The 54,555-nt window shown below is 71.9% G+C and carries 60 protein-coding genes and 2 pseudogenes (2 of these 62 running past the window's edge); 32 read left to right on the forward strand and 30 right to left on the reverse strand.

The annotated features are described in order from the left end of the window. Both LTT61_RS00535 and LTT61_RS00540 read right to left on the reverse strand, forming a co-directional pair. Positions 1-195 carry the beginning of a hypothetical protein gene (locus LTT61_RS00535; RefSeq protein WP_233017931.1) on the reverse strand. 603 nt of this gene lie to the left of the window's left edge, so only the first 195 of its 798 coding nucleotides appear in the window; the start codon lies at positions 193-195; its stop codon lies beyond the left edge, outside the window. Then, positions 177-1,181 carry a hypothetical protein gene (locus LTT61_RS00540; RefSeq protein ID WP_233017932.1) on the reverse strand — a complete coding sequence of 335 codons (1,005 nt, stop codon included), beginning with the start codon at positions 1,179-1,181 and terminating at the stop codon, positions 177-179. The genes LTT61_RS00535 and LTT61_RS00540 overlap by 19 nt, the downstream gene beginning before the upstream one ends. A gap of 94 nt (positions 1,182-1,275) precedes the next feature. On the opposite strand from LTT61_RS00540, the gene LTT61_RS00545 reads away from it, so the two are divergent. Further along, a complete protein-coding gene (locus tag LTT61_RS00545) occupies positions 1,276-2,184 on the forward strand; it encodes a MerR family transcriptional regulator (RefSeq protein ID WP_233017933.1) in 909 nt (302 codons plus the stop codon). Between the two features lie 46 nt (positions 2,185-2,230). On the opposite strand, the gene LTT61_RS00550 is transcribed toward LTT61_RS00545, so the two are convergent. The 4 genes from LTT61_RS00550 to LTT61_RS00565 all read right to left on the reverse strand — a co-directional run bounded on the left by LTT61_RS00550 (position 2,231) and on the right by LTT61_RS00565 (position 6,991). Continuing rightward, entirely contained in the window at positions 2,231-2,578 is a 348-nt protein-coding gene (locus tag LTT61_RS00550; protein WP_233017934.1) for a hypothetical protein, read from the reverse strand. A gap of 14 nt (positions 2,579-2,592) precedes the next feature. Then, complete coding sequence (locus LTT61_RS00555) at positions 2,593-3,726, reverse strand: CHAT domain-containing protein (RefSeq protein WP_233017935.1); 1,134 nt, start codon at positions 3,724-3,726, stop codon at positions 2,593-2,595. A gap of 59 nt (positions 3,727-3,785) precedes the next feature. Continuing rightward, a complete protein-coding gene (locus LTT61_RS00560; protein ID WP_233017936.1) occupies positions 3,786-5,987 on the reverse strand; it encodes a hypothetical protein in 2,202 nt (733 codons plus the stop codon). A 266-nt stretch (positions 5,988-6,253) separates the two neighbouring features. Continuing rightward, complete coding sequence (locus LTT61_RS00565; protein ID WP_233017937.1) at positions 6,254-6,991, reverse strand: class I SAM-dependent methyltransferase; 738 nt, start codon at positions 6,989-6,991, stop codon at positions 6,254-6,256. A 79-nt stretch (positions 6,992-7,070) separates the two neighbouring features. Here LTT61_RS00565 and LTT61_RS00570 point away from each other — a divergent pair, with 79 nt between their 5' ends. Together LTT61_RS00570 and LTT61_RS00575 are read left to right on the forward strand one after the other, a co-directional pair. Next, positions 7,071-7,727 (forward strand): HEAT repeat domain-containing protein, encoded by a 657-nt coding sequence (locus LTT61_RS00570; protein ID WP_233017938.1) that lies wholly within the window; start codon positions 7,071-7,073, stop codon positions 7,725-7,727. Further along, the gene (locus LTT61_RS00575) at positions 7,721-8,737 is read left to right on the forward strand and encodes a MerR family transcriptional regulator (RefSeq protein WP_233017939.1); all 1,017 of its coding nucleotides are present in this window, start codon (positions 7,721-7,723) and stop codon (positions 8,735-8,737) included. Before LTT61_RS00570 ends, LTT61_RS00575 begins: the two co-directional genes overlap by 7 nt. Here the strand turns inward: LTT61_RS00575 and LTT61_RS00580 are convergent. Both LTT61_RS00580 and LTT61_RS32580 read right to left on the reverse strand, forming a co-directional pair. Then, entirely contained in the window at positions 8,734-9,138 is a 405-nt protein-coding gene (locus tag LTT61_RS00580) for a GNAT family N-acetyltransferase (protein ID WP_233017940.1), read from the reverse strand. The genes LTT61_RS00575 and LTT61_RS00580 overlap by 4 nt on opposite strands. Further along, a complete protein-coding gene (locus tag LTT61_RS32580) occupies positions 9,135-9,260 on the reverse strand; it encodes a hypothetical protein (protein WP_269821833.1) in 126 nt (41 codons plus the stop codon). Before LTT61_RS32580 ends, LTT61_RS00580 begins: the two co-directional genes overlap by 4 nt. Before the next feature lie 123 nt (positions 9,261-9,383). Here LTT61_RS32580 and LTT61_RS00585 point away from each other — a divergent pair, with 123 nt between their 5' ends. Next, positions 9,384-9,572 (forward strand): hypothetical protein, encoded by a 189-nt coding sequence (locus LTT61_RS00585; protein WP_233017941.1) that lies wholly within the window; start codon positions 9,384-9,386, stop codon positions 9,570-9,572. Between the two features lie 53 nt (positions 9,573-9,625). On the opposite strand, the gene LTT61_RS00590 is transcribed toward LTT61_RS00585, so the two are convergent. Beyond that, positions 9,626-11,875, reverse strand: coding sequence for an MMPL family transporter (locus LTT61_RS00590; protein ID WP_233017942.1), 2,250 nt, complete (start codon positions 11,873-11,875; stop codon positions 9,626-9,628). Between the two features lie 160 nt (positions 11,876-12,035). Between LTT61_RS00590 and LTT61_RS00595 the strand changes: the two genes are divergently transcribed. Continuing rightward, positions 12,036-12,599, forward strand: a complete 564-nt coding sequence (locus tag LTT61_RS00595) for a TetR/AcrR family transcriptional regulator (RefSeq protein ID WP_233017943.1) — start codon at positions 12,036-12,038, stop codon at positions 12,597-12,599. Here the strand turns inward: LTT61_RS00595 and LTT61_RS00600 are convergent. Further along, positions 12,560-13,222, reverse strand: coding sequence for a methyltransferase domain-containing protein (locus LTT61_RS00600; protein ID WP_233017944.1), 663 nt, complete (start codon positions 13,220-13,222; stop codon positions 12,560-12,562). The two genes, LTT61_RS00595 and LTT61_RS00600, sit on opposite strands and share 40 nt — an antisense overlap. Positions 13,223-13,257: 35 nt before the next feature. On the opposite strand from LTT61_RS00600, the gene LTT61_RS00605 reads away from it, so the two are divergent. Next, positions 13,258-14,328 (forward strand): alpha/beta fold hydrolase, encoded by a 1,071-nt coding sequence (locus LTT61_RS00605; RefSeq protein ID WP_233017945.1) that lies wholly within the window; start codon positions 13,258-13,260, stop codon positions 14,326-14,328. Here LTT61_RS00605 and LTT61_RS00610 read toward each other — a convergent pair. Both LTT61_RS00610 and LTT61_RS00615 read right to left on the reverse strand, forming a co-directional pair. Next, positions 14,301-14,582, reverse strand: coding sequence for a hypothetical protein (locus tag LTT61_RS00610; protein WP_233017946.1), 282 nt, complete (start codon positions 14,580-14,582; stop codon positions 14,301-14,303). The two genes, LTT61_RS00605 and LTT61_RS00610, sit on opposite strands and share 28 nt — an antisense overlap. Positions 14,583-14,665: 83 nt before the next feature. Beyond that, on the reverse strand, positions 14,666-15,448 hold the full coding sequence (locus tag LTT61_RS00615; protein WP_233017947.1) for a hypothetical protein: 783 nt from the start codon (positions 15,446-15,448) through the stop codon (positions 14,666-14,668). A gap of 157 nt (positions 15,449-15,605) precedes the next feature. Here LTT61_RS00615 and LTT61_RS00620 point away from each other — a divergent pair, with 157 nt between their 5' ends. After that, complete coding sequence (locus tag LTT61_RS00620) at positions 15,606-15,824, forward strand: hypothetical protein (RefSeq protein ID WP_233017948.1); 219 nt, start codon at positions 15,606-15,608, stop codon at positions 15,822-15,824. Here LTT61_RS00620 and LTT61_RS00625 read toward each other — a convergent pair. From LTT61_RS00625 to LTT61_RS00640, 4 genes are read right to left on the reverse strand one after another with little or no spacing between them, the layout of a single operon-like run. After that, on the reverse strand, positions 15,809-16,081 hold the full coding sequence (locus tag LTT61_RS00625) for a cytochrome C oxidase subunit IV family protein (RefSeq protein ID WP_233017949.1): 273 nt from the start codon (positions 16,079-16,081) through the stop codon (positions 15,809-15,811). The two genes, LTT61_RS00620 and LTT61_RS00625, sit on opposite strands and share 16 nt — an antisense overlap. A gap of 4 nt (positions 16,082-16,085) precedes the next feature. Beyond that, complete coding sequence (locus tag LTT61_RS00630; protein WP_233021285.1) at positions 16,086-16,586, reverse strand: cytochrome c oxidase subunit 3; 501 nt, start codon at positions 16,584-16,586, stop codon at positions 16,086-16,088. A 35-nt stretch (positions 16,587-16,621) separates the two neighbouring features. After that, positions 16,622-17,344, reverse strand: coding sequence for a hypothetical protein (locus tag LTT61_RS00635; RefSeq protein ID WP_420094722.1), 723 nt, complete (start codon positions 17,342-17,344; stop codon positions 16,622-16,624). Then, on the reverse strand, positions 17,341-18,036 hold the full coding sequence (locus LTT61_RS00640) for a hypothetical protein (RefSeq protein ID WP_233017950.1): 696 nt from the start codon (positions 18,034-18,036) through the stop codon (positions 17,341-17,343). The genes LTT61_RS00635 and LTT61_RS00640 overlap by 4 nt, the downstream gene beginning before the upstream one ends. A gap of 86 nt (positions 18,037-18,122) precedes the next feature. On the opposite strand from LTT61_RS00640, the gene LTT61_RS00645 reads away from it, so the two are divergent. Further along, on the forward strand, positions 18,123-18,755 hold the full coding sequence (locus tag LTT61_RS00645; RefSeq protein ID WP_233017951.1) for a TetR/AcrR family transcriptional regulator: 633 nt from the start codon (positions 18,123-18,125) through the stop codon (positions 18,753-18,755). On the opposite strand, the gene ilvD is transcribed toward LTT61_RS00645, so the two are convergent. Next, positions 18,739-20,433 carry a dihydroxy-acid dehydratase gene (gene ilvD, locus LTT61_RS00650; RefSeq protein ID WP_233017952.1) on the reverse strand — a complete coding sequence of 565 codons (1,695 nt, stop codon included), beginning with the start codon at positions 20,431-20,433 and terminating at the stop codon, positions 18,739-18,741. The two genes, LTT61_RS00645 and ilvD, sit on opposite strands and share 17 nt — an antisense overlap. 111 nt (positions 20,434-20,544) lie before the next feature. Further along, a complete protein-coding gene (locus LTT61_RS00655) occupies positions 20,545-21,294 on the reverse strand; it encodes an SDR family NAD(P)-dependent oxidoreductase (RefSeq protein ID WP_233017953.1) in 750 nt (249 codons plus the stop codon). Between the two features lie 151 nt (positions 21,295-21,445). On the opposite strand from LTT61_RS00655, the gene LTT61_RS00660 reads away from it, so the two are divergent. From LTT61_RS00660 to LTT61_RS00670, 3 genes are read left to right on the forward strand one after another with little or no spacing between them, the layout of a single operon-like run. Further along, on the forward strand, positions 21,446-22,207 hold the full coding sequence (locus LTT61_RS00660; protein ID WP_233017954.1) for an SDR family NAD(P)-dependent oxidoreductase: 762 nt from the start codon (positions 21,446-21,448) through the stop codon (positions 22,205-22,207). A 39-nt stretch (positions 22,208-22,246) separates the two neighbouring features. Next, the gene (locus LTT61_RS00665) at positions 22,247-23,539 is read left to right on the forward strand and encodes an acyl-CoA dehydrogenase family protein (protein ID WP_233017955.1); all 1,293 of its coding nucleotides are present in this window, start codon (positions 22,247-22,249) and stop codon (positions 23,537-23,539) included. Beyond that, positions 23,536-24,549 (forward strand): phosphotransferase family protein, encoded by a 1,014-nt coding sequence (locus tag LTT61_RS00670; protein WP_233017956.1) that lies wholly within the window; start codon positions 23,536-23,538, stop codon positions 24,547-24,549. Before LTT61_RS00665 ends, LTT61_RS00670 begins: the two co-directional genes overlap by 4 nt. On the opposite strand, the gene LTT61_RS00675 is transcribed toward LTT61_RS00670, so the two are convergent. Continuing rightward, a complete protein-coding gene (locus LTT61_RS00675) occupies positions 24,540-24,998 on the reverse strand; it encodes a tautomerase family protein (RefSeq protein WP_233017957.1) in 459 nt (152 codons plus the stop codon). The two genes, LTT61_RS00670 and LTT61_RS00675, sit on opposite strands and share 10 nt — an antisense overlap. Before the next feature lie 101 nt (positions 24,999-25,099). On the opposite strand from LTT61_RS00675, the gene LTT61_RS00680 reads away from it, so the two are divergent. Next, the gene (locus LTT61_RS00680; protein ID WP_233017958.1) at positions 25,100-26,074 is read left to right on the forward strand and encodes a GlxA family transcriptional regulator; all 975 of its coding nucleotides are present in this window, start codon (positions 25,100-25,102) and stop codon (positions 26,072-26,074) included. A gap of 61 nt (positions 26,075-26,135) precedes the next feature. Here LTT61_RS00680 and LTT61_RS00685 read toward each other — a convergent pair whose 3' ends face one another. From LTT61_RS00685 to LTT61_RS00695, 3 genes are read right to left on the reverse strand one after another with little or no spacing between them, the layout of a single operon-like run. Next, positions 26,136-26,816, reverse strand: coding sequence for a TetR/AcrR family transcriptional regulator C-terminal domain-containing protein (locus tag LTT61_RS00685; protein WP_233017959.1), 681 nt, complete (start codon positions 26,814-26,816; stop codon positions 26,136-26,138). 42 nt (positions 26,817-26,858) lie between these two features. Further along, complete coding sequence (locus LTT61_RS00690; RefSeq protein ID WP_233017960.1) at positions 26,859-28,229, reverse strand: ABC transporter substrate-binding protein; 1,371 nt, start codon at positions 28,227-28,229, stop codon at positions 26,859-26,861. Further along, complete coding sequence (locus LTT61_RS00695; protein ID WP_233017961.1) at positions 28,226-29,287, reverse strand: dihydrodipicolinate reductase; 1,062 nt, start codon at positions 29,285-29,287, stop codon at positions 28,226-28,228. Before LTT61_RS00695 ends, LTT61_RS00690 begins: the two co-directional genes overlap by 4 nt. A 202-nt stretch (positions 29,288-29,489) precedes the next feature. Here LTT61_RS00695 and LTT61_RS00700 point away from each other — a divergent pair, with 202 nt between their 5' ends. From LTT61_RS00700 to LTT61_RS00760, 13 genes and pseudogenes are all read left to right on the forward strand, one after another. Beyond that, positions 29,490-29,984, forward strand: coding sequence for a nuclear transport factor 2 family protein (locus tag LTT61_RS00700; RefSeq protein ID WP_233017962.1), 495 nt, complete (start codon positions 29,490-29,492; stop codon positions 29,982-29,984). Then, positions 29,981-31,060 carry an NAD-dependent epimerase/dehydratase family protein gene (locus tag LTT61_RS00705; protein ID WP_233017963.1) on the forward strand — a complete coding sequence of 360 codons (1,080 nt, stop codon included), beginning with the start codon at positions 29,981-29,983 and terminating at the stop codon, positions 31,058-31,060. Before LTT61_RS00700 ends, LTT61_RS00705 begins: the two co-directional genes overlap by 4 nt. A 14-nt stretch (positions 31,061-31,074) precedes the next feature. Then, complete coding sequence (locus LTT61_RS00710; protein WP_233017964.1) at positions 31,075-31,539, forward strand: group II truncated hemoglobin; 465 nt, start codon at positions 31,075-31,077, stop codon at positions 31,537-31,539. Between the two features lie 25 nt (positions 31,540-31,564). Beyond that, positions 31,565-31,986, forward strand: a pseudogene (locus LTT61_RS00715) (inositol monophosphatase family protein); the annotation flags it as partial. A 151-nt stretch (positions 31,987-32,137) separates the two neighbouring features. Further along, positions 32,138-33,529 (forward strand): DUF1214 domain-containing protein, encoded by a 1,392-nt coding sequence (locus tag LTT61_RS00720; RefSeq protein ID WP_233017965.1) that lies wholly within the window; start codon positions 32,138-32,140, stop codon positions 33,527-33,529. 114 nt (positions 33,530-33,643) lie between these two features. Beyond that, on the forward strand, positions 33,644-34,132 hold the full coding sequence (locus LTT61_RS00725) for a DUF1269 domain-containing protein (RefSeq protein ID WP_233017966.1): 489 nt from the start codon (positions 33,644-33,646) through the stop codon (positions 34,130-34,132). Between the two features lie 13 nt (positions 34,133-34,145). After that, positions 34,146-34,559: a DUF7144 family membrane protein gene (locus LTT61_RS00730; protein WP_233017967.1), complete on the forward strand. Its 414-nt coding sequence runs from the start codon at positions 34,146-34,148 to the stop codon at positions 34,557-34,559. 19 nt (positions 34,560-34,578) lie between these two features. Next, positions 34,579-35,238, forward strand: a complete 660-nt coding sequence (locus tag LTT61_RS00735) for a GAP family protein (protein WP_233017968.1) — start codon at positions 34,579-34,581, stop codon at positions 35,236-35,238. Continuing rightward, positions 35,235-36,923, forward strand: coding sequence for a SulP family inorganic anion transporter (locus LTT61_RS00740; protein ID WP_233017969.1), 1,689 nt, complete (start codon positions 35,235-35,237; stop codon positions 36,921-36,923). Before LTT61_RS00735 ends, LTT61_RS00740 begins: the two co-directional genes overlap by 4 nt. Before the next feature lie 66 nt (positions 36,924-36,989). Beyond that, positions 36,990-37,124 (forward strand): annotated as a pseudogene (locus tag LTT61_RS00745) (MBL fold metallo-hydrolase); the annotation flags it as partial. Beyond that, complete coding sequence (locus LTT61_RS00750) at positions 37,105-37,290, forward strand: alkyl sulfatase C-terminal domain-containing protein (RefSeq protein ID WP_420094845.1); 186 nt, start codon at positions 37,105-37,107, stop codon at positions 37,288-37,290. The pseudogene LTT61_RS00745 and the gene LTT61_RS00750, both read left to right, overlap by 20 nt. A 119-nt stretch (positions 37,291-37,409) precedes the next feature. Further along, a complete protein-coding gene (locus LTT61_RS00755) occupies positions 37,410-38,822 on the forward strand; it encodes a lipase family protein (RefSeq protein ID WP_233017970.1) in 1,413 nt (470 codons plus the stop codon). Positions 38,823-38,916: 94 nt separating this feature from the next. Continuing rightward, the gene (locus tag LTT61_RS00760) at positions 38,917-39,231 is read left to right on the forward strand and encodes a hypothetical protein (RefSeq protein ID WP_233017971.1); all 315 of its coding nucleotides are present in this window, start codon (positions 38,917-38,919) and stop codon (positions 39,229-39,231) included. Between the two features lie 108 nt (positions 39,232-39,339). On the opposite strand, the gene LTT61_RS00765 is transcribed toward LTT61_RS00760, so the two are convergent. After that, positions 39,340-39,543 carry a cold-shock protein gene (locus tag LTT61_RS00765; protein WP_067650927.1) on the reverse strand — a complete coding sequence of 68 codons (204 nt, stop codon included), beginning with the start codon at positions 39,541-39,543 and terminating at the stop codon, positions 39,340-39,342. Between the two features lie 308 nt (positions 39,544-39,851). On the opposite strand from LTT61_RS00765, the gene LTT61_RS00770 reads away from it, so the two are divergent. After that, positions 39,852-40,739 (forward strand): AurF N-oxygenase family protein, encoded by an 888-nt coding sequence (locus LTT61_RS00770; protein ID WP_233017972.1) that lies wholly within the window; start codon positions 39,852-39,854, stop codon positions 40,737-40,739. 10 nt (positions 40,740-40,749) lie between these two features. Continuing rightward, on the forward strand, positions 40,750-42,141 hold the full coding sequence (locus LTT61_RS00775) for an FAD-dependent oxidoreductase (protein WP_233017973.1): 1,392 nt from the start codon (positions 40,750-40,752) through the stop codon (positions 42,139-42,141). Here LTT61_RS00775 and LTT61_RS00780 read toward each other — a convergent pair whose 3' ends face one another. From LTT61_RS00780 to LTT61_RS00795, 4 genes are read right to left on the reverse strand one after another with little or no spacing between them, the layout of a single operon-like run. Beyond that, positions 42,142-42,978 (reverse strand): glycosyltransferase family 2 protein, encoded by an 837-nt coding sequence (locus tag LTT61_RS00780; protein ID WP_233017974.1) that lies wholly within the window; start codon positions 42,976-42,978, stop codon positions 42,142-42,144. Further along, positions 42,975-43,961 carry a hypothetical protein gene (locus tag LTT61_RS00785; RefSeq protein WP_233017975.1) on the reverse strand — a complete coding sequence of 329 codons (987 nt, stop codon included), beginning with the start codon at positions 43,959-43,961 and terminating at the stop codon, positions 42,975-42,977. Before LTT61_RS00785 ends, LTT61_RS00780 begins: the two co-directional genes overlap by 4 nt. Continuing rightward, positions 43,958-45,049: a glycosyltransferase gene (locus LTT61_RS00790; protein ID WP_233017976.1), complete on the reverse strand. Its 1,092-nt coding sequence runs from the start codon at positions 45,047-45,049 to the stop codon at positions 43,958-43,960. The genes LTT61_RS00785 and LTT61_RS00790 overlap by 4 nt, the downstream gene beginning before the upstream one ends. Continuing rightward, positions 45,046-46,080 (reverse strand): glycosyltransferase, encoded by a 1,035-nt coding sequence (locus LTT61_RS00795; protein WP_233021288.1) that lies wholly within the window; start codon positions 46,078-46,080, stop codon positions 45,046-45,048. Before LTT61_RS00795 ends, LTT61_RS00790 begins: the two co-directional genes overlap by 4 nt. Positions 46,081-46,409: 329 nt before the next feature. Here LTT61_RS00795 and LTT61_RS00800 point away from each other — a divergent pair, with 329 nt between their 5' ends. Continuing rightward, positions 46,410-46,883, forward strand: a complete 474-nt coding sequence (locus LTT61_RS00800; protein ID WP_233017977.1) for an Asp23/Gls24 family envelope stress response protein — start codon at positions 46,410-46,412, stop codon at positions 46,881-46,883. Positions 46,884-46,905: 22 nt separating this feature from the next. Here LTT61_RS00800 and LTT61_RS00805 read toward each other — a convergent pair whose 3' ends face one another. Together LTT61_RS00805 and LTT61_RS00810 are read right to left on the reverse strand one after the other, a co-directional pair. Beyond that, positions 46,906-47,523: a TetR/AcrR family transcriptional regulator gene (locus LTT61_RS00805; protein WP_233017978.1), complete on the reverse strand. Its 618-nt coding sequence runs from the start codon at positions 47,521-47,523 to the stop codon at positions 46,906-46,908. A gap of 147 nt (positions 47,524-47,670) precedes the next feature. Beyond that, entirely contained in the window at positions 47,671-48,411 is a 741-nt protein-coding gene (locus LTT61_RS00810) for a MerR family transcriptional regulator (RefSeq protein WP_233017979.1), read from the reverse strand. 158 nt (positions 48,412-48,569) lie between these two features. Between LTT61_RS00810 and LTT61_RS00815 the strand changes: the two genes are divergently transcribed. The 3 genes from LTT61_RS00815 (at position 48,570) to LTT61_RS00825 (ending at position 52,782) form a co-directional block, all read left to right on the forward strand. After that, complete coding sequence (locus LTT61_RS00815) at positions 48,570-50,597, forward strand: serine/threonine-protein kinase (protein ID WP_233017980.1); 2,028 nt, start codon at positions 48,570-48,572, stop codon at positions 50,595-50,597. A 107-nt stretch (positions 50,598-50,704) separates the two neighbouring features. Then, positions 50,705-51,637 (forward strand): metal-dependent hydrolase, encoded by a 933-nt coding sequence (locus LTT61_RS00820; protein ID WP_233017981.1) that lies wholly within the window; start codon positions 50,705-50,707, stop codon positions 51,635-51,637. Next, entirely contained in the window at positions 51,634-52,782 is a 1,149-nt protein-coding gene (locus LTT61_RS00825) for a hypothetical protein (protein WP_233017982.1), read from the forward strand. Before LTT61_RS00820 ends, LTT61_RS00825 begins: the two co-directional genes overlap by 4 nt. A gap of 42 nt (positions 52,783-52,824) precedes the next feature. Here LTT61_RS00825 and LTT61_RS00830 read toward each other — a convergent pair whose 3' ends face one another. After that, a complete protein-coding gene (locus tag LTT61_RS00830) occupies positions 52,825-53,085 on the reverse strand; it encodes a hypothetical protein (RefSeq protein ID WP_233017983.1) in 261 nt (86 codons plus the stop codon). Between the two features lie 332 nt (positions 53,086-53,417). Here LTT61_RS00830 and LTT61_RS00835 point away from each other — a divergent pair, with 332 nt between their 5' ends. Further along, positions 53,418-54,555, forward strand: partial view of a DUF1254 domain-containing protein gene (locus LTT61_RS00835; RefSeq protein ID WP_233017984.1) — the 5' portion only. Its footprint extends 203 nt past the window's final position; the window shows 1,138 of its 1,341 coding nt (coding positions 1-1,138); it begins with the start codon at positions 53,418-53,420; the stop codon falls past the right edge of the window.

Below are 54,555 nucleotides of genomic sequence, written 5' to 3' on the forward strand. Positions count from 1 at the left end.
CGCTTCCCGGAACGTGCGATAGCGCAGCGGAACCCGGACGGTGAAGCCGGGGCCGCCGCGCAGCCGATGCGCGGGGGCGAGCAGGCGGCACAGCTCGTAGTACAGCTGGCGCTCGGTGACCAGCAGCCCGCTCGGCGCGCTCGCGCGGGCGCGGGCGAGCGGCAGCAGCCGCTCGATCACGCGGGAGCCGGCCACGTCAGGAAACCCACCTGCCCCGCCCGGCGGCGATCGGGGTCGGCGGCCTCTTCCGCCCGGTCCACCCCGCGCTGCACCAGCCGCAGCAGCCGGGCGGGCGGCAGCGCGGCCACCGGCGACCACCAGCCGTCCAGCAGCCACTGCCGATCCTCCGCGCCGATGGCGGGCGGCAGCTCCGCGGACTCCATGGGGTGCTCCTTCACCCGCACCGCCCAGGGCGCTGTGCGCACCGACGCGGGGGAGAGGCCGAGGAGTGCGGCGCGCGGGCCGAGCGCCTCGCGCACCTGACGCGCCCAGCCGATCCCGGCGACGCTCGCGTCGTGCAGGACCAGCACCGGCCCGTTCGGCGGCACCTGTTCGAGACGCGCGCACAGCGCCATCCCCCAGGTGGTGGCGGCGCCGTTGGCGGCGAGGCAGGCCAGGGTGGAGCGGTCCGGGCAGAGCAGCGCGATCCGGGGCTGCGGCACGGCGGGCAGCGGCAGGTTGTCGGGGACCAGCCGGGGCGGCGGGGCGCCGTAGATCCGCCGCCAGGGGCGCAGCACCTGCGTGCCGAAGTCGGGGTAGGGGCGGTCCATCCGGATGGTGCTGCGGCGCAGCAGCTGCGGCCGGATCAGCAGCAGGAGCAGGTTCACCGCGACGATCACCGCGGCGACCCCGGCCAGCCCCGGCCCGACCGGCAGCACCCCGGAGGCCAGCAGCACCGTCCCGATGATCGCCAGCAGCACCGTGTAGCCGATCGCGGCCAGGGTGTAGGTGCGCCCGGTGCTCGGCAGCGTCTTACGGCCCGCCGCGAAGTACAGCTGCGGGCCGGTGTAGAGCAGGCCGCGACCGTCGGAGAGTTTGTCCGCCAGGCGCTGCACGCGCAGGTCGTGCAGCCGGAACGGGCTCTCCTTCGGCTCCAGCGCGAAGGGGCGCCCGCACGACGAGCAGATGCGCTTCGGGCGCTGCCGATAGAGCAGGCTTGTCTGACAGTGCGGGCAGATCACGCCCTATATTCACCCATCCGCGCCGGATCCGCGAGCGCTGCCGGAGAGAATCGATGTTGACTCTCCACCTACTGGAAACCCGAGGCTGATTCCCGTGAGTGACCGCGACGAACTGTTCACCATCGGCGAGCTGGCCCGCCGCACCGGACTCGCGGTGCGGACCATCCGCTTCTGGTCCGACGCCGGGGTCGTGCCGCCGACCGACAGGACGCCGACCGGCTACCGGCTCTACGACACCGAGGCGGTGGCCCGGCTCGACCTGGTGCGCACCCTGCGCGAACTGGGGCTCGACCTGCCCACCGTGCACAAGGTGCTGTTACGTCAGACGACGGTGGCCGACGTGGCCGCCGCGCACGTGCGGGCACTGGACGCCGAGATCCGCACGCTGCGGGTCCGGCGGGCGGTGCTGCGTTCGGTCGCTCACCGCGGAAGTTCGACCGAGGAGATGAGAATTATGCACAAGATGGCCAGACTGTCCGCCGCCGAGCGGCAGCGGGTGATCGACGACTTCGTGGACGCGACCTTCGCCGGCATCCCGGACGACGCGCCCGGGGCGCACATCGCCAAGGGGATGCGGTCGATGCCCGCCGAGCTGCCCGACGATCCCAGCCCGGAGCAGGTGGACGCCTGGGTCGAGCTCGCGGAGTTGGTCGGGGATCCCGCTTTCCGGGAGCGGGTGCGCGCGATGGCGGTCACCGGGGCGGCCGGGGCCGAGCCCGGGGCCGCCCCCGACCCGGCCCGGGTTTCCGCGGTCGCCGCCCAGGCGCTGAGCGAGGGGGTCGCGCCCGATTCGGCGCGCGGCCGGGAACTGCTCGACCAGATCGTCGATCCGGCGCTGTCCGCTGACGAGCGGGTCCGGCTGGCGGATTCGATGGCGACCTTCACCGATCGTCGGGTCGAGCGGTACTGGCAGCTGCTCGGCGTGCTGAACGGATGGCCCGCCCGGGAGCCGCAGGTCCCCGCCTGGGAGTGGTTCATCGAGGCGCTGCGCGCGGGCGCGTAGCGGAGTCCGGGCCGGGGTGGTGGCCCCGGCCCGGCCCGTTGTGGTGCTACTTCCTGAAGGTGAAGGTGAGACCGCCCTTGCCGGACAGCTCACCACCGGTCCCGAGAAGCGAGAGCTGACCCTTGGCGCTGACTTCGATATTCACCTGCACTTCCTGCAAGCTGTATTCCCCGGCGGTACCCGGGATTCCGGCGACGACATCGCGAATGGTCTCCATGAAGTCCAGCACACGTTCCCGGAAGAGCTCCACCGGGATCTCGCTCCGGCCGTATCGGAAGTCGTCGCCCCTCTTGAACAGCGACCGGTCCGCCCGCCCGTCCGTGTCTTCTCGTCCGAAGATGCTGATCACGCCCGGAGCGTCGCCGGAGGCCGGCCTGTCGTCGGCAGCGGTCATTCGTGTGTACCCCTTCATTCCGTGATGGCCAAATCGGTATCGCCGTACACGGTGTAGGCGAGGCCGATCGGATTGGTGAAATCGTGCAGGAGGTGATTGCGGGAGCGATGCGCCGCGACGCCTACGCTGCCGCCCTCGAGCAATTCGCGATAGAAGACCCGGGAGAATTCGGCTGCCTCCTCGTCCGGGATCGCGATCTCTGTGCCGATACAGCCGCGATTTCCGTTCTGCAGGAATACCTGCGGGAAGGAGATCGAGCTGGACGGGTCGACCCGGGACGAGCCGCAGGCATTGAGAACGACCAGTGGCATGTCCCGGATGCCCCGATCGACGGTGGCGCCGAACCGAACCAGATGCTCGCCGAGCTCGCCGAGGGTGAGGTCGAGGTCGCGGCCCGCGCCGCGCAGTTCGAGCCGATAGTCGAGGGGATCCGGCGCCGTGGTGTCGCAGTGGCACGAGAAGTGCTGTATCTGATCGGATTCGGGATCATAGATGCGCTCGGCGATGTCGAGGCCGCGCTGCTCGGAGTTCGGGTACGGGCCGCGCAGCGACAATTTGGCGCTTCCGTCGGTCGTGAACCACTTGTACTCGCGCGCGGCCCCGATCAACGTGTCGTGATGCAGGTAGCGCAGTACCACCTTGCCGTCGGTGTCCACCGCGAGGCCGTGCCCCGGCGCGGGGACCGGTATCGGGAGAACACGCCGCCGCACGATGCAGCTGAAGCCGACGAACGAACGGCAGCTCGCGACGAAATCGGCACGTCCGCCGATCTCGTCGGTGCAGCACCCCATATCGAAGAACGGGAGGTATTCGAGCGGCAGGAGCCGGTCGGTATCCCCGAGACACTCCACGACTGCGACGTGGCCCGGGTTGCGCCACGTGGGAACGGCTGATCTCCAGAACAGTTGGAGTTCTCGAATCAGATCGGATTGGTTGCCGATCAGCGTGAAGATCATGCGCCGCCCCATGCTTCCGAGGGCCTGGGCCAATATCGGGATATCGGAATCGGGCACGGTCAGCGCGGAGATCGATCGCTTCACCTCCAGCAGGCCGTTGTGGAGCTGACGGCGCACGGCGGCGATCCGGCCCGGGTCGGGGAGCGTGAATCGCACCGGTCTGACGTGCGAGGCCGCGGCCTCGAACTCCACCCGGAGTCCGCTGTCGGCGGGTACCAGCCGGACCCGGACCGCAGGACCCTGCGCTACGGTCACCGCCCTGCTCGCGTCGAACGATCGGACAACCGGGTATCGACGACGACCGTGACCGCCTGGATGAGCCTGCCCGCCTGATACAACTGCAGCCACGCCTCGTGCACACCCTCCGAAGCCGGGAGTTCGAGCTCGATCTCACCGCGTCGTTCGCCGTCCCGGCGGGGCAGCCGGAGGACACGGCGCCGCGGAACCGGTGTCATCGTCGCGCTGTCCAGCAGGACCTCGAATTCGACCTCGGATTCCGCCGTGGTCCCCGCTATCGTCACGATTTCGAGGGCGACGAAATCATGGGCCGTCGCCGCACCGCGATCGGGGGCGACGTCGGCAGCGGCCTCGTCGGCGACAACCGACGCCGACAAGCGAATCGACACCCCGGGCGACGCGGTGATCACCCGGTCGCCGGCGCGTTCCGCGCCGGCCCCCGCCTCGGCGAGTTCGATCGCGAAGTACCCGCTGAACTCGATCAGGGGTGGCCCCGCCAGGACCGCCCGCACTACCCGGGTGACCGATTCGTCGGCCTGCACGCGCAGCGCGGTGACCGCATCTTGCAGGCGTTCGTGCACCCGGGCGGCGGTGGCCTCCGCCAGCTGGGCGGCGATTCTGCCGAGATCGGGCGGCGGCGCCGTTGCGGTCACGAGTTCGGCGATCTGGGTTCGCTGCCGCTCGCTCAGTACCCGCATCTCGGTCCTGAGTTCGTCGATCAGCGCGGAGAACTGGGCGGTGTTTCCCGCGGCAGGCTCGGCTCCGGTCTTCCCGTTGGGGGTGGCCAGCCGATCGAACGGCATGTCGCCATCGAGCACACCGCCGAGCACGAGCAGTTCGGCGCGGGTGGTTGGCTCCGGTAGCCGGAGTGCGTGGATCAGATCGGTCCGGAAGAGCGCGATGGCCGCCGCGCGTCGCCGGTACTCCTCTTCCAGGCCGGCGCGCCCGGCGAAGAGCGCCAGGGACCCGAGAAGCAGCGGGGGGATCGCGTAGGCGAACAACGAGGCGGCGGCGAAGGTGATCGCCGCGGCGATTCCGGTTGCCGTGACAACCCGGGACAGCGCGACCGCTCGGTCGGACCAGGCGTGCCTGCTCCGCACCGCAGCGGGAAGAACCAGCTCGAGTCTCGGCCATATCCGGTCGATGACGACGCCCTCGTCGCGCGCGGTGGCCACGTTGATCGTCATCGTCTCGGAGCTGACGAGCGGCCGCGGCCGGCGAGGAGTCCGGCTCGCCCGGTATGCGCTTTGCTCGTATTCACGCACCAAAGGGTCGATGTCGATGGTGTCGTAGCTGTGTGCCCGCTCCAGCGTCCACTCGACCGCCTCCCTCTCCACCCTCGACCTGGCGTCTCGAATGCGCTTGGCGATCTCCCGGTACGCCGCGGGCGAGCGGCTGTCCCCGGGGTCTGCGAAATGCCGCCGTCCGACGATCTCGGCGGCGATGGTCCGCGCGGCGAACGCCGACCGTTCGATCGCGGGTGCCGGCCCGACGGTGGGCCACAGCATCCGCACGACGGCGGACATCACGGTCCACTGGGCGGCCGCGACGATCGAACCGATCGTCACGAGCACCGCCGCGGACCCGGAGCCGTGCCCACCGAACTGGTCCGCCAGTGGTTTCGCCGAGATCGCCGACGTCGCGACGATGATGACCGGACCGAGCCATCCGACCTCCGGCGGCAGTGGCGTATGGCCGGTCGACGGCGACGAGAAGTAGAACGCCGCTGCGACGACGGTCGCCGCGACCGCTGCCGTTGCGGCGCCGATGGTCCCGGCGACGATGTAGGTTCCCGCGCCGATGATCGCCAACGCGGTCATCGCGCCCGCTACCGCGGCCGTGGTCCGGACGGGCCCGTACGGATCGGAGTCCAACCACACCGCGCAGAGTCCGGCGTAGACCAGGACGGCGGCCAGGATCCACGCCGGGAGGCGATCGCTTCGTGCAGTGAGGGCCGTCAGCGCGGCCGCCGCTGCGGCACCGGTGAGAATGCGCGACGTCACGTAGATATACCAGTTCGTCTCGAGCATGCCGGGGCGGTGGTATAGCCCCGTCCGGACGGCTGCGGTGCAGACGATGGCCGCGGGCCCGAGGACGACAGCGATCAGCGCGGCCAACGGAGTCCCGGTGCCGGTGAGCAGAGTCCAGCCACCCGTGATCGTCGCGGCGGTGGCGACCGTCATCGTCGCCAGGAAGGCCGCTGTGTTGCGTTCCACCCTGTCATTGGAGCATGGCCCGCAGCGGATCGGATATGTTCGGCACGAATGTCTTTCGGTGCCGGGGCGCTGCGGCGAGCGGAGCCGAGCAGCCCGATTCCGCTGCGGGGGCGGAGCGTGAAAGTGCCGCTACCGGGTACAGCGTTGTTGGTGCCCGGTTCGCTCATTCTCGCGCGTCGTGCGATTCGGGTGCCAGGCCCGCCCCGGTCGTTCCTGTCCTCGTCCGGGGCGGGTCCGCGCGCCCGATGTCGTTGCGCCGCAGATCCTCACGTTCGGCGGGCGAGGTGCGCGGTGATGTCGGCGATGATCTCCACCCGGGCGGGCAGCGCGGCGGTGATCCGGGTGAGCACCCGCTCGCGCTCGGCTTGCGCGAGCCGGAGCGTGGCGGAGAGGGTGCCGAGATAGCCGAGGTAGTCGTGCGCGCTCAGGGTGAGGCGGTGCTCGAGCACCTCCTGCCGGACGTCGGTGAAGAGCTCCGAGCGCAGCAATTCCGTTCCCGGCCAACGCATCCGCTGCTCCGGCGGGGTGCCGTCCGGCGAGGGCACCGCGTCGTCGCCGCGAAAGGCGATGCTCACGGCCGCGCGCACGGCGGGGTCGGCGGCGAGCACCGGGCCGCCGAAGGAGGCGACGATTCCACCGGGCTCGAGCAGCGCCGCCATGCGGGACCAGCGTCCCTCCGGAGCGGTCCAGTGCAGCGCGGCGGCCGCGTAGACCAGGTCGTAGCGACGCTCGAGGGCGAGCTCCTCGAAGGCGGCGCGCACCGTCGAGACGCCGGGCACCCGCAGCTCGGCGAGCATGGCCGGATCGGGGTCGGTCGCGGTGACAGCGATGCCGCGGGCGGCGAAGATCCGGGTCGCCTTTCCGGTGCCCGCGCCGATCTCCAGCGCGGTGCGCAGCGGGCGGTCCGCGTAGGTGAGTACCAGGTCGGCGAGGTCCGGCGGGTACTCCGGCCGGAAGCGTTCGTAGGCCCGCGCGACCGCGCCGAACCCGAGTGCCCGGGACATGCCGCACATCCTGCCAGCGCCGAGCGCTTGACCTTGACACAGTGACAACGTCTTCACTGGACGGGAGGAGGTGGTTCCCATGAACCCGAAACCAGAACGATCCGTCGACCCGAGGCTGCTCGCCGCGCTGAGCACGGAGAACCCCTCGACCCGGCTGCAGGCCGCGCTCACCGCGGGCACCCACCCGGCCCCCGCGCTGCTCGGCCCGCTGCTCGCGCGCTGCGCGGTCGAGCCGGACTTCTACGTCCGCGACATGCTCACCTGGGCGCTCACCCGGCTCCCGGCGGCGAGAACGGTGCCCGCGCTGCTCGCCGAACTCGAGTCCGGCCCCGCGCAGGCCCGCAGCCAGGCGCTGCACACGCTCTCCAAGATCGGTGACCCGGCCACCTGGTCCGCGATCACCCCTGAGCTGCTGCGCGATCCCGACGACGAGGTCGCCCGCAGCGCGTGGCGGGCCGCGGTGGCCCTGGTGCCGGACGCCGAGCGGAAAGCCCTCGCCGCCGAGCTGGCCGGGCAGTTCGCCCGCGGCGGCCGCGACGTGCAACGCAGCCTGAGCCGGGCACTGGCCGCGCTCGGCGACCTGATCGAGCCGCTCCTGGACACCGCGAAAACCAGCCCCGACCCGGCCGTGCGCGCGCACGCCCTGGTCACCGAGCAGCTGCTGCGCGACCCGGACGCCGCCTTCGACATCGAGGCGGCCAAGCGGATCGCCGCGCTGGACGGCGCCCCGTGCTGATCGGTGAGGTGGCGCGGCGTTCGGGGGTCAGCACCCGGATGCTGCGCCACTACGACGCGCTCGGGCTGGTCCGCCCCACCGGGCGCACCGTCGGCGGCTACCGCGAGTACGCCGAGGCCGACATCCGGCGCATCTTCCACGTGGAGAGCCTGCGCACGCTCGGCCTCTCGCTGCGCGAGGTCGCCCGCGCGCTGGAGGATCCGGCGTTCGCGCCGCGGACCCTGGTCGCGGAGCTCATCCGGCGGACCGAGGAGCGGCTGGAGCGGGAGCGGGAACTGCTGGAGCGGTTGCGCGCGGTCGAGGGCGCGGAGCCGGCGGGCTGGCGTGACGTGCTGCGCATCGTCGAGCTGGTCCGCGACCTCGGCTCCGCCGACCCGCCGCGCCGCCTGCGGACCGTGCTCAATCCCGCCGCGAACGAGCCGGTCCCCACCGACCTGCTCACCGCGGCGGTGCTCGCCGAGTCGGAGCCGAACATGGCGGGGGCGCTGCGCTGGGCGCTGGCCAGGGCCGGGACCGACGGGCTGGCCGGGCTCGCACCGGGATTGCGGTCGTCCGATCCCGAGGTCCGTCGCCGGGCCGTGCTTGCGGTCGCCGAAATCCCCGGCGATGCCGCCACCGAGCTGCTCACCGCCGCGCTCGCCGACCCGGACCCGGCGGTTCGCGGCCCGGCCGCGCTGGCCGCGGGCGCTCGCGGGGTGACCGGCGCCGAACCCGCCCTCATCGACATGGTCGTCACCGGCACCAACGACGTGGACGCGGGCGAGGTGCTCGGCGCCCTCTCCCGAGACCCGGCCGCCGCGGAGCGCATCCTGAACGCGCTGACCGCCGCACTGACCGCCACGCCCGAAGCCGACGCGAGCGTCCGCCTCCGGCTGATCCAGGCGCTGGTCGAGCTGCCCGGCACCGGCGCCCTGGCGATCCTGCGACCGCTCCGCGCGGATGCCGACCCCGCGATCGCCCTGGTCGCCACCGCCCTCGCCGACCTGGTGGCGGCGAGGTCATCCGGCTAGCGTCCGGCCGGGCCGAGGTGGTGCGGCGACCGGTGTACTGCTGAATCCACCAGCACTTTCTCGAATGTCAGGTACGGCAGCGTCGCCGGATCGGCGGTGATGTCGTACTTCGGCTCGTACCCCGTGGTCAGATACAGCCCCGCCGCTTCGGGCTGCCGCGGCCCGGTGCTGAGCCGGATCAACCGATACCCCGCCGCCACCACCGCCCGCTCCAACTCGACCAGCACCGTCCTGGCATGCCCGCGCCGCCGGTGCGCCGAGTGCGTCCACACCCGCTTGATCTCCGCGGTCGTCCCATCGATCCGCCGGAACCCGCCGCCCGCGACCGCTCCGGAACCCTCGAGCAGCAGCACGAGCCCGCCGTCCGGCGGCTCGAAGTCGTCCGACGCGGTATTGCTCATCTCGTCGTTCGCGGCCCGTACCGGGTCTCGTACTCATGGGCCAGCTCGTCGAGCAGCGGCCGCACCAGGGGGTCGGCGGCGCCGACCCAGCGCAGCTCGCGGGCTTTGTCGCAGCGTGTCACGATCCGGCTCAACAGCGCCGTCGGGGCCGGGCATTCCCCGCGCGAAGAGCGAGCGGTCCGGCGGCGGTGTAATACCGGCTCGTACCCCTGCGATCGACCTGGTAGCAGGGAGGGAGCACGGGGATGAGCAAAGGGTCGACCTGGCTGGAGTGGCTCAGATTCCTGCTCGGCGTACTGACCGTCGCGGTGCTGCTGATCACCGGCAGCTCCCTGCTGTTCCCTTCGGAACCGGCGGGCCCGGCCGAACCCGGTTGGAGCGTCGAGATGCCGGTCGTCATCCGACCCTGGACTCCACCCGAAACCCCGCGCTGAGACGCCGAACGGCCCGCCCCCGGAGCCGGGAGCGGGCCGTTGGCACAACAACCTCAGCGCAGTGCGGGAACCGGCTCGTCCGCCTCCGCGGGCACGTCGAGCCGCTTGGTCAGCCCCTCACCCTCGATGTCGAACGTCGGCACCAGCGGCGCGAGCCACTTCGGCATCCACCAGATCCGCTCGCCGACGATCAGCATGAACGCCGGGACGATCAGCATCCGCACCAGGAAGGCATCGGCCAGCACACCGACGGCGAGCGCGAAGCCGATGGTCTTCAGGATCACGTCGTCGGTGAGCGCGAACCCGGCGAAGACGCCGATCATGATGATCGCGGCGGCGACCACGACCCTGGCGCTGTGCGCGAACCCGTCGATCACGGCCTGGCGGGCCGGGGTGCCGTGCGCGTACGCCTCGCGCATCCGGCTGACCAGGAACACCTCGTAGTCCATGGCGAGCCCGAACAGGATGCCGGTCAGCAGGATCGGCAGGATGAACAGCACCGGCGAGGTGGTGTCCAGGCCGATGAGCTGGTTGAGCCAGCCCCACTGGAACACCGCGACGGTGGCGCCGAGCGAGACGCCGACCGAGAGCAGGAACCCGAGCGCGGCCTTGAGCGGCACCCACAGCGAGCGGAACACCGCGATCAGCAGGAAGACCGCGAGCCCGACCACGACCGCGAGGTAGATCGGGAACACCGAGGTGAGCTCGTTGGCGATATCGACCCCGACCGCGGTCTGGCCGGTGACGAGGGCGCGCGCGCCGGTCTCGGCGGGCAGGTCGGCGACGGTGCCGCGGATCTCCGCGACCAGGTCCTTGGTGGCCTGGTCGGACGGCCCGGAGCCCGGGATCACCGTGACGGTCGCGAACTTCACGACGGCGAGCTGCTGGGCGAATGCCTGCTGCGCCTGCGGGGTGTCGCTGGTGAGCGCGGGGATCACGGTGGCGACGTCGGTGCCCGCGCGGCCTGCCATGGTCTGCAGGTCGTTGGTCACCCTGGCGACCGCGCCCGCCGGGTCGGCCGCGTTCGCGGTGTCGACCACCACGACCAGCGGGCCGTTGGCGCCGGGGCCGAAGTTCTCGGCGATCAGGTCGTAGGCGGTGCGGGCATTGCTGCCCGCGGGCTTGCCGGCGTCGTCGGGCAGCGCGAGCTGCATGGAGGCGACCGGGAGCGAGGCGAGCAGCGCGATGGCGATGCCGCCCGCCAGTGCGCCCCACTTGTTCCCGGCGATGCCCTCGACCCAGCGGCGGCCGTGCGTGCGCGGCTCGACGCCGTTGGCGGCCTTGGCCAGGTAGCGCGGCTTGCCCCTCATGACCCGCTCGCCGGCGAAGCCGAGGATCGCGGGCAGCAGCGTGAGCGAGATGAGCACCGCGACGGCCACGGTGAAGGCGCCGCCCAGCCCCATCTGGGTCAGGAAGCCGATGTTGCAGACCGCGAGCCCGACCAGCGCGATGATGACGGTGAGCCCGGCGAAGACCACCGCCGAGCCCGCGGTCCCGACCGCGCGGCCCGCCGCCTCCTCGAGCGAACGCCCGGCCCGGACCTCGCTCTGGTAGCGGCTCATGATGAACAGCGCGTAGTCGATGCCGACCGCGAGCCCGAGCATGGTGCCGAGCGCCGGGGTGGTGGAGGAGAGCTCGACGAAGCCGGTGAGCGCGGTGATCGCCAGCATGCCGATGCCGACGCCGACCAGCGCGGTGAGCAGCGGCATCCCGGCCGCGACCAGTGAGCCGAAGGTCACGGCGAGGACGAGCAGCGCCACCGCGATGCCGACGACCTCGGCCAGCGGCATCTCCACCTCGTTCATGGCGTCGCCGCCGATGGCGACGTTCAGCCCGGCGGTCTCGGCGTCGTGCGCGGCGTTCTCCAGCGCCGAGCGGTCGGCGTCGGTGAGCTCGTTGGAGGTCTGCGTGTAGCCGACCGAGGCGTAGCCGACGCGGCCGTCGCCGGTGAGCGTGCCCGCGGTGAACGGGTCGGTCACCGAGGCGACGTGCTCGGTGCGCAGCGCGCCGAGCGCGGCGGTCACCGCGGCGCTGTAGCCGGGCTCGGTCAGCGAGCGGCCCTCGGGCGCCTCGAAGACCACCCGTGCGGTGGCGCCGTCGGGGGAGGACTGCGGCGCCCGCTCCTCGATGAGGTCGAAGGCCTGGGTCGACTCGATCCCGGCCAGCTCGAACTTGTCACTGGTCTTGCCGGAGAGCGTCGCCGCGCCGACGCCGAGCACGACCAGCAGCAGCACCCAGATCGCCGCCACCGCCCTGCGGTGCGCGAACGACCACCGGCCCAGCCGGAACAACTGCCACGCCATGAGCGTCCTCCAAGCACCTATATGGACCAAATGGTCCGGATAGGGTCTAGAGTAGGAGTATGCGGACTACGGGGTCCACTTCAGCGCCCCAAGTGTGCAGCAACTCACGTGAGCTGCGGAAATGAGACCCCGGACACACTCCGGCAAAGGGAGCGGATCGATGACGGCACCGAATCGGCAGCGGCGGCGCCGGGTGGACGCCCAGCACAACTCCGAGCGCGTGCTCGCCGCCGCGATCGAGGTCTTCACCGAGCACGGGCTCGAGGCCACCATCCCCGAGGTGGCCGCGCGCGCCGGCGTCGGCAAGGCGACCGTCTACCGCAGCTACCCGACCAAGGCCGACCTGGTGCGCGAGCTCGCGCTGCTGCACCTGGACTGGATCGACGAACTCGTCACCGCCGCGCTCGACACCGCCCGCACCGATGCCTACCGCGCGCTGGAGGTGCTGCTGGAGCGGATCGCGACCCGGCTCGCCGAGGACCGGCTCATGGTCGAGGTGCTCAGCGGCGTGGACGGCATCGAGGACGAGCGGCTCGACAACCAGCTCGAGCAGCTCCTCGCGCTGGCGCACGAGCAGGGCAGGCTGCGCCCCGACGCGACCGCCATGGATGTGCAGGTGCTGGTCGCCGGGGTCGCGCGGGCGCTGATCGAGCTGGAGATCGGCGACCCCGCCGTCTGGCGCCGCTACGCCCGGCTTGCGCTGTCCGCGCTGCGCCCGGAGTGAGCCACCGCGCGGTGCGCGGTGCCGATCACCAGCGGCGCGATGGTCGGCACCGCGGTCGGCATGCGGGTGTGCGTGATCTCGGTGACCGTCAGCGGCGAGGCGGCGAGCAGGGCCTCGAAGTCCCGGTTGGCGTGGCAGCCGTCGGCCAGCCTGCGCTGCACCGGGGTGAGGACGTCCTGCACGACGCCGAGCGCCCCGGTGCCGCGTACGTGCTCGTGGAACAGGAACTGTCCCCCCGGACGCAGCACCCGGTGCACCTCGGCGAGCGCGGCGGCGGGGTCGCGGATCGAGCAGAAGACCAGCGAGGCGGTGACGGTGTCGAAGCTGGCGTCCGGGAAGTCGATGGCGTGCGCGTCGCCGTCGATCACGGTGAACGGCGGCTCGGTGCGGGCCGAGAGCTGTTCGCGCAACGCGGCATTGGGCTCCAGCAGGACCAGCTCCGGCAGCCCGGCGGGGTAGTGCGGGACGGAGAGGCCGCTGCCCGCGCCGATCTCGAGGGTGCGGCCGCGGGCGGCGGCGAGCTGGGTGCGGCGCAGCCCGGACTGCCCGGCCCGGTCGACGCGGTCCATGAAGCGGGGGTACCAGGCGGCGAAGCAGCGCTGGCCGAAGGTCGGAGCGGTCATGGTTGCCAGTGTGGTCCGCGCGGGGACTGCCGCGCATGGCCGGAACCGGCCATCATCGAGGGGTGCCGCCCGCCGAGGATCAGATCGTCCGCCACCTGCCGACCGGCGGCGGCGAGCTCGCGTACGCGGTCACCGGGTCCGGCCCCGCGCTGCTGATGGGTGGCTGGTGGTGCGCGCACCTCGCGCTGAACTGGGCGGACCCGCTGTTCCGCGGCTACATCTCCCGGCTGGCCGCGCGGTTCACGGTGATTCGCTACGACCAGCCCGGCCGCGGGCTCTCCGGGGGCGCCACGGTCGGGCTGGACAGCGAGATCGCGGTGGTCACCGAGCTGCTGGACGCGCTCGAGATCGAGCAGGTCGCGCTGCTCGGCGGCTCCTCCGGCGCCGCGGTCGCCGCCGGGCTGGCCGCCCGCCTGCCCGACAGGGTGCGGCGGCTGGTGCTCTACGGCGCCTTCGCGCGCGGCGCCGATATCGCACCGGAGCCCGCCCGGCGAGCAGTGGTCGAGGCGGTCGCCGCGCACTGGGGGCTCGGATCCCGGTTGCTGGCCGACGTTTTCGTGCCGGACGCGAGCACGACCGAGCGCGAGCGCTTCGCCCGCTTCCAGCGGCTCTCGGCCACGGCCGAGCAGGCCGCGTCCGCCCTCGCCGAGAGCTACGCCCTCGACGCCACCGAGTACCTGGCCGCCGTCACCGTGCCCACCACGGTCCTGCATCGTCGCGGGGACCGCGCGGTGCCCTTCGCCCTCGGCGTCGACGTGGCCCGGCGGGTGCGCGGCTCGGCCCTGGTCGAACTCTCCGGCGACGACCACTTCCCCTGGCGCGGTAACGCTTCCGCGGTTGCCGACGCCACCCTGCGCGGACTCGGCCGCCCCGTGCGCTCCCGCCCCGAGCCGCCCGGCCCGGCCGCCGTCACCGAGCGCGAGCGCGAGATCCTGCACCTGGTCGCGGCCGGGCTCACCGACGCCCAGATCGGCGAACGGCTCACGCTCAGCCCGCACACCGTGCACCGCCACATCGCCAATGCCCGCACCAAGCTCGGGGTCCGCTCCCGCGCGGCCGCGGCGGCCGCCCTGCGCGGCTACGAACCCGGCCGCCCCGGAATCTGACTCCAGTAGCCCGCCCGCGCGCCGTACTTGCTGCGCACCCACTTCGACGGCAGGTCCCGCTGGGAGGCGGGCCCGTCCGGGGTCACCACCGCGAGCAGAATCCGGCCGAACTCGGCCCGCGCGGCCAGATCCGGCGCCGTCATGTGTGCCCGGTCCCGTCCCTGCCAGTACTGCTGCTCGACCACCAATCGGTCCAGTAACTGCTTGCGTGTCAACGTATCCAGATCACCCCAGGTGAGCCGCTCGAAAGCCATGAAGCCCTCTTCCGATCGCGTGTCCGTCCGATTCAATCAGGTGATGGAGGGGTCACGCCAGAATTCCGGCGTGCGATCGACGCCTACGACCCCGGCGCCCGGTCCGAGTCAGGCTCGTCACGGGTGGCGAGGTGCGCCTCGGCGATCACCGACCAGAACCGGCTGCGCAGGTCGCGGGCGCGCTCGACCTCGCCCGGGTCGGGCGCGGCGGCGGGGCCGAACATCCAGGAGGGGCGGGCGTCGGCGGTGGTGTCGCGGGCGCCGAGGCGGTGCACCGCGGTGATCACCTGCTCCAGGGTCTCGGCGCTCTGGACCGCGGACCAGAAGGAGGCGGGCAGGTCGGTGAGCGCGGCGAAGGAGGCGGAGCTCAGCCCCAGGTCGACGGTGGTGCCGACCTCGCCGTCGTCGTCGAAGATGGTCTCGATGAAGGTGATCTCCCAGGACGGCGCGGTGCCCGCGCGGCGCAGGGTGAGCGAGGGGTGCTCGATATCGGCGGTGGTGGCCCATGGCGACGCGTGCGCGAGCCGGTACTGCAGCGGCCCCACCTCCGGATCCCAGCCACGGGTGTGCACCCGCACCTCGGCGGCGCGCCCGATGGTCCGGTGCTCCACGCCGGTGCCGGACGACCCCAGCCAGACCCGCACGACCTCGCGCTCGGCGTAGGTGCCGAGCATGGCGGCCAGGTGCGCGAGCGCCTGCTCCCTGCTGCCCGCGAAGCCGTGCACCTCCTGCTCGGTGGCGAGGCCGTAGAGCACGCCGACCGCCCCCGGCGCGAGCCCGGCCAGGTAGTCGGCGGCCAGCGCGGTGCCGCGGGCGAGCGCGCGGGGCCAGTCGTGTTCGGGTAGTGCCGGGTCGGGCTCGTCCATCGTCGTACCCCCTGTCCGTCCCCATTCTCGCGCCGATCGGCGCTCCTGTCCCGGTACCGTGGTGGCGCGGCGATTCGCGTGTAAACGAATCGGGCCGCCGGGTGGATTACCCTGTGCCGCCCGCGGTGGGCGGCCCCACCGAACGCAGGAGCGCCCCGTGCACAACCCCGTCAACCGGTTCATCCTGGCCGGCATCTTCGCCACCCTCGGCTTCGTCGCGCTGAAGCTGCTGCTCGACGGCGCGCCCGCCGAGACGGACACCTGGATCGGCACCTTCTGCACCGGCATCGTGGTCGGCGGCGCCGTCGTGCTCGGGCTGAGCTGGCAGCAGCGGCGCAAGCAGGCCAGGGAGCAGGAGGGTCAGCCCGAGAAGTAGATCCCGGCCAGCCCTGCCCACAGCAGCACCAGCCAGGCATCGGTGCCGAGCCGCAGCCAGCGCGGCGCCGCCCTGACCTCCATGAACCAGCGAAGCACCAACCGGCACTTCACGAAGGCCAGCACCACGACCACAGCGACCAGTTCGGTGGTGTGACCGGGCGCGAACCACCAGGCGGCGATGGTGCTCACCACCAGCACCAGCCAGACCAGGACGAGCGCGCGCCGGGACTCCGGCAGCGAAGGGGACTCGGTCACGGCGTCACCTCATGAGGTAGAGGATCGCGAAGATCACGATCCAGAGCAGGTCGATCATGTGCCAGTACAGCGCACCCTGCTCGACCGGGCTCACCGCCGGTCTGCGCGCGACGATGCCGAGGATCAGCAGCCCGAGCAGCAGGTGCGCGAGGTGCACCCCGGTCAGCACGTAGTAGAAGGAGAAGAACTCGTCGGCCACGGTGTGCCCGGCCGCGACGGCGTGCCGCCACTCGTAGCCCTTGAGCACCGCGAACAGCACCCCGCAGCACCCCGCCGCCAGCAGCGACCGCTGCGTCGCCCGCACCGCACCGCGCCGGATCTCCAGCACGGCGAGCGCGGCGAAGAGCGAAGCGGTCAGCAGCACAACGGTATTGACGACGCCGACGCCGAGCAGCAACTGCCGCTGCCCGGCCGCGAAGAGCTCCGGCGAGCGCGCCCGGAACACCATGTAGGTGAGGAAGTAGCAGCCGAAGAAGAACAGGTCGCCCAGGATCATCACCCACATGTGGATGTCGCCGGAGATCCGCCCGGCCGGGGCGCTCACCGCGCCGACTCCGCGCTGTACAGCGCCGGAGTCTCCGCTGTTTCGGCCCTGGCGGCGGTACGCATGAGCGGAAGCAGGCAGGCGATCCAGATCCCGAAGATCACCACCGCGATGTAGAAGGTGATCATGCCGTTCCAGGCGAAGGCGCCGGAGCGGAAGACCCACATCTGGGTGGCGACCACCTCGGTCACGATCTGCCAGATCGAGACGTAGGCGAACCACTTCGGGAAGATCCCGTTGCGGTCGTAGAAGATCGCGATGGCGAGTACCGCGTAGGCGGCGGTGAAGCAGCCGAGCGAGCCGTTGTAGGAGAGCATGCCGAGGTCGTAGAGCAGGTACCGGATACCGGGGTCGCGGTCCGGGCGGAAGGTGGCGGCGAGCCAGCAGACCAGGATCAGGTGGAACCCGGGGATCGCGCCCACCCCCATGGCGGCGATATAGGCGTAGGCCAGCAGCCGCCCCGACGACATGCGCTTCATGAAGTAGCCGATGATGCCGTTCGAGATCGCCGCGCCGCCCGCGATCACCAGCAGCACCCCGAAGCCGAGCCGGATGCCGGTCGCGTGCGCGTCGAACCACTGCGCGGCCTGCTCGGCGGTCACGTCCGGGCGCGGCGGCGGGGTCGCCCGGCCGAAGAACACCACCCCGACCGAGAGCGCGGCGTAGAACACCGCGAACCCCCAGTAGGCGATCCACACGTCGAGATCGCGCGCCCTCACGCCGCGCGCTCCTGCGCCCGCAGCGCCGCCCGCACCTGGACGAACATGACCGCGACGAACAGCGCGATCGCGCCGTTGCGCAGCCAGAACGAGACGAACCCGTCCCACGCCAGCGGCCCGCTGGAGAACACGGCCGCCCCCGCCGACGGCGCCACGAGCACCGCGGTGAGCAGCGAGTACGGCGCCACCCAGCGCGGGAACACCGCCCGGTCGTCCAGGTACACCGCCAGCGCCAGCAGCACGAACTGTGCCACCAGCATGCCGATCGGCGCGATGAACAGCAGCCAGGCGAGGTCGTTGAGCAGCTGCACCAGCGCCGGGTCGCGCTCCGGGCGGAAGGCCGCGACCGCGAAGAGGATGTTCGACAGCGCGAAGAGCGTCGCGCCCGCCACCACCGAGGTCAGGTAGGAGAAGGCGAGGATCCCGCTCTGCCCGCCCATCCGCGCCATCCGGCCCATGATCAGCACGAAGAACGGCACGATCATGATCCCGCACAGGTTGAACCCGACCATGCTGAACCGGGTGAGCGCGGTGTTGTCGAGGTAGAACCGCGCCACCTCGTCGGCCGTCATCCCCGGCGACATCGGCGGGAAGAAGCCGGGGAAGGCCACGAACAGCCCCCCGAGCACCAGCGCCACCACCGGGGTCGACCACAGGATCGCGTACTGCGCCCGCAGATCGGTGTCGTCCATACGTTGTTCCTCCCGGCTCCCGCGCCCACCGAGGATCGCAACTTTTCTGACGGTAGTCAATAATCGAGGCGGGGTAATATCGCTGTGTGGCAGCAACTCCGAAAAGTGACCAGCGTCAGAAGCGGGCGACGCCGGTGCGGGCCAGGTCGCAGGCGAGCCGGGAGGCGATCATGCGGGCCGCGATGGCGCTGTGGCGGACGAAGGGGTTCGCGGAGACCACCGTCACCGATATCTGCAAGGCGGCGGGGGTCTCGAAGGCGCTGTTCTACGTGTATTTCGCGCGCCGGGAGGAGATCCTGCTCGCGCTCGAGGTGTTCACCATGCGCGAGGCGCACGCCGCCGCCGAGGCGGTCGTCGCCCGCCCGTACGAGCTGCGCGAGGTGCTCACCGCGGTGCTCGGCACGCTGGAGCGGCGGGCGCGCCGCTTCCCGGCCGAGCTCATCTTCGAGGCGGTGCTGGAGACCTACCGGCTGGAGCGGCAGGCGCTCGGCGACGGCGCGAGCGAGGCCGATATCGCGTACCTGTTCCTCGGGCCGTTCCAGCGGGCGCAGCGCGACGGCAAGCTGGGGCCCGAGGTGGACGTCGTCCGGTTGGCCAGGCTGGCCCAGATGCTGGTCGCCGACGGCTTCCGGCTGTGGGCCGCGGCCGATTTCGGCGACGAGCCGCTCACGCCGCGGCTCGCCGCCGAGATCGACACCGTGCTCAGCGCGGGTTGGTGATGGCCCCGGTCTCGGCGCCCTGCACCAGCCGCGCGTACTTGCCGAGCACGCCGCGGGTGTAGCGCGGCTCGTTCGGCACCCAGCCCTCCCGGCGCGCGGCCAGCTCGGCCTCGTCGACCAGCAGGTCCAGTGCCTTGCCGTGCACGTCGACCCGGATCCGGTCGCCGTCGCGGACGAACGCGATCGGCCCGCCGTCGCGCGCCTCCGGCGCCACGTGGCCGATGCAGAAGCCCCAGGTGCCGCCGCTGAACCGGCCGTCGGTCACCAGCGCGCAGTCCGCGCCGCGCCCGGCGCCCTTCAGAGCGCCGGTGATGGCGAGCATCTCGCGCATGCCCGGCCCGCCCTTGGGGCCCTCGTAGCGGATCACCAGCACCGTGCCCGGCTCGATCTCGCCGGCCAGGATGGCGGCCATGGCGCCGTCCTCGCCGTCGAAGACCCGCGCCGGCCCCTCGAACTGCATCTGGTCGGCGGTGAGCCCGGCGACCTTGACGACGCTGCCCTTCGGGGCGAGCGAGCCGCTGAGCACGTTGATGCCGCCGTCGCGGTGGATCGGGCGGTCGATCGGGTAGACCACGACACCGTCCGGGGCGGGCGGGTCGATCTCGGCCAGGTTCTCCGCCATGGTCTTGCCGGTGACGGTCAGGCAGTCGCCGTGCAGCAGCCCGGCGTCGAGCAGCTGCTTGAGCACCACCGGGACGCCACCGACCCGGTCCAGCTCCAGCATGTGGAAGCGCCCGCCGGGCTTCATGTCCGCGACGTGCGGCACCCGGGCCGCGATCCGGTTGAAGTCCTCTAGATGCAGCTCGACCCCGGCCTCGTTGGCGATGGCGAGCAGGTGCAGCACCGCGTTGGTGCTGCCACCGAGCGCGGAGGTGACCGCGATGGCGTTCTCGAAAGCCTGCTTGGTCAGGATCTGGCTCGGCCGGATGCCGAGCCGCAGCATGCCGACGATGGCCTCGCCGGAGCTGCGGGCATCGTCCTCGCGGCGCCGGTCCACCGCGGGCGGGGAGGCCGAGCCGGGCAGGCTGAGCCCGAGCGCCTCGGCGATCGAGGACATGGTGTTGGCGGTGAACATGCCGCCGCAGGCGCCCTCGCCGGGGCAGGCCTTGCGCTCGATCTGGCCCAGCTCGTGCTCGTCGATCTTGCCCGCGGCGCAGGCGCCGACGGCCTCGAAGACGCTGGTGATGTCGAGCGAGACGCCGTTGTGGTTGCCGGGCAGGATCGAGCCGTTGTAGACGAAGACGCTGGGCAGGTCCAGCCGGGCCGCGGCCATGAGCATGCCCGGGATGCTCTTGTCGCAGCCGGCCAGCCCGATGAAGCCGTCCAGGCGCTCGGCGTGCACCACCGTCTCCACGCTGTCGGTGATCACCTCGCGGCTCACCAGCGAGGCGCGCATCCCCTCGTGCCCCATGGAGATTCCGTCACTGACGGTGATGGTGCCGAACTCCAGCGCGACACCGCCCGCCGCGCGCACGCCCTCCTTGGCCCGCTGCGCCAGCGTGCGCAGGGTGAGGTTGCACGGGGTCACCTCGTTCCAGGCCGAGGCGATGCCGATCTGCGGTTTGTCCCAGTCGTCGTCGGTCAGCCCGACGGCCCGCAGCATGGCCCGGGATGGGGCCCGCTGCATCCCGTCGGTGACATCGCGGCTGCGCGGCTTCATATCGACCGGATCTGTCATTTCCGGGAGGCTACCCCATCGGTTTTCGGCAGCCGTGACCAGCGTAGTTACCGCTCGCGCAACTATCAGGTGCGGTCGTTGCCGCGGAAGGCAACATTGCCCCGGCTCGGCTCAACGCAGGACGGTGCCGCCGTCGATGTTCAGCACCTGGCCGTTGATCCAGGCGCCGTCGTCGGAGAGCAGGAAGGTGACCAGCCCGGCCACGTCGGCGCTCTCGCCGACCCGGGGGCTGTGCATGCGGCGCAGCGCACCCGCCTCCAGCTCCGGCCAGCGCTCGGCCGCGCGGATCGCCTCGGTGGCGGTGAAGCCCGGCGCCACCGCATTGCAGCGGATGCCGTCACGGCCCCAGCGGGTGGCGACGTGCCTGGTGAGCGCGCCGATCCCGGCCTTGGCGGCGGCGTAGGCGGGGCGGGCCGGTTCGCCCTGGAAGGCGGCGGCCGACGAGGTGTTCACGATGGCGCCGCCGCCGCGCTCGAGCAGGTGCGGGATGGCGTGGCGCATGGTGAGCAGGTAGCCGCGCAGGTTCACGGTGAGCAGGCGGTCCCAGACGGCGAGGTCGATGTCGACCACGTCGGTGTCGCCGCGCAGCGCGCGCATGTCGGCGCCGACGTTGAAGAGCCCGTCCAGCCCGCCGAACTCGCCGACCGCGGCGGCGATCAGCTCCCGCACCGAGTCCTCCTCGGCCAGGTCGAAGGCGTGCGGTATCGCGGTCCCCCCGGCCCCGGTCACCTCCGCCGCGGTGCGCCGCGCGCCCTCGGCGTCGAAATCGCCGACCAGCACCCGGTGTCCGGCCGCGCCGAGCCGCCGCGCGGTGGCCGCGCCGATCCCGCTGGCCCCGCCCGCGACCACGACGGCCTTCACAGCGACCGCACCGGTTCGGCGCGTTCCGTGTGTCCGATCTGCCGGATCGGCCTTGGCATCGGCATGACGGCCTCCTTGTGCGCTCGTGTCGAATATGTCACTCTCGGAATCAAGAATAGCATTCTGAGAACTGAGAGCGAGAGTCTGGAGCATGGGCTACGCCGACGAATTGTTCGACCTGACCGGCCGCGTCGTGCTGGTGACCGGGGGCAGCCGCGGGCTCGGCCGGGAGATGGCGTTCGCCGCCGCGCGCTGCGGGGCGGACCTGGTGATCGCCAGCCGCGACCACGAGAGCTGCGCGGCCACCTGCGCGGAGATCGAGCGCGAGACCGGCCGCGCCGCACTGCCGCACGCCGTGCACGTGGGCCGCTGGGACCAGCTGGACGGCCTGGTCGAGGCCGCCTACGCCCGCTTCGGCCGGGTCGACGTGCTGATCAACAACGCGGGGATGCAGCCCGTCTACGACACCCTCGGCTCGGTGAGCGAGAAGCTCTTCGACGCGGTGCTGAACCTGAATCTCAAGGGCCCGTTCCGGCTCTCGGTGCTGATCGGCGAGCGCATGGTGGCGGCCGGGCGCGGCTCGATCATCAATGTCAGCTCGTCCGGCTCGATCCGGCCGCGCCCGTCGATCGTGCCCTACGCCGCCGCCAAGGCCGGGCTCAATGCCATGACCGAGGGGCTCGCGCTCGCCTTCGGCCCGGCCGTCCGGGTCAACACGCTGATGGCGGGCCCGCACCTGACCGGAGCCACCGCGGGCTGGGACATCGACGCCGTGCCCAACCCGTTCGGCGCACACGCCATGCAGCGCGCGGGCCGCCCGCCCGAGATCGTCGGTGCCGCCCTCTTCCTCGCCTCCGACGCCTCCAGCTTCACCACCGGAGCCACCCTGCGCTCCGACGGCGGCATGCCCTGACCTTCCCGACCCCGACCGACCGACCGAGGAGACAACGACATGGCGTGGGATTTCGAGACCGATCCCGACTATCAGGCCAAGCTGGACTGGGCGGACGAGTTCGTCCGCACCGAGGTGGAGCCGCTGGACCTGGTCTGGCCGCACGAGCAGTTCGTGCCGCTCACCGGCAAGCGCCGCGATGCCATCGCCCCGCTCAAGCAGCGGGTGCGCGAGCAGGGGCTGTGGGCCACCCACCTCGGCCCCGACCTGGGCGGCCAGGGCCACGGCCAGGTGAAGCTCGCGCTGCTCAACGAGATCCTGGGCCGCTGCTCGTGGGCCCCGATCGTCTTCGGCTGCCAGGCTCCCGACACCGGCAATGCCGAGATCCTCGCGCACTACGGCACGCCCGAGCAGAAGGAGCGGTACCTGCGCCCGCTGCTCGACGGCGAGCTCTTCTCCTGCTACTCCATGACCGAGCCGCAGGCCGGCGCCGACCCGCGCCAGTTCACCACCACCGCGGTCCGCGACGGCGACGACTGGGTGATCGAGGGCCGCAAGTACTTCTCCTCCAACGCCAGGACCGCCGCCTTCTATATCGTCATGGCGATCACCGACCCCGCCGCGGGCGCGTACAAGGGCATGTCGATGTTCCTGGTACCCACCGACACCCCCGGCATCGTGATCGAGCGCGACGTCCGGCTCTACGGCGAGCCGGAGGCCGCAGGGCAGCACGCGCTCGTCCACTACAACGGGGTGCGGGTCCCGAATTCCGCCCTGCTCGGCGGCGCGGGCCAGGCCTTCGTGATCGCGCAGACCCGGCTCGGCGGCGGCCGCATCCACCACGCCATGCGCACCATCGGGCTGGCGCAGAAGGCGCTCGACATGCTCTGCGAGCGGGCGCTGAGCCGGGAGACCGCGGGCAGCTCGCTCGCCGACAAGCAGTTCGTGCAGGGCTACATCGCCGACTCCTGGGCCCAGCTCGCGCAGTTCCGGCTGCTCGTACTGCACACCGCGTGGAAGATCGACAAGCACAACGACTACCGGAAGGTCCGCAAGGACATCGCCGCGGTCAAGACCGTCATGCCGACCGTGCTGCACGACATCGCCTGGCGCTCCATGCAGGTGCACGGCGCGCTCGGCGTCACCGACGAGGTCCCGCTCATGAAGATGATCACCGGCGCCGCCGTCATGGGGCTCGCCGACGGCCCCACCGAGGTGCACAAGACCACCGTCGCCCGCCAGGTGCTGCGCGACCACTCCGCCACCGAGGAGCTGTGGCCCACCGAGTGGCTGCCCCGCAAACGCGAGGCCGCGCTCGCGCAGTACGCCGACTTCCTCGGCGACGAGCGATGAGCGGCATCGACACGGCGCGGCTCGCCACCTGGCTGGACGAGGCCGGGATCGGCACCGGCGCCCCGCTCGAGGTCGCCGAGCTCTCCGGCGGCGCGCAGAACGAGATCTACGAACTCCGCCGCGGCGAGCACCACAGCGTGCTGCGCATCCCGCCCGCCACCGCCCCGCCCGAGCGGGACAAGGGCATCCTGCGCGAATGGCGGATCACCGCCGCGCTGGACGGCACCGACGTCCCGCACGCCGCCGGCGTCGCGGTCTGCGCCGACCCGGCCGTGCTCGGCCGCGCCTTCTACCTCATGGGCCACATCGACGGCTGGTCACCGATGGACCACCGCGCGGGGCTGCCCGAGCCCTTCGACCGAGACCCGGCCGACTTGGCCTACCGCCTGGTCGAAGGCGTCGCGCTGCTCTCCACCGTGGACTGGCGGGCCCGCGGCCTCGGCGACCTCGGCAGACCCGACGGCTTCCACGACCGCCAGGTGCAGCGCTGGACCGGCATGTTCGAGCGGATCAGGGGCCGCGACCTCGACGGCATGGACACCGCCACCAGCTGGCTGAACGCGCACCGCCCGCTCGACTTCGTCCCCGGACTCATGCACGGCGACTACCAGTGGGCCAATGTCATGTTCGCGCACGGCGGCCCCGCCCGGCTCGCGGCGATCGTGGACTGGGAGATGGGCACCATCGGCGACCCCAAGCTCGACCTGGCCTGGGCGCTGAAGGACTGGCCCGAGGACACCAGCGCGCCGGAGGCAGCCACCGCGGGCTACCTCGACGTGCGCGGCATGCCCTCGCGCGACCAGCTCGTCGCCCGCTTCGCCGAGGTCTCCGGGCGGCAGGTCGACGACCTGGACTACTACCTGATCCTGGCCCGCTGGAAACTCGCCATCGTGCTGGAGCAGGGCTATCAGCGCGCGGGTGACAACCCGAAGCTGCTGGCGTTCGGCGAGATCGTGCCGAAGCTCATGCGGGGCGCGGCCGAGCTGGCGGAGAGCACCGGCTACCGCTGATCGATCAGCGCGGTGAGGTGCTCGAAGCGGGCGCGGGCGGTGATCTCCGGCAGCCGCCGGATCGCGCCGTTCTGCGCCCACTGCCCCTCCGGCACCTCGTGGATCACGCACGAGGTGACCACCAGCCGCCCGTCGTCGCCGTCGCGGGCCGCCTTCGCCGCGGCCTGGAGTTCGGCGGCGAAGCGCGCCTTGCGGGCGCCGTCCAGCACCCCGGCGCTGACCTGCCAGTCGATGAAGACCCCCGCCACCGCGGCATCGGCCGGGTGCCCGGCGGAGTAGAAGGAGCCGGGGGCGAGCTCCTCGACCAGCACCAGCGAGCCCATCCGGCTGCCCGGGTCGTCGGGCAGCGACTCGGCGCGGCACGAGGCATCGGTGAGCGCGGCCGCCAGCCGCGCCTTCTGCGCGTCGTCGAAAGCGCCGGGGGTCAGCGTCACTCGCAGCAGGGGCATGTCGGGCCTTCCGTTCGTTCGGATCCTTCGCCTCGACTCTGCCGCCGGCGCGGGCTCCCGGACAGTGGCGAGAATGACAGCTTTCTTGCACAATTCGCCACATGATCGGAATCGACCTGCTCGTGCTCGACGGCGCGAGCGCGAGCGCGGTCGGCAGCACCGTCGACGTGGTCTCGGCCGCCAACCGCATCCTCGGCGAGCCCACCTTCGACCTGCGCTTCGTCGCACCCGAGCCGGAGGTCAGGGTGCGCGGCGGGCTCACCGCCCTTGCCCGGCCCCTCGCCCGTGCCCGGCCGCGCGACATCGTCGTCGTCCCCGGCCTCGGCGCCGCCGACGGCGCGGAGATCACCGCCCGCCTCGCCGCCCCCGATATCGCGATCGCGGGGCAGTGGCTCACCCGGGCGCACGCGCGCGGCGCGGAGATCGCCGCCTCCTGCACGGCGGTCTTCGTCCTCGGCGCGGCCGGGTTGCTCGCCGGCCGCCGCTGCGTCACCACCTGGTGGCTCGGCGCCGAGCTCGCCCGGCTCGCGCCCGGCGCCGAGGTCGTGCTCGACGACATGGTGCTGGTCGACGGCCCGATCCGCACCGCGGGCGCCGCCTTCGCCCACATCGACCTGATGCTGGCGATCATGCGGGCGCACGGCGGCGCCGCGCTCACCGACGAACTCGCCGCCCGGCTGGTGGTCGACCAGCGCGCCTCGCAGGCGAGCTTCCTCATCCCCTCGCACCTCGCGGCCCGCGACGACGCCGTCGCCGCGCTGGAATCCTTCGTCCGCGCGCACCCCGAGCACCCGCACACCCTGGAATCGCTGGCCGGGCACTGCAACCTGAGCCCGCGCACCCTCGCGCGCCGCACCGGCTCCGCCGCCGGGCTGAGCCCGATGCAGCTGGTCGCGCGGGTCCGGCTGCGGCACGCGCTGCATCTGCTGCGCACCACCGACCGCCCGCTCGCCGAGGTCGCGGCCGCCGTCGGCCTCGCCGACCCGGCCACGCTGCACCGGCTGGTGAAGCGCCATACCGGCCGAGCGCCGGGCGCCTTGCGGCCGGCGGCGAAACACGGGGTCGCGGCGGGGTAGCCGCCGGAACGCGATTCGCGCGGCTTCGTCGTTCGACCGGGCTCTGCCCGTTCGCGCGGGCTCAGGATGTCGCGCGGTCGCGCAGGCGGGCGGCGAGCCCGGCGAGGACGACATCCAGGTCGAACTCGAACTGCACACCCCGGTCGCGCACCGCATCGCGCTCGGCGGCGATCCGGCGCAGCGCCGGGAACTGCTCGCCGCCCGCCCCGGCCAGCGCGTGCACCACATTGTGCGCCTGCGGCTCCGGCGGCCCGCCGGTGTTCTCCAGCGTCTCGTAGGCAGCGGCGCGCGCGATGTCGGCGAGCAGCGTCAGCGTCCGCCCCGCTTCCCGCGAGGTGAACCCGGCTTCGATCAGCCGGGTGAGGATGCGCTCGACGGTGCCGAGCGCGTCGTTGCCACGCACCGCGCCGAAGTCGATCGCCGAGATCAACCCACCCACCTGGAGATACGCCGCCCGCATCGCCGCCGCGCAGAGCCGGAGCAGCTCCGGCCACCCGGTCTCGGGCCCGAACCGCAGCCCGGCGATCTCGGTCTCGAAGGCGTTCAGCGCGAGCAGCTGCAGCAGCCCGGCCCGGTCACTGACGTAGTAGTTCAGCGCCTTGCGGTCGACGCCGAGCCGGTCGGCGACCCCCTGCATGGTCAGCGAGTCGAGCGGCAGCTCCGAGGCCGCGGCGACGATCCGCTCCCGGCTCAGCTTGGCCGGTCTCCCGGGCCGCCGCGGTACCCCCGTCCCCTCGCTCATATTCCCACCCTACGGGGGCAGACCGTCCGGTCGCGTATCCGGTCACCGCAGGTCGGCCATGGATTTCCCGACATCGCCGAGCGTCAGGGGCGCGCCGTAGTCGCTGCGGAAGGCGTACGGCCGCACATCGCAGCGGTACGGCCCGGTGTCCGGGCGGAAGTCGGCGGGCTTCCAGCCGTCCGGGGTCGCCTGCTCGATGTTGAAGCACACCGAGGTGCCGTCGCGGTCGGTGAGATCGATCGGGGCCTGCAAACCGCCTGCGGTCCAAGCCTTCTCGGCGGTGGCGGCCTCGTACACGCAGCGCGGCGTGAGGTCGTCACCGCAGCTCGCGGCCGAGCGGGCGAAGAGCAGCCAGGCCGAGAGCGAGCGCAGCTGCGGGAAGCTCGGCTCGGTCTCCGGCGCGTATGCGGCGAACAGCTCGCGCACCTGCGCCATGACCGGAACGGCTGCCCCGTCCTCGATCGGGCTGACGCCCCCGAGATCGGCGACATTGTTCTGGAACTCCACCGATTTACCCAGCCCTTCCAGGAACCCGGCGCTGTAGTTGTTGTTGGTGGCGTCGATCCAGTCCGGCCGGTAACCGATCCCGGTGAGCGCCTCCTCCAGCTTCACCAGCTGCCGCGGCTCGCCGTTGAAGACCAGCCCGCGCACGTCTTTGTCCTTGATCGCCTGGGCGAACGGGGTCCAGTCCGGCACACCGGCGATGGGGTAGCGGTCGTCGTAGACGATCTGCGCACCGAGCGCCTCGAAGCTCTCCTTGCCCTTGTCGCCGAGGATCTTGGAGACCGGGGAGTCGGCGCTGACGTAGCCGATCTTGTCCTTCGAGCCCGGGTAGGCGTCGAGCAGCCACTGCCGGAAGCCGGTGTAGATGTCATGCCGGGGCAGCGTGGTGGGGGAGGCGCTCACCTCGAGATCGGCGCCGACACTGCCGGGCTGCGCCACCTGGGCCGGGAAGCTCGGCAGCAGGCAGGAGAGCCGGTCCTTCACACCGAGCGAGTCCAGCCCGGCGCCACCGCCGACCAGCGCGAAGTCGTCGCGGCAGGACTCCAGCATGCGCTGCTTGACCTCGGTGAGCCTGGTGTCGCGCACCTTCAGCTCGAGCCGCCGCCCGGCGATGCCGCCGTGATCGTTGCACCAGTCGACGAAGACCTTCGCGGCGTCGTTGAACTCCGGATTCTTGGTGAACCCCAGATCGCTGACGACCCCGACGGTGATGCTCTCCGCGGTGACCCCGCGCCCGGTCGCCTTCGTCGGCGATCCCTCGCTACAGACCGCGCCGAGATCGCCGAATTCCGCGGCGACCGTCGGAGTTCCGGCCGCTTCGCGCTCCGGCTCACCGGAGCGCCCGCACCCGGTGAGCATCAGCAGCGCGGCCGCGCCGAGCACGGCGGCCGCGCGCAGCCGGGCGGTCATCGGGCGCTCAGGATGCCGCGCGGCAGGGTCAGCGGGAGGTCGGTGTAGGTGGCGATCCCGGCCCGCGCCTGCACCACCGCGGGGATGGCGTGGATGGGCGGCATGGCGGTCATGACGTGGCCGAGCACCATGAAGTCGGCGATGGTCTCGCCGACGAAGTCCGGCGGCGGCAGGAAGCCGACGTTCATGGTCACGGTGGGGAGGCCGTCGACGGTGATCTTCCAGCCGTCGCCGTCGAGCTTCCAGTCCGGGTCCAGGGTCTGGCCCTTGCGCCACCGCACGTTCAGGTCGACCACCGTCTTCCCGGCGACGATGCCCTGCCAGCTCACGAAAACGCCAGCGACGCAGCCCTTCTCGATGGTCCAGGAGCCGAGGTCGAGATCCTCGGTGGTCTGCGCGTACTCGGCGACGCAGCGGATCTCGTCCAGCTCGGCGCCGAGCGAGTCGGCGAGCAGCCGGACCGCCTCGGCGAAGACCGCGGTGCCCTTCTCGGCCATGCCCGCCAGCGCGGGATCGTCGATGGCGGTGCCGAAGCCGACCGGGCGCTCGGTGGCGGGGGAGTCGTAGAAGGTGGTGTCGGCCTGCTCGGCGATGGACACCTTGTCCACCCGGTTACAGGCATTGGCCGCCACGATCGCCAGCAGCTGCGCGAACCCCGGGCTCACCCCGGAGCCGAAGAGGGTGGAGCCGCCGCGGCGTGCGGCCTCTTCGAGCCGGGCCCGGCCGGCCTCCAGGTTGTGGCCGGTGATGAACGACGCGGTCGTCACCACATTGGCGCCGGAGGCCAGGATCTGCTCGAGTTCGGCGACATCGATCCACATCGGGTTGTAGACGACGCAGTCCGGCTCCAGCGCCAGCAGCGCCTTCACGTCATTGGTGGCCGTGACACCGACCGGGTCCACCCCTACCAGCTCACCGACGTCCCTGCCCGCCTTGTCCGGCGACCACGCGTAGCAGCCGACCAGCTCCAACCCGGGGTGCGCGAGCAGCGCCTTGACCGAACTCTTGCCCACATTGCCGGTCGTCCACTGCACGACCCGGTAGCTCTTGGCCGACATCGATACCTCGTTCTCATTCTCGACTAATCAGATTCTCGCGTCCTGCTTACTCCTCCGCGCCCCGGTTTTTCCCGGCCGGAAAATAACTGGCTGAATACATCAATCAACCGAGTAAGTCCCGATGGGGAAGAACTCTTGACCTGCTTCAGAGGTCGTGTTAGGCATAGCCGGCAGGATTCGGTCCGGCGGAACGGGAGCGGCGATGGACGGGTCGACGGGGTGGCGCGAGATTCTCGCGATCACCGCACTCAAGGCACAGTACTGCCGCTACCTCGACACCAAGCGGTGGGACGAGTGGCGCGCGCTGTTCACCGACGGCTTCGTCAGCGACACCTCGGCGGCGGGCGGGCAGATCATCACCGGCGCCGACGATTTCGTCGCCTACATCCGGGCCACCCTCGGCGACGGCAAGGTCACCGTGCATCAGGTGCACAACCCGGAGATCGACCTCACCTCCGCCACCACCGCGACCGGGGTGTGGGCACTGCACGACGTGGTCCACCTCGGCCCCGGTCTCGACCTGCACGGCTACGGCCACTACCACGAGACCTACGAGAAGCACGGCGCCGCCTGGCGCATCGCCACCTCGACGCTCACCCGGGTCCGGGAGGACATCCGGACCCCGCTGGTCTCGGTGCGGATGTCCGCGCGGCTGCGCGATGCGGGCGCCGCCCTCGCCCGCAGGCGCGGACTATGAGCACCGTCCTCGTCACCGGCGCCTTCGGCCAGATCGGCGCGCTCTGCACCGAACTGCTGCTCGCTCGCGGGCACACCGTGGTCGGCATGGACCTCCGCACCGACGCCACCGAAACCGCCGCCGCCCGGCTCGGCGGTGCCCTGATCCCGTCCTTCGTCGACCTGCTCGACCGCGACGCCGTGCACGCCGTCGTCGCCGAACACCGGCCGTCCGCGATCGTGCACCTGGCCGCCGTCTACTCCCCGATCTCCTATCGAGCGCCCGCCCGCGCCCGCAGGGTCAACGTGGACGGCACCGCGCACCTCATCGATGCGGCCCGGCTGCTCGATTCGCCCCCGCTGCTGCTCTTCGCCTCCAGCGCCGCCGTCTACGGCTCCCGCAACCCGCACCGCTATCCGGAGCCGATCACCCCCGACACCCCGGTCGCCCCGATCGATCAGTACGGCACCGACAAGGTGCTCGGCGAGGCCCTGATCACCGGCAGTGGCCTGCCGCACGCCGTCCTGCGCCTCGGCGGGGTCATCTCCCCGGTCGGCGCCGGACGTCTCGACGGCGACTACCTCTCGCTCATGCGCGCCACCCCCACCGACAACCGCATCCACGCCGTCGACGCCCGCGACGCCGCCCTCGCCTTCGCCAACGCCGTCGACCGCAGTTCCGCTGTCGCGGGCCGGACGCTGCTGATCGCGGGCAACGCGAGCTACCGGCACCAGCAACAGGACCTGAGCGACGACATCGCCGCCGCGACCGGCCTCGGCCGCCTCGGCCCGCGCGCCGGACTCCCCGGCGACCCCGCCGACGACCGCGGCTGGAGCTTCACGGGCTGGTTCGACACCACCGAATCCCAGGCGCTACTCGATTTCCAGCAGCACGACTGGCCCGACACCGTCGCCTGGGTCGCCGGAGCGAGCGGGCAGCTCCCGCGCATCATCGGCCCCGCCCTGCGCCCGGCCATCCTCGTCTTCCTCCGGGTGCAGCGCCGCCTCGAACGCCGCGGCCGCTACGCCGACCCGTGGACCTTCCTCGCCCGCCGCTACGGCCCCGAAATCCTGGCATCCGAAGCACCGTTGCAGTGATTACACTCTTACAGGTGAGCGAAATTCCGACGCTGTACGAGTGGGCGGGCGGCAGGCCCGCCATCGAACGCATGATCGGCCACTTCTACGACCGGGTGGAGCGCGACGAGCTCCTCGGCCCGCTGTTCCCCGGCGGGGTCACCGTCGCGCACCGCGAGCACGTCACCACCTGGTGGAGTGAGGTTTTCGGCGGTCCGGCCGCGTACACCGAGCACCGCGGTGGTTACGCGACCATGCTGGCGCACCACCGGAACCTCGGCATCACCCCCGACCAGCGCTTCCGCTTCGCCTCGCTGATGAGCCTGGCCGCCGACGATGCCTCGCTGCCCGACGACCCGGAGTTCCGGGCCGCGCTCGTCGGCTACCTCGAATGGGGAACCCGCTTGGCACTGCACAATTCGCAGCCCGGGGCCGAGGTGATGGAGCAGGCACCGGTTCCGCACTGGGGTTGGGGAGTGGCCCCGCCCTACCAGCCCTGATCCGGGCAGATCACCGTCGCGCCGGTGGGTGCTCGATCCCATCGACGGGACGTCGAATTTCATTCACGGGCTCCCGCTGTGCGCGAACTGGGCGCCGCGATCATCTCGATCGGTGACTACGCGGTCGGCGAAGGAGCCGACGACAGAAATCGCCCGCGTCTGGCGCTCACCGCGGCGCTGGCGGCGAACGTCGAGCGCGTCCGCATGTTCGGATCTGCCGCACTCGACCTCGCCTGGGTCGCGGAGGGCCGCACCGACGGCTGCGTCATGCTGTCGAACAAGCCCTGGGACACCGCCGCCGGAGTGGTGATCGCGCGGGAAAGCGGGGCGACGGTCACCGACACCGATGGCAGTGCGCACACCGCCGGCTCTCGGCACACCGTGGCCGCGGCGCCGGGGTTGTCGGCTCGTCTTCTCCGGCTGCTGACGGCCCCGATCGACGGCTGAGCGCCGCTTCCTGACCGATCGCCGCGGCGCACGCGAACCACCTGCGGATCCAGGCCGAAATCACCCTTTTCGGGTGAGGCGCGCGCTCGCACGCCGGGGCAGCGTCTCGATCGTGCGCCGGCCGCGGGTGCCGGCCCGGATGGGAGTGGCAATGTCCTCGACGGCGGTCGGCTCCGCGAACACCGGTTTCTCCGGAGGGTTCCCCGACCCGGAGACGGCGCGGAAGGCGCGTGCGGACGCCGATCTGTCGCGCGCGCTCATCGCCTACCGATTCTGGTACCCGACCGTGTCCGTGGAGGGCATCTTCAACGGCAACCGGGAGCTGGGGCTGGCCGACAACGAGGCGATCGGGATCGCGGCCGCCGGTCCGCGCCAAGTGGGGTTCACCCTCAACTCCGACACCCCCTACGGCGCGGCGGTGCTCGATATCGAAGCGGGTCCGCTGGTGATCGAGATGCCGGCGGGGCCGTATATCGGGCTGGTCGACGACCACCACCAGCAGTGGGTCACCGATCTCGGGATCCCCGGCCCGGACGCCGGGCACGGCGGCACCTACCTGATCGCCCCCACCGGCTACACCGGCCCGGTCCCCGACGGCGCCCACCTGGCGCACGCCGAGTCGCACACCCTGCTGCTGGCGCTCCGCGCGCTGCCGCTGCGCGGAGATCTCGCCGCGGCGCTGGAGTTGCTGCGGGCCATCCGGGTGTATCCGCTCGATGCCCCGGACCGGGTGCTGCGCTACGTCGACACCACCGCCGAGGCGATGGACAGCACGTGCCTGCGCTGGGAGGACAACCTGGAGTACTGGCGGGTCCTGCACCGCATCCTCGACAGCGAACCCGCCGTGCCGGCCTTCGCCCCCATGTACGGCCTGCTCGCCGATCTCGGCATCGGCAAGGGAAGCACCTTCGACCCGGACGAGCGGATGACGGCGCTCCTCACCGAGGCGGCCCGCCGCGGCCGCGATCAACTGCTGGTCTCCGCCTTCGCCGGCACCCGCCCGGACAGCGTCGCCTGGCCCGACCGCGCCTGGGAGTGGGTCGCCCTGGTCGCCGACAACGGCAACTTCACCACCCCGGCCGGGCTGGACCTGGAGGCACGCGACCGCTGGTTCGCCCAGGCGATCATCGCCTCACCCGCGATGTTCCGGCGCGCACCCGGCAGCGGTTCGCTGTACTGGCTGGCTGCCCGCGACGACACCGGCAGCTGGCTCGACGGCGCCGCCTCCTACACCCTCGACCTGCCTCGCCCGGTGCCGGAAAAGCTGTTCTGGTCGGTCACCGTCTACGACGCCGCGACCCGCTCCCAGGTCCAGGCTCCGAGCGATGTCGCCGCACTGCGCTCGCTCCTCGAGCTCCGCGAACTGCCCGACGACGGCCCGGTGCGGCTGCACTTCGGCCCGACCCCGCCACCGGATGCCGATAACCGCTGGCTGCAGACGGTTCCGGGCCGCGGTTGGTTCGCCTACCTCCGCATCTACGGCCCCGAGCAGGCCGCCTTCGACGGGACGTGGCGGCCGGGCGACTTCATCCGGACCGGATAGCCATCGACCGGGGTTCACCCGTTTCGGATGAGGCCACCGCTCCGGGTGATCCCTAGCGTCGGAGTCCACGGTCCGCCGACGGGGCGGGGCGGGTCAGTGTGGAAGGAGCCCGGTGTGGCTGCGAGTTTGACGGTGTGGAAGTTCCCCTCGGCCGACGGCGCCGATCAGGCGATCGGGACGCTGGAGGAGTTGCAGCGCGAGAAGCTGATCTCGGTGCACGACGGGGCGATCGTGACGTGGCCGGAGGGGGCGAAGAAGCCCAAGACCCATCAGCTGAACTCACTGACCGGCGCCGGGGCGCTCGGCGGCGCGTTCTGGGGGCTGCTGTTCGGGCTGCTGTTCTTCGTCCCGCTGCTGGGGGTGGCGGTGGGCGCCGGGATCGGCGCGCTCACCGGCGCGCTGACCGACGTCGGGATCGACGACGGCTTCATCGCCAGGGCGAAGGAGAAGATCACCCCCGGCACCTCGGCGCTGTTCGTGCTGACCTCCGACGCCACCCTGGACCGGGTGCACGAGCGGTTCGCCGGCCAGCGGGCCGAGCTGCTCTCGACCAACCTGTCGCACGAGCAGGAAGCCAAATTGCGCGAGGTCTTCGCCGCCTGAGAGGTGTCAGCACATGACAAGCACGAGCGTTGGGACCGATCACCGGCTGCGACAGGAGGTGGCGGCGGGCACCTCGATCGCGGCCTCGCTACTGCTGCTCACGGTGGGAGCGCTGTCGCTCCTCGAAGGCGTCTCCGCGGTGGGGCGCGACGAGATCTTCGTCCCGGGACCGGATTACGTGTACGGCTGGGACCTCACCGAGTGGGGCTGGGTGCACATCGTGCTCGGCGTGCTGCTGGTGATCGCCTCGCTCGGGCTGGTCAGCGGCGCGGGGTGGGCGCGGTTCGTCGCGATCGTGATCGCGGCCGCCTCGATCGTCGGGAACTTCCTGTGGCTGCCCTGGTACCCGTGGTGGGCGGTGGCGATGATCGCCCTGAACGTGGTGGTGATCTGGGGCGTCACCACCTGGCAGCCGGGCCGTCGATGAGCGCGGACCGGTCCCTGCCGTGCTGAGCGCGGTGGGGCAGCTGCTGCCGCTGGCGGTCGGGGTCGCGATCTCGCCGATCCCGATCGTCGCGGTGGTGCTGATGCTGATGTCGCGCAATGCCGGGGCGACCAGCGCCGGCTTCGCGGCGGGCTGGGTCGCGGGCATCGCGGCGGTGCTCGCGGTGGTGGCGGCGGCGGCCGGGGCGATCCACACCGGCGACGGCTCCGAGCCGTCACCGGCCGTGGGCTGGGTCAAGATCGGGCTCGGGGTGCTGCTGGTGGGGCTGGCAGGCAAGCAGCTCCGGGCCCGCGGCGACCACTCGGCCCCGAAGTGGATGCAGGCCATCGACTCCTTCACCCTGGGCAAGGCGGCCGGGCTCGGCTTCGTGCTGGCAGCGGTGAACCCGAAGAACCTGCTGCTGTGCGTCTCGGCGGGGCTGCAGCTCGGCACCGCCGAGCTCTCCGTCGGCGCCGCGGCGGGTGCGGGCGCGATCTTCGTCGTGCTCGCCGCGACCACGGTGCTGGTGCCGGTGATCGGCTACCGCCTGGCCGCCGAGCGGCTGCGGGCGCCGCTTGCCGCCACGCAGCAGTGGCTCTCCGGCAACAACCACCTGGTCATGGCGATCGTGCTGGCGCTGATGGGGGCCTCGGTGATCGGGAAGGGCCTGGAGGCGCTGTGAGCGGCGGCCGGTGGCCGGTATTCGCCTCCCTGGCCGGGTATCGGCGCGACCGGATCCGGCCGGACGTCGTCGCCGGGATCACGGTGTGGGCGGTGCTGGTGCCGGAGGCGCTGGCCTACGCCGGAATCGCCGGCGTCGACCCGGTCGTCGGGTTGTATGCCGCGGTGCCCGCGCTGGTGCTGTACGCGGCGTTCGGCTCCTCGCGGCAGCTGGTCGTCGGGCCGATGTCGGCCACCGCGGCGCTCTCGGCCGCGATCGTGGCCCCGATCGCGGCGGGCGACCCCGGCCGCTACCCGGCGCTCACCACCGCCCTGGCGCTGGCCACCGGTGTGGTCGCGGTGGCTGCCGGGGTGGCGCGGCTGGGATTCGTCGCCGCGTTCATCTCCGAGCCGGTGCTGAAGGGGTTCATCGTCGGGCTGGCGCTGACCATCCTGATCGGCCAGGTGCCCGCGCTGCTCGGCGTCGACGGCGGGCACGGCAACTTCTTCGCCGAGACCTGGGCGGTGCTCGGCGATCTCGGTGACGTGCACGGCGCCACCGTCGCGCTCGGCGGGCTGAGCCTGGTCGCGGTACTGCTGCTGCGCCGCCTGCTGCCGCGCGTGCCGGGATCGCTGCTGGTCGTGCTCGCCGGAATCGCCGCCGCGACCTGGCTGGATCTGCCCGATCGCGGGGTCGAGGTGGTCGGGCACATCGATCCGGGCCTGCCGCGCCCCGGCCTGCCCGCCGGACTCTCCCTCGGCGACTACCTCGACCTGCTCGGCCCCGCGGTCGGCGTCGTCCTGATCGGGTTCGCCGAGGGGCTCGGCGCGGCCAGGACCTACGCCGCCCGGACCGGCGACCGGATCGACCCGGACCGCGAGCTGGCCGGGCTCGGAACGGCCAACCTCGGCGCCGGGCTCTGCGCGGGGATGGTGGTCAACGGCAGCCTGTCCAAGACCGCCGTCAACGGGGCGGCGGGCGCGCGCAGCCAGGTCTCCGGCCTGGTCGTCGCCGCGCTCGCCGTGCTGACGCTGTTGCTGCTCACGGGGCTGTTCGAGAACCTGCCCGAGGCCACGCTCGCCGCGGTCGTCATCGCCGCCGTGCTCGAGCTGATCGACCTGCCCGCGCTCGCCCGGCTGTACCGCGTCTGGACCAGGCGCCTCGGCGCGCTCTACGGCCCCGCCGCCCGGGTGGACTTCCTCGCCGCCATCGCCGCGCTCGCCGGAGTGCTCGTCTTCGACACCCTCCCGGGGCTGCTGATCGGCATCGGGGTCTCGGTGCTGCTGCTGCTCTACCGTGCCTCCCGCCCGCACGTCGCGGCCCTGACCAGCCACGACGGCCTGTGGGTTGACCGCGCCCGCCATCCCGAGCTGCCCGCCCCCGACGACGACGCCGTGGTCGTGCGGGTGGAGGCCGGTTTGTTCTTCGCGAACGCCGACTGGGTCGCCGAGCACATCCGCTCCCTCGTCACCGAGCACACCCGCCTGGTCGTGCTCGATGCCGAGACCTCGCCCTTCATCGATGTCACCGCGGCGGGCGTGCTCGCCCGGCTCGCCACCGCGCTCGCCGGCGACGGCGTCACCCTGCGGCTGGCCCGCGACGTCGGCCAGGCCCGTGACGTGCTGCGCCGGCTGTCCGAACAGGGCGTGCGGATTCCGGTCTACGCCACCGTCGACGAGGCGCTCGCTGCCGAGCGCCCCGAATGAGGCGCTCCGAGCGACCGGATTCACCCCCTTCGGGGTGAAGTGCCCGGCGCCGGGCGGGCCGGGTGCGCCGCCGCGGGGCTGAAGGTCTACCGCGAGCACCGCGGCGACCGCCCCGTCACCGGGCTCGTCTACACCCATTCCCACGCCGACCACTTCGGCGGTGTCGGCGATCGCGATCCGGGTGAACGGGCCGTGCGCCGCCGTCGAGGTCGATCTCACGCTCGAACTCACCAAGCCGCAGCTGCTCGGCATCCTCGCGGGCAAGGGGCTCGACGGAGTCTCGCACTCCGGCGACCCAGCGGTCCTGCAGCGTCTCTTCGGGCTGCTCGACACCCCCGGCCCGGACTTCGCCATCGTCACGCCCTGACACCGCCACTCGCTGCGGCAGCGGCGGAATTCTCGGCATTGCGATCCGGGTCACGTCTATGCGATCGTAGCTCCCAGCAAATGTGATCCCGATCGGTATCACAATAGCCCGAGGAGTGAATGATGCAGAGCCGAGGACGCCGTTGTCGTCGGATCGTCTCGATATGCGGGGCGCTGACGGTGGGAGTACTGACCGCGACGGTAGCGCTCGCGCACGCCGAACCCCCCGCTCCCGCAGCCGCGCCGATCCCGGTGCAACCCGCCGCGGCCGTAGCCGTGCCACCGGAACTGGACCCCGGCTTCTACCGCCCGCCCGCAGATCTCGTCGCCGCGGCGGCGCCGGGGCAGATTCTGGCGGCTCGGCAGATCAACGCCGCGAACTTCGGGTTGATCCCGCTCAATGTCGATGCGTGGCAGGTCTCCTTCCGCTCCAATGACAGTCGTGACGAAGCGATCCCGGCCGTGGCGACGGTCCTGAAACCGCGCGGTTCCACCCCGGACAAGATGCTCTCGGTCCAGATCGCCGTGGATTCCCTCGCCGCCTACTGCTCGCCCTCCTACGCCGTGCAGCAGTGGTCCGCCGGTGCCGCGTTGGGCCAGATCGTGGCCCCGCTCGAGTTCATGCTCGCCCAGGGCGCACTGCAGCAGGGCTGGGCCGTGGTCATCCCCGACCACCAGGGGCCGAAGGAGGCATACGCCGCCGGGCCGCTGGCCGGGCGGATCACCCTCGACGGCATCCGCGCCGCCCGCGCCTTCGAACCCCTGCGGGTCGCGCCCGACGCCCGCATCGGCCTGTACGGCTACTCCGGCGGAGCCATCGCCACCGGCCACGCCGCCGAGCTGAAGCAGAGCTACGCGCCCGAGCTGAACATCGTCGCCGCCGCCGAGGGCGGGGTCCCGGCCGACCTCGGCCCCACGCTGCTCAACGGCAACAACGGCCTGTGGTCGGGCATGATCCTGTCCGCGGTCATCGGCCTGGCCCGCGAATACCCCGACTTCGCCGCGCTGCTCGACCGCCGCCTCGACCCGCTCGGCAAGGCCCTGGCCACCGTGAAGGGCGGGCTGTGCGTGCAGTGGAACACCGCGCTGGCTCCCTTCCTCAACATCATCGGCTTCCTGCACGCCGATGGCGATCCCTTCGACGATCCCGCGGTGCGCAAGGTGCTCGAGCAGACCCGGATGGGCAAGGCCGTGCCGGACCTGCCGATGTACATCTGGCAGGGCAACCCCGACGAGCTGATCCCCGTCGGGCCGGTCGACACCCTCGTCGAGGGCTACTGCCAGGATCCCGCCGCCAGCGTGGAATACAAGCGCGAGCACTTCGCCGAGCACATCGCCACCGAGATCTCCGGCGTCGGCCCCGCCATGCTCTGGCTGCGCGACCGGCTCAACGGCGTTCCGGCCCGGCAGGGCTGCACCACCACCGACGTCGGCTGGCTCGCCCTCGACCCCGAAGGCACGCGGGTGCTGGCCGAGAACTTCGGCGAGACCTTCGCCTCCTTCTTCGGCAAGCCGATCGGCACGGACAGGTGAACAATTCGCCTCTGATCACGGTCGGGTTGCCGCTCGCCCTGGCGATCATCTGTTCGGCCTCGGGCTGATCCTGACCATCGCCGATTTCCGGCGGGTGACGGGGAACCCGAAGGCAGTCGTGGTCGTCCCGGTCGCGATCGGCATGCTGGTCCGCGGCCGCCGCGCGGAGTTCGCCGAGCGGGCCGACCGCCCGGTCCGCGTCTTCTCCATCGTGGTGCTGGTCCCGGTCTCGCTCGGCCAACGCGACAACGTGATCGACTACGCCAGACAGGTCGGCCTGGTGACCGGGCTGTTCTGCCTGGCCGGCCTGACCCTGGGCTATGTCGGCGCGCGGCTGCTGCGGCTCGGTCGGCCGCCGACACCGAGCTGCGGGGCGCCCGCTATGTCGCGGCCACGACCGGCGTGCTGAACATCGGCGCCAACGACGACGCGACCGCGGCAGCAGAAGCTGTCAACGATCTTCCCCCGGAAAGCACGAAACCCGCGCCAAGGCGCGGGTTTCGGGTTCTAACTGGTCTCAGATGGCGCGGACGCTCTGAGCCTGCGGGCCCTTCTGGCCCTGCTCGATCTCGAACTCGACACGCTGCCCCTCGTCCAGGGACTTGAACCCGGAGCCGGAAATCGCGGAGTAGTGGACGAACACGTCAGGGCCGCCACCGTCTTGCGCGATGAAACCGAAGCCCTTTTCGCCGTTGAACCACTTCACACTGCCTTGCGTCATTTACTTTGTGTTGCTTTCTGTTGAGAGCCGGGAGATCGCTGCGACAACCCTGTGCTCGGTGAACAGCCTGCCATAACTACTCCCCTCGCGCACCCTCGGATGGCGAAACGTGATGATCGCAACGGGATCGCAACCGACCGGTCCACGGGTGAATCGGGGTCGACGGCGGCCGGAGGTCTGCTCGGGGCGGGGAATCCGACCGCCAGCACAGCGGGGGACACCGCTGTGCGCCGGCAGCCGTCCTCGGCGGGCGGCGCTCCGAATGTTGTGGGACCTCGGATCGATCCCGCCCGACCGAAGGAGTGACGATGACGTCTGCGGACAGCGATGCCCTGTTCGAAGATCTGCTGTCCTCGGCAGCGCGGTTGTCCTTCGACGCCCGCGACCCGGCGATCTTCGCCGACGCCAAGCACGACGACCGCTCGCACGGCATGTCGCCGCGCTGGTCGCCGCTGTACGACACGGCGGCCTGGCGGGCGCTCCCTCCGGCCCAGCAGGTGCTGCTGACCAGGGCGGAGGTGGCCCAGTACCTCGGGATCGCGATCTGGCTGGAGCTGCTGCTGCAATCGGCGCTGCTGCGCAGGCACGTCGATGCCGACCCGGCGCGCCCGGACACCCGCTTCCTGCTGCACGAGTGCGCCGACGAGAACATGCACTCGCTGATGTTCGTGAACGCGGTGGCCGGGATCGGGGCGCGCTTCCACCGCAGGGACTTCTCCTTCACCGTCTTCGGCTGGCTGTTCCGCTACGTCGCCTGGCGCGAGGCGGTCTACGGCCTGGTGCTGGCGGGTGAGGAGATCTTCGACGTCATGCAGCGGGACTGGATGGCCGATCCCGAGGTGGCCGCCGCGGTGCGCCAGACCTCCTACATCCACGTGGTGGAGGAGTCCAGGCACATGCAGTTCGCGCGGCGCAATATCCGCGACCAGCTGGCCGGGCGCTCGCGGCTGCGCCGCCGGGTCTGCGCGCTGATCATCGCGATCGGCACCCACGTGATCGGCAAGAGCCTGATCAACCGGCGGGTCTACGAGGACCTCGGGCTGGACTGGGGGTCCGTCCGGCGCGCCATCGACGGCAACGAGCACCACCGGATGATGTTCCGCCGCGCGGCCGAGCCGCTGATGGATTTCCTGAGCCGCGAAGGTCTGCTCGACCGCGGCTCCCGCTGGATCTACCGGAAGTCGAACCTGCTGTGAGGGACAAGGCGTGACCCATGTGATCCTCGGCCACTGCTGCAAGGACGCTTCGTGCGTCAAGGTGTGCCCGCAGAACTGTATCCACCCCGCGCCGGGCGAGCCCGGCTTCGGGACGGCCGCGACCCTGCACATCGACCCGCGCACCTGCATCGACTGCACGGCCTGCGTCGAGGCCTGCCCGGCCTCGGCGATCAAGTCCGAGTTCGACCTGACCAGCACCGAGCTGCCGTTCGCGCGGATCAACGAGGAGTTCTTCCGGGGCCGGGCGCGCGCGCCCCGGGTGCCCGCCCCGCGCGACACCGGGCACCGGGCGCTCGCCGCGCCGCTGCGCATCGCGGTGGTCGGGGCGGGGCCGGCCGCGCTCTACACCGTGCGCGAGATCCTGCAGCGCTCCGGTTCGGCGCGGATCACGGTGTTCGAGAAGCACGAGGAGATCGGCGGGCTGCTGCGCCGCGGCGTGTCGCACGCCGACAGCCGGGTGCGCGACATGATCGCGCTGTTCGGCAAGCCGTTCGGCGACGACCGGGTGACCGTGCTGCTCGGCACCGAGATCGGCGTGGATATCGCGGTGGACGAGCTGCGCCGGGAGTTCGACGCCGTCGTGCTCGCCTGTGGCGCGACCCGCCCGCGCACGCTCGGCCACGACAACCACCGCCGCATCCCCGGCTTCCACCACGCCATCGACATCATCGCCGCCGACAATGCCGGGCTGCCCGCCCCTGCAGGGGCCGGTGACCTCGGGCCGGTCTGCCTGGTGGTTGGGGGCGGGAATGTCGCGATGGACCTGGTCCGGCACATCGTCACCCGCGACGAGGTGAACCCGGGCGGCCGCCCGGTCGAGCAGATCCTGGTGCTCTCCCGCACCGACCGGGTCGCCTTCACGCCGTCGGTCTTCCTCGAGCTGGCGCTGCTGCACAACGTGGATCTCGTCCGCGACGGCGCCGGGCTGGCGCCGCGCGCGGCTCCGAACCCGGTCGTCCGCGATATCAGCGAACTGCCCGTGATCGATATCGCCGAGCCGCCCGTGCGCGGCCGCACCCGGGTGGTCTTCTCCTTCGGCAGCGAGGCCACCGGGCTGGAGATCGCCGACGGGCGCAGCCTGCGGGTCTCGACCGGCGCCGGCCGCACCTTCGGCGCGAACTCGGTGGTCAGCGCGGCGGGGTTCCAGGTGACGCCGATCCGCGGGGTCCCGCTCAGCGAGCGGGGGACGGTCGCGCACCGGGCGGGGCGGGTGGTCGATCCCGTGAGCGGTGCGGTGGTCGACCGGCTCTACGTCACCGGCTGGGCCAAACGCGGCCCGGTCGGCGGGGTGGGGGACAACCGGGTGTGCGCGGCGGAGACGGTGGCCGCGCTGGCCGACGACCTGGCGGAGGTGCGCTCGGGCGAGCTCGCCCGGGTGTGATCAGTTCGTACCCGCGAGCTCGAGGCGCACGCGGGTCCAGGTGTCGCGGGCGGGGTCGTACTCGGCCAGCCCGGCGTCGGCGAAGGCCTGGAGCCAGCCGGTCATGGGCCAGCGGCCCCAGCGGCGGTGGAAGCGGGTGGCGTTGGCGAGGATGTCGGCGAGGTGCTCGATCGGCGGGTCGGAGACCGGGTGGTGCTGGTGGTAGGCGTCCGCGCCGCCCGCCCAGTGCAGCGGGACCCCGGTCGCGGCGGCCTTGGCGCCGAAGTCGGTGTCCTCGCCGCCGTAGCCGCGGTAGCCGGGGTGGAAGCCGCCGATGGCACGCCAGGTGCCGGCGGTGACGGCGAAGGACAGGGACCAGAAGAGGTCGTGGTCGCCGCCGCGCAGGACCGCGCCGGGGCCGGGGTCGGGGCGGACCGGGTGCGGGGCGCGCTTGGCGGCGAGCCGCTCGAGGTCGTAGCCCTCCGGCGGGGCCGGGGGCAGGTAGGTGACCGGCCCGCACCACAGCGCCCGCTCGCCCGAGGCGGCCAGTTCGCGGTAGCGGGCGAGCAGCTCCGGGCCGGGAACGCAGTCGACATCGAGGAAGACGAGCAGCTCGGCGCCTGCTGCCAGCGCGGCCTTGGCGCCGAGATTGCGGGCGGCGGCGAGGGGAAGCGGAGTGGCGCAGTCGAATTCGACCACGTGCGCCGGGTGGTCGGTGAGTGCGGTGGTGACGGCGGGATCGCCGAGCGCCACCACGACGTGGATCTCGGGGCGCAGGGTGCCGAGTTCGATGCCGCGCAGCTGATTGCGCAGGTGCGGCAGCCGTCCGCCGCACAGGGTGATGACCGCGGTCCTCACGAGGCCCGCCGTTCGCGTCGGCCGGTGAGCTCCGCGATCGCGGTGGCGGCCCTGGCGGCTGCGCCGGTCGTGCGCCACGCGGTCCAGCGGCCGGGATCGAGCTCCGCCGCGCGATCGAGCAGGTCGGGCCAGTGCTCGGGGGCGGGCCAGTGCTCGGCGATCACCGCGAGCCCGGCGGCGTCCAGCGCGGCGGCGGTGGCGTGCTGCTCGCCGAACGGGCGCGCGGCGGGGACCAGTACCGCCCGCGCCCCGGCGGCGGCGATGTCGGCGACCGCGCCCTGCCCGCAGTGCGCGACCACGACCCCGGCCCCGCACAGCAGCGGCCACGGATCGTCCACCCAGGAGCCGGGGCCGAGGTGGCGCCAGCGCCGATCCCCGTGCCGCACGGCCAGCTCCGACACGGTCTCGGCGGCGAAGTCCGCGCCGCCGGTTCCGGCCAGGACGAGGACATCGGGTGCCCGCGGATCGGGTACGCGCGGCCGCCCGGCGAAACGGCTGATGCCGCCGACGAAGCGGACGTCGTGGGCGCGCAGGTAGGGCGGGTCGTTCAGTTCGCGCGGCCAGGCCGCGATGACCCGGTCGGCGATGCGGTGCACCAGCCGGTGCGGGTCGTCCACGCGCTCGCCCGGGAGCACCATGGTCGCCACCGGGACCCCGTGCAGCCGCGCCAGCAGCGCGACCTCCACCGAGACGTCGACGACCATCGCCGACGGCCGCGCCGCCGCGATCCACGCCGCGATCGCCGCCATCCGGTCGGCGAGCCCCCGGTCACCGCGCGGCACCCAGTGCAGCGCACCCCCGGCGTCGGTGCCTGCCGGGTCGGTGCCGCTGTCGTCGCGCGGCAGGAGCACGGTGTCGGCGAAGCCGGTGCCCGGGTCGGGCAGGGAGGTCAGCAGGGTCACCGGCTCGCCGAGTTCGGCGGCGATGGCGCGGGCCCGGTGCAGGTGACCGGAGCCGTGGTGGTGCACGTAATAGCCGATCACGCCGCCACCCCTTCGTGGCGGCCGATCAACCGCTCGTAGCTGCGCAGGTATGCCTCGATCATCCCGGATTGGGCGCAGTGCGTCTCGGCGCGCCGCCTGGCACCCGCACGCGGCAGTGCGGCCGCTCGGTCGGCGGCGGCCGCCATGGCAGCGGTGTCACCGGGCGCGACCAGGACGCCGGAGCCGGAATCGAGGATCTCCGGAATCCCGCCGCGCGCGAAGGCGACCACCGGTGTTCCACAGGCCAGCGCCTCGGCCACCACCAGCCCGTACGGCTCGTCCCAGCAGGGGGTGACCAGCGCGGCCGCGCTCGAGCCGACCAGCTCGGCCAGCTCGGCCTGGTGCAGATGCCCGTGGTAGACGACCTCCGGCCCCAGCCGCGGCGCGACCGCCCGCGCGAAGTAGTCGCCGTCGCTGACCGGCCCGGCCAGGTGCAGCCTGCGCCCGGCCGCCGCGGCCGCTTCGATCGCCAGGTGCGTGCCCTTCTCCGGGGTGATCCGCCCGGTCCACACCAGGTCGGCGCCGCCGGGCCCGACCGGCCAGCGCCCCGCGTCGATCCCGTTGCCGATCACCGGGATCTCCCCGAGCAGCGGCCGCCATGACCGCGCGGTGTGCGCGCTCACCGCGGCGAACGCCGACCCGCCCGCCCCGGCGACCCCGACCGCGGACTCCAGCCACGGCGTCGGCGGGGTGTGCAGGGTGGTCAGCATCGGCACCGGCACGCCCGCGGCCATCGCCACCGGCAGGTAGTGCAGGCTGTGGTTGTGCACCACGTCGAAATCTGTTGCGCCCGTGCGCTGCAGCCGCAGCATGAGGCCGAGGTAGGCGTGGTGGTCGACCAGGAACTCCATCGGCGCGGACGAGGGGTCGGCGGCGGCGAGCGGGCTCGGGGTGAAGGCCGGTTCGGTGACCGTCGCCGCCTCCAGGGCCGGGTCGCTGCCCGCGGCGGCGAAGAGCGTCACCGCGTGGCCGCGGATGCGCAGCGCGCGGGCCAGGTGCCACACGTGCGCCTCCAGCCCGCCCGCGAAGGGCTGGACGATCGGGTGCCTGCTGGAGGCGATGAGCGCGACCCGCAGCCCTGCGCTCACGACAGCGCCTGCTCGTAGAGGCGTCGGTGCGCGGTGGCCAGCGCGCGGCGCTCGCTGTGCCTGCGCGGCCAGGTCGCGCGCGGCAGCGGCCCGGCGTTCGCCTCGAGCACCGCGCGCCGCAGCGAGGCGGTGTCCAGGCCGTGCTCGCCGAATCCGTAGCTGTAGCAGGGGCGTTGGTCGCGGTAGTGGCCGCAGTCCGGGGCGATCACCGCGGTGCCCAGGTCGTAGCAGGCCTCGAGCCAGCCCGAGTGCGTGCCGAAGCGGTAGGGCAGCACCGACGCCGACAGCGACGACAGGTAGCGCCACAGCTTGGCGTCGGAGAAGTACTCGTGCACCTCGACCTGTACCTGCGGGCGGCGCTGGAAATCGAGCACCGCGGCACCTGTGCGCGGGTTGTACCAGTGGTTGTCCGGGTCGAACATCTCGTCGTGCAGGTTGATCCGCAGCACCGCCTCGGGGATCTCGGTGATCACCCCGGCCAGCGTCTCCAGCACCGGCAGCGGATCCATGTTGGCGCGCAGGCTCTTCACGTGCACCCCGACGCTGAACTGCGGCGCGGGCGGGCGCTCGGCGCGCACCAGGCCGGGCTCGACCACGTGCGGGTGCGGCAGCACATGCGCGCGCCGCCCCCAGCGCCGTTCGATCTCGCGTCCGGCGCCGGGCGTCAGGGTGATGAGGACGTCGGCGGCCTCGATCAGGACGTCGAGCTGGGCATCGTGGTCGCCGGGGTCGGGGTGGTGCGGGTTGCGCAGGTCGTGCACGGTGTAGACCAGCGGCTTGCCGTGCGCGCGCAGCCGGTCGACGATCTCGCGCAGCACCGCGGGCTCGATGGCGTCGAAGCCGAAATGGACGTGCATGAGGTCGAATTCGGCCTGGTGCTCGTCGATCCAGGCCGGGTCGAGCATGAGCGGGGGCCACCAGCCGCCCGGCACCGTTCGCCCGTCCGCGGGCGGCGGGTCGGGCAGGCGGAGCACGCCGTCGGGTTCGTCGGGGTCGCCCAGGTGCCGCACGTACACGTGCGACGCGGGCACCGAGGCCACCCGGATCGTCGCAGGCACTCCGGGCCGCCGCGGCGGCGCCAGCACGGCCTCGGTCACCGCTGCCCGCCAGGAATTCGCACCATGCCGGTCCGCCCTTTCGCCGTGATCACAGAAGACGGACGGCAACTACCCCCGGTGCGGACCGGCAAACTCTGCGCAGCGTCTCTGCCTCGGCGAATACGGCGCCTCCAAGGCGAATCGATTCAGCCGCAGTCGACGGGTCGGAGCAGCGGTGACCTCGATCACGTAGTCGTGACGGAAGGCTGAGGGCCTGGGTCTTACGGGGTGCACACGCAGAACACAGACCCGAGGAGAGAACGATGACTGCATCGAAAGTCGAATCGAAGATCCGCACCGATGTGGCGCCCGCCGAAACCGGGACCGCCGAGCCCGGCGCCCCGGTGACCGAGCAGGGCACCACCACCATCACCGACGTGGTCGTGCGGAAGATCGCCGGCCTCGCCACCCGCGAGGTCTCCGGCGTGCACGACCTCGGCGGCGGCGCCGCCCGCGCCCTCGGTGCGCTGCGCGAGCGCATCCCCGGCGCCTCGGCCGGGATCGGCCAGGGTGTGTCGGTGGAGGTCGGCGAGGCGCAGGCCGCGGTCGACGTGCAGCTCGTCGTCGAGTACGGCGCCGCGATCGCGGAGCTGGCGAAGGCGGTGCGGCGCAACGTGGTCACCGCGATCGAGCGGATGACCGGGCTCGAGGTGGTCGAGGTGAACATCACCGTCGACGACGTCTTCATCGAGGACGACGACGAGGACGTGCCCGCTTCGCTCAGCCGCGTGCGGTAACCGCTCTGCCCCGACCGAACTCCTACTTCGATCCGACCCGGGACTGTGCGGCGATAGCCGAACCCATCCAGCGCCGCAGGTAACCGCGCAACTGTTCCTCGCTGCGCGGCGGATTCCCCGGCGAGACGAAGAACGACTGCATCGTCCGCAGCACGTACTCGACGAGTTCGTGCAGCGCCTCCTCGTCGTATCCGTGCCGCGCCCAGTCCACGTCGAACCGCCGGATCATGGTCATGCCGAAGGTTCGGGCCTGCTCGGAGGTGAGGCTGTCGGGGTCGCGCCCGGAGTAGGAGCTCGAGAGCAGCAGCCCCAGGTGCGGGGTGCGGCGCACCTCGACCAGGGTGAAGAGCACGCCCTCGGTCATCGCCTCGGCCGGGTCGTCGAGCCCGGCGACCTGGGCGGTCAGCCGGTCGAGGAAGCCGTCGACGGAGGCGATCGCGGCCGCGGTCATCAGCGTCTCGGCGGTGGGGAAGTAGCGGTACACGGTCTGCCGGATCACGCCGAGCGCCTCGGCGACCTGGGCGATGCTGATCGCCGCTCCGGTCGCGCCGATCAGCTCGACGGCGGTGGCGACGATGCGGCTCTGCGCTTCCTCGTCGTCGACCGGCGGACTGCCGCCCCATCCGCGTCTGCGCGCCACCGGTCGGACACTACCAGCGCGAACAGCACCGTGCGGCGGGGCGCCCGGGCGGCGGTGATGCCGGTTCGCGGGGTGCCGCCCGGCGGCATCGTCCGGAGCCGGGACGCGGCCGGTACCGATGTGCGCGTGCCGACGAGGCAGGAAAGATCAAGCGCCGCCCGGGAATACGTCGGCGAGCTCGCGCCGGACGATGGCGTCGAGGTGCCGCTCGACGGCCCGGTCGATCACCGCGGCCGCCACCCGGCCCGGCTCGGTCCTGGTCGCCGTCAACCGGGCGTCGAGCCGCTCGGCATCGGTGTCGGTCCGCCCGGACTGGCGGTACGCGCGCACGGCCGTGCGCAGGAAGGCGTCGGTGAACTGGCGTGCGATGTGCTCGCAGTCGGCGCGGAGCTGCTCGATCTCGTCGAGCGCTCGATCCAGCGGGGTGCCCGCGGTGACCAATCGGTCGAAGAACTCGGTCAGCGCCGGGTCCGCGACGCGGTAGCTGCTCGCGTCCACCGGCTCGTAGAGCCCGGCCGAGACCGCGCGGGCCAGCCCGTCGGGCAGCTCGCCGAAGCGTCGGGCCAGCTCGTCGGCGGTGACCAGGCCGTCGGCGTCGAGGGCGCCCGGCGGCGGGGGAGCGGTGGCGACACCGAGCACGTCGGCGAGGTCGTCGCCGCGGTCCCATGCCTCCAGCAGTCCGCGGACGCCGTTCAGCGTGATCCCGCGCTCCAGCAGCCGCTCGACGATCCGGATCCGGTTCAGGTGCTCTTCACCGTAGATGCCGGTGCGGCCCTTCATCTTCGGCGGTGGCAGCAGGCCGCGCTCGCTGTAGTCGCGCAGTGTCCTGACCGTCATGCCTGCCTGCTGGGCCAGGTCGGTGATAGTCAGCTCGGAATCCCCTGCCATGGATCTAGGAAACCACAGGTGAACGGTCTCGCCGACGACCGTTCCGCCCGGTCTGCGCGGCGCCGTCCCGGCCCGGTGGCCGACGGATGTGTTGCAGCCTGCCATCAGTTGACGGTATATTACATCAACTGATGGCGCATAACGGCGCGAGGTGAGTGGTGATCGTGAAGAATGTGGTCGAGCCGGAGTCCACAGTCCTGAGTGAACCCGAGGTGCCGGAGGCGGAGCGGTTCTGCTGGAACTGCGGCTCCCCGGTCGGGCGCCGAACCGGGCGCGGCGCCGCGCCCGTCCATGGTTCCTGTGGAAACTGTAAGGCGCTTTTCGGTTTCCGGCCCGCCCTGGCACAGGGCGATGTCGTGGCCGGGCAGTACGAGATCCGCGGGTGCCTGGCGCACGGCGGCTTCGGCTGGGTGTATCTGGCGCGGGATCGCCATGTCGGCGGGCGCTGGGTGGTCCTGAAGGGGCTGCGCAATCCGCGCGATCCGGAGGCGCACGTCGCGGCGCTGGTCGAGCGGCAGTTCCTCTCGGAGGTCGCGCACCCGGGCATCGTCGAGATCTTCAACTTCGTGACCCACCGCGGCGTCGGCTACATCGTGATGAAGTACATCGACGGCCGATCGCTCGGCGCGCTGCTGAACCAGCTCGGCGGCGAGCCGCTCCCGGTGGCCGAGGCGATCGGCTACCTGCTCGGCGTCATGCCCGCGCTCGAGCACCTGCACTCGCTCGGGCTCGCCTACAACGACCTCAAGCCGGACAACATCATGGTCGGCCCGGACGGCGTCGTCCTCATCGACCTCGGCGCGGTGGCCGCGCTGCGCTCCGGGGGGCCACTCGACGGCACGCCCGGCTTCCAGGCCCCCGAGGTCGCCCGGACCGGCCCCACCGTGGTCGCCGACATCTACGGCGCGGGCCGCACGCTGGCGGCGCTGGTGCTGCCCGGCGAGGCCGGGGCGGAGCTGCCCGCCGACCACCCGGTGCTGTCCGCGCACCCGGAGCTGGCGAAACTGCTGCTGCGGGCCACGCACCCCGACCCGGGGCGCCGCTTTCCCTCCGCCGGTGCGCTGCGCAGGCAGCTGGACGGGGTGCTGCGCATCGTGCGGGCCCGCGAGACCGGCCGCGAGCACCCGCAGGTGTCGTCGCTCTTCGGCACGGTGCGCGTCGACTTCGCATCGGAGGCCCTGCTGGAGACGATGGACGTCACGCTCGGGAGAAGCTGCCCGACGCCGCCGGTTGCCCCCCGGCTGGCCGCCGCGCTGCCGATTCCGATGACCGACCCCGACTATCCCGGTGCGGGGCTGCTGTCCGGGCGGGTGCACGCCGACGCGGACCACGCGCTGGAGGCCCTGCGCATCACCCGGGCCAAGCTGCGCGCCGACGCCGTCGACCTGGACGAAGCCTTCGAGCTGGAGTGCGCGCTGATCGAGACGAGGGCCTACCTGGACATCGGCGCTCCGGACTCGGCGCGCGACGTGCTCGACGGCCTGCGCGCGGCGCACCCGGGCGAGTGGCGCGTGGAGTGGTTCGACGGGCTGGTAGCGCTCGCCGACGGCAGGTTGGACCGCGCGCACGCGCGCTTCGCCACCACCGCCGCCATGCTGCCGGGAGAGCTCGCGCCGGTGCTCGCGCTGGCCGCCACCGGTGAACTGCTTGCCGCCGCCGCTCCCGCCGACCGCGAGCGCGAACAGCGCCGGGTCGCGGAGCACTACCGGACGGTGTGGCGCACCGACCGCACCGTCGTGGCCGCGGCATTCGGTCTGGCCCGGATGGCGACCGCGATGGGCGACCACGGCGCCGCCATCGACACCCTGCGCCAGGTGCGGTCCGCCACCCGCAACTACGACACCGCCCGGATGACCCTGGCCCTGCTGCTGGTCGCGCGGCCCGCGGCCGAGCTCACCCAGGACGAATTGGACGAGGCGGCGAACCGGCTGCACGGCCTGCCCGCCGACCGCAGGCTGCTCTCCCTGCGCGCGGCGGTCCTGGACGGTGCGCTGCGCTGGTACGGCGCGGGCGGGCGGCCACAGAACCCGGCCGACACCCTGCTCGACTGCCCGTGCACCGAGCGCGGGCTGCGCAAGGGCCTGGAGGCGGCGCTGCGGGCGGTCGCCAAGGTCACCCCGGACACCCTGGACCGCTTCGCCCTGGTGGATCGGGCCAACTCGGTGCGGCCCCGGTCCTGGTTCTGACGCGCGGCGAACGGAGCTCGACGCGGGCATGTTGCAGGGAAAGTCATCATACAGCGGTGCGCTTTTGTGTATGGTGACGCAAACAGCCCTGACCCGTGAGGCGAGGTATGACCCAGTTACAACCGCGGAAGATGGACTTCGGCTTCGAATCCGCCGACGTCCCCTTCTGCTGGAATCCGCAGAACCCGGCCTGGTCGAGCATGTCCAATGCCGTCTCGTTCCTGGCGGTCGGCTTCGAGAAGATGATCGTGAAGCTGATCATGCAGCTCAAGCCGGTGCTCACCGATCCGGAGGTCGCGGCCGAGGCGGTGGCGTTCATGCGGCAGGAGGGGCACCACTCCACCGCGCACCGCCAGCACGTCAAGGCGCTGATCAAGCAGTACCCGGGGCTGCAGAACACCCTGGACGCGGTGATCGGCGAGTTCGACCTGCTCACCGAGGCCACCTCCACCGACTACCGGCTCGCCTACACCGCCGACCTGGAGGCCACCTTCACCCCGGTCTTCAAGCTCATGCTCGACCACGAGGCGACCCTGTTCCGCCCCGGCGACGACCGCGTCGCCTCGCTGTTCCTCTGGCACTTCGTCGAGGAGGTCGAGCACCGCAGCTCCGCGCTGATCCTGTTCAACGCGCTGGTCGGCAACGAGCTGTACCGGATGCGGATGGCGCCGTCGATCTTCGCGCACGTCATGAAGGTGATCCGGATCGCCTGCGCGGGGTTCAACCAGCACGTTCCGCTCGCACAGCGGAAGGTCGACTCGCTGTCGATGTTCGCCACCCACCGGGTCAAGCAGCGGGTGCTCGGCTCGGTCGCGCCCTACCTGACCAAGGGCCCGATGCCGCGCGCCTTCGACGGGCTCCCGCGCAGGGAGCAGCTCACCGCGCTGGCCGGGGTGTTCCGCAGCCAGATGCCCGGCCACGATCCGGGGGAGGAGAAGCTGCCCGCGCTGGCCGGGGAGTGGTTCGCCCGCTACGACGCCGGTGACGACTGCACCCGCTGGTACACCGCGGACTCCGAGCGGCTGGCGGTGAACGGATGAGCGCCCCCTGCGCCCCCACCTTCGCCGAACTCGCCACCCGGCTCGGCTTCTCGTGCGACGAGGCGGGCGGGCTCGTCGAGTTCCGCAACCCGGCCGCGCTGGAGAACTGGACGCTGCCGGTCCTGGAGCTGACCATCGTGCTCGGCTCGGTCCTCGCCCTGGTCTACGCGATCCTGCGGCTGCGCAGGCACGGTGACCCGACCAACCTGGTGCTCTGGTTCGGCGCGACGGCCTACCTGTTCGTGATCGAGCCGCCGCTGTACTTCCCGGCGGCGTTCGGCATCGAAGAGCACGTCGACACCATGTTCGCGCACAACGTGTTCACCGTCGACTTTCTGTGGGGGCGGCTGCCGCTCTACATCGTCGCGATCTATCCGCTGATGGCGACGCTCGCCTTCGAGATCGTCCGGATGCTCGGGGTGTTCCGCCGGTACGGGGTGCTGCTCGGCGCGGTCTGCGTCGGCTTCGTGCACCACGCCTTCTACGAGATCTTCGACCACATCGGCCCGCAGCTGCGCTGGTGGGAGTGGTCGCTGGAGAACCCGATCAACCAGCCGTTCTTCGACGCGGTTCCGCTGCCGAGCGTGGTCGTCTTCGCCGCGCTGTGGCCCATGTCGCTGGCGCTGTGCGTGCAGTTCTTCGTCGGCAGGCACGTGGATGCCGGGACGAAGTTCACCGGGGTGCAGCTGGTGTGGCGGACGGTGGTGATCGGGCTGCTCGCCTCGGTCGGCACGTTCGTGCTTCCGCTGCCCGCCACGGTGATCGGCATCGGCAGCGACACCGTGCGCGGTGTCGTGTACGCGGCGGAGCTGGCCGTGCTGTCGGTGCTGGCGGCGGCGCTGCTGTGGAAGCGCTGGTCGGCGCTGCGCGCCGGGACCTCCGAGGTGCGCGGGGACCGCAATCGCTTCGTGCAGGTGTACGCGATCGTCTACCTCGTGGTGATGGCCGTGCTGTGGGGGGCCGCGCTGCCGGACTACTTCGGCGCGGTGGACGGGGTGACCGGCAACGGTGACCCCATCGGCAGTCTCTGGTACACGGTGGGGTGCTTCGTGATCGCGATCGCCGTCGTGCTCGCCACCTTCACGATTCCGCAGGCGTCAGCGGTCGAAGCGGCCGAGCCGGCCCAGGAGCCCGCCACGGCATGAACCCGGTGCCGCGGCCGGGGTCCCGGCCGCGGCACCGGCGGTTCAGACGGCGTTGCTCCAGCCCTCCGGGTCGGCGTCGTCGCCCTCGTAGCGGTCGCCGCGCAGCTCGACGGAGCTGTCCGGCTCGACGCAGGCGGTCACGTCGGCCGGGTCGAGCACGGCGACGTGCAGTTCCAGCTCCACGTCGGTCTCCCTGGCGAGGGTGAAGCCGACCAGCTCGCCGACCACCTCGGATTCGTCACGCCGCAGCCGGACCGCAGCGCCCAGGTCGGTGTACTGCAGGTGCGCTGCTTTCTTGATCATGCTGCCCATCGGCTCCGGATACCCGGTATCGGGGCGGTCAACATGACACCTGGTCGACGACCGGCCGGCAGCGATTGATCGGACGGCCGGACCAGGGCGACCAGCCCGAGCGCGGCGATCACCAGCAGCACGCCACGTGGTCTCGCTCGACAGGTGCGCCCGGCGTGCGCCGCGCGACGGACCGACCGCCGATATCACCCGAAACGGGTGATATCGGTGCGCACCCGCTGCCGATAGCGTCGCCGATGGCAGCACCGACGAGGAACCACGGCCCCCACCGGCGATCGTCACCCCTGACCAGCGAGCTGGACCCCGACGAGGATGGAGTTGCGATGACCGGTGAGTCGTTGCCCGAGCTGGCCGCTCGCGCCTACCTCTACGGCTTCCCCCTGGTGTTCAACCTGGACCAGGTCCGGCGCTACGTCGAAGAAGGAGTCGGGGCCAACCCGGCGGCGCCGTTCAACACCTTCTCCCACGCGCGGAGCCTCGCCGGGCCCGCCGACACCTTCGTCACCATCAACAACGACACCCTGTACTCGATGGCCCAGCTCGACCTCTCGGCCGGGCCGATCGCCCTGCACGTCCCCGACACCGCGGGCCGCTACTACGTGCTGCAGTTCGTCGATGCCTGGACCGACAACTTCGCCTACATCGGCCACCGCGCGACCGACACCGGCGCCGGTGATTTCCTGCTGGTCCCGCCCGGGTCGAGCGCCGAGGCTCCGCCGGGGAGCACCGTGATCACCGCGCCCACCACGATATTCTCGATCGTGGGCCGATGGTCCTGCACACCGGATGAAGACCTCGCTGTCGTCCACGCCCTGCAGGACGCGACCACACTGACCCCGCTCGATACCGGCGCCCGCCCCACCGGCCTGCCCGCGCCGGAGCCCGGCATCGACCCCGAGCTGCTGTTCCTCGAGAAGCTGCGGCTGTGGTCCCAGGCATTCCCGCCTGCCCCGCGAGACCGAGCGCTGCAGGATTCCCTGGCGCCGACCGGCATCGGCGAGCAAGGCTCCTCGCCCTACCACCGCCCTGACACAGACACCGCCGCCGCCCTGCGCGCCGGGCTGCGCGCGGGGGCGAACGACCTCGACACCGCGCTGACCCACGGCTCCAGCCCCGAGGTCAACGGCTGGAAAATGACCCTGCACGCCTTCGACTACAACCTCGACTTCTTCGAAGTCGGCGCCCTCGACGACCCCCGATTCAAGATCGACGATCCACACCTGCGGATCATCGAACGCGCCGCCGCCGCCAAGGGCGGGCTCTGGGGCAACCACGCCTACGAAGCCGCCTACATCATGACCTACCTCGACGACCACGGCGCACAACTCGACGGCGCCGACACCTACACCCTGCGACTGGACCCCACACCACCGGTCGGGGCGTTCTGGTCGATCACCATGTACTCGGTCCCCGACTTCTACCTGGTCGCCAACCCGATCGACCGCTACTCCATCGGCGACC

Origin of the sequence: Nocardia asteroides, assembly GCF_021183625.1 — a bacterium.
GTDB classification, from domain to species: domain Bacteria; phylum Actinomycetota; class Actinomycetes; order Mycobacteriales; family Mycobacteriaceae; genus Nocardia; species Nocardia asteroides_A.

Bases quoted from the DNA above. Each gene is read 5' to 3' on its own strand.
- LTT61_RS00705 (WP_233017963.1), top strand. From the start codon at position 29,981: ATGAGCACCGTCCTCGTCACCGGCGCCTTCGGCCAGATCGGCGCGCTC.
- LTT61_RS00755 (WP_233017970.1), top strand. From the start codon at position 37,410: ATGATGCAGAGCCGAGGACGCCGTTGTCGTCGGATCGTCTCGATATGC.
- LTT61_RS00600 (WP_233017944.1), bottom strand. From the start codon at position 13,222: ATGACCGCTCCGACCTTCGGCCAGCGCTGCTTCGCCGCCTGGTACCCC.
- LTT61_RS00810 (WP_233017979.1), bottom strand. From the start codon at position 48,411: ATGGCAGGGGATTCCGAGCTGACTATCACCGACCTGGCCCAGCAGGCA.
- LTT61_RS00610 (WP_233017946.1), bottom strand. From the start codon at position 14,582: ATGGCTTTCGAGCGGCTCACCTGGGGTGATCTGGATACGTTGACACGC.
- LTT61_RS00695 (WP_233017961.1), bottom strand. From the start codon at position 29,287: ATGTCGGCCAAGAGCTACCGGGTCGTGCAGTGGACGACCGGCAATGTG.
- LTT61_RS00660 (WP_233017954.1), top strand. From the start codon at position 21,446: ATGGGCTACGCCGACGAATTGTTCGACCTGACCGGCCGCGTCGTGCTG.
- LTT61_RS00690 (WP_233017960.1), bottom strand. From the start codon at position 28,229: ATGACCGCCCGGCTGCGCGCGGCCGCCGTGCTCGGCGCGGCCGCGCTG.
- ilvD (WP_233017952.1), bottom strand. From the start codon at position 20,433: ATGACAGATCCGGTCGATATGAAGCCGCGCAGCCGCGATGTCACCGAC.
- LTT61_RS00595 (WP_233017943.1), top strand. From the start codon at position 12,036: ATGACGGCACCGAATCGGCAGCGGCGGCGCCGGGTGGACGCCCAGCAC.
- LTT61_RS00830 (WP_233017983.1), bottom strand. From the start codon at position 53,085: ATGATCAAGAAAGCAGCGCACCTGCAGTACACCGACCTGGGCGCTGCG.
- LTT61_RS00685 (WP_233017959.1), bottom strand. From the start codon at position 26,816: ATGAGCGAGGGGACGGGGGTACCGCGGCGGCCCGGGAGACCGGCCAAG.
- LTT61_RS00585 (WP_233017941.1), top strand. From the start codon at position 9,384: ATGAGCAAAGGGTCGACCTGGCTGGAGTGGCTCAGATTCCTGCTCGGC.
- LTT61_RS00665 (WP_233017955.1), top strand. From the start codon at position 22,247: ATGGCGTGGGATTTCGAGACCGATCCCGACTATCAGGCCAAGCTGGAC.
- LTT61_RS00730 (WP_233017967.1), top strand. From the start codon at position 34,146: ATGACAAGCACGAGCGTTGGGACCGATCACCGGCTGCGACAGGAGGTG.
- LTT61_RS00675 (WP_233017957.1), bottom strand. From the start codon at position 24,998: ATGCCCCTGCTGCGAGTGACGCTGACCCCCGGCGCTTTCGACGACGCG.
- LTT61_RS00640 (WP_233017950.1), bottom strand. From the start codon at position 18,036: ATGGACGACACCGATCTGCGGGCGCAGTACGCGATCCTGTGGTCGACC.
- LTT61_RS00770 (WP_233017972.1), top strand. From the start codon at position 39,852: ATGACGTCTGCGGACAGCGATGCCCTGTTCGAAGATCTGCTGTCCTCG.
- LTT61_RS00670 (WP_233017956.1), top strand. From the start codon at position 23,536: ATGAGCGGCATCGACACGGCGCGGCTCGCCACCTGGCTGGACGAGGCC.
- LTT61_RS00590 (WP_233017942.1), bottom strand. From the start codon at position 11,875: ATGGCGTGGCAGTTGTTCCGGCTGGGCCGGTGGTCGTTCGCGCACCGC.
- LTT61_RS00825 (WP_233017982.1), top strand. From the start codon at position 51,634: ATGAGCGCCCCCTGCGCCCCCACCTTCGCCGAACTCGCCACCCGGCTC.
- LTT61_RS00565 (WP_233017937.1), bottom strand. From the start codon at position 6,991: ATGTCCCGGGCACTCGGGTTCGGCGCGGTCGCGCGGGCCTACGAACGC.
- LTT61_RS00580 (WP_233017940.1), bottom strand. From the start codon at position 9,138: ATGAGCAATACCGCGTCGGACGACTTCGAGCCGCCGGACGGCGGGCTC.
- LTT61_RS00630 (WP_233021285.1), bottom strand. From the start codon at position 16,586: ATGTGGGTGATGATCCTGGGCGACCTGTTCTTCTTCGGCTGCTACTTC.
- LTT61_RS00800 (WP_233017977.1), top strand. From the start codon at position 46,410: ATGACTGCATCGAAAGTCGAATCGAAGATCCGCACCGATGTGGCGCCC.
- LTT61_RS00680 (WP_233017958.1), top strand. From the start codon at position 25,100: ATGATCGGAATCGACCTGCTCGTGCTCGACGGCGCGAGCGCGAGCGCG.
- LTT61_RS00605 (WP_233017945.1), top strand. From the start codon at position 13,258: ATGGCCGGAACCGGCCATCATCGAGGGGTGCCGCCCGCCGAGGATCAG.
- LTT61_RS00720 (WP_233017965.1), top strand. From the start codon at position 32,138: ATGTCCTCGACGGCGGTCGGCTCCGCGAACACCGGTTTCTCCGGAGGG.
- LTT61_RS00700 (WP_233017962.1), top strand. From the start codon at position 29,490: ATGGACGGGTCGACGGGGTGGCGCGAGATTCTCGCGATCACCGCACTC.
- LTT61_RS00820 (WP_233017981.1), top strand. From the start codon at position 50,705: ATGACCCAGTTACAACCGCGGAAGATGGACTTCGGCTTCGAATCCGCC.
- LTT61_RS00615 (WP_233017947.1), bottom strand. From the start codon at position 15,448: ATGGACGAGCCCGACCCGGCACTACCCGAACACGACTGGCCCCGCGCG.
- LTT61_RS00570 (WP_233017938.1), top strand. From the start codon at position 7,071: ATGAACCCGAAACCAGAACGATCCGTCGACCCGAGGCTGCTCGCCGCG.
- LTT61_RS00765 (WP_067650927.1), bottom strand. From the start codon at position 39,543: ATGACGCAAGGCAGTGTGAAGTGGTTCAACGGCGAAAAGGGCTTCGGT.
- LTT61_RS00550 (WP_233017934.1), bottom strand. From the start codon at position 2,578: ATGACCGCTGCCGACGACAGGCCGGCCTCCGGCGACGCTCCGGGCGTG.